Annotated in this window: 55 protein-coding genes and 1 tRNA gene (1 of these 56 running past the window's edge); 38 read left to right on the plus strand and 18 right to left on the minus strand. The window is 63.2% G+C overall.

All coding sequences use genetic code 11. The features are described from left to right. Positions 1–227: the 3' end of a phosphonate metabolism protein/1,5-bisphosphokinase (PRPP-forming) PhnN gene (gene phnN, locus CK215_RS19790; protein ID WP_170950332.1), read on the plus strand. The gene continues 400 nt to the left of window position 1, outside the view; 227 of the gene's 627 nt are visible here — the last part of the coding sequence; its start codon lies off the left edge, out of view; its stop codon occupies positions 225–227. Positions 228–358: 131 nt separating this feature from the next. Here phnN and CK215_RS19795 read toward each other — a convergent pair whose 3' ends face one another. From CK215_RS19795 to CK215_RS19805, 3 genes are all read right to left on the minus strand, one after another. Next, on the minus strand, positions 359–1,354 hold the full coding sequence (locus tag CK215_RS19795) for an ABC transporter permease (protein WP_067002847.1): 996 nt from the start codon (positions 1,352–1,354) through the stop codon (positions 359–361). Beyond that, the gene (locus CK215_RS19800; RefSeq protein WP_095831936.1) at positions 1,351–2,916 is read right to left on the minus strand and encodes a sugar ABC transporter ATP-binding protein; all 1,566 of its coding nucleotides are present in this window, start codon (positions 2,914–2,916) and stop codon (positions 1,351–1,353) included. Before CK215_RS19800 ends, CK215_RS19795 begins: the two co-directional genes overlap by 4 nt. Before the next feature lie 121 nt (positions 2,917–3,037). Next, positions 3,038–4,000, minus strand: a complete 963-nt coding sequence (locus CK215_RS19805; RefSeq protein ID WP_095776910.1) for a sugar-binding protein — start codon at positions 3,998–4,000, stop codon at positions 3,038–3,040. 543 nt (positions 4,001–4,543) lie between these two features. On the opposite strand from CK215_RS19805, the gene CK215_RS19810 reads away from it, so the two are divergent. The 9 genes from CK215_RS19810 to CK215_RS30820 all read left to right on the plus strand — a co-directional run bounded on the left by CK215_RS19810 (position 4,544) and on the right by CK215_RS30820 (position 14,319). After that, positions 4,544–5,659 (plus strand): LacI family DNA-binding transcriptional regulator, encoded by a 1,116-nt coding sequence (locus tag CK215_RS19810; protein ID WP_170950333.1) that lies wholly within the window; start codon positions 4,544–4,546, stop codon positions 5,657–5,659. 65 nt (positions 5,660–5,724) lie between these two features. Beyond that, complete coding sequence (locus tag CK215_RS19815) at positions 5,725–6,810, plus strand: nitronate monooxygenase (protein WP_245418738.1); 1,086 nt, start codon at positions 5,725–5,727, stop codon at positions 6,808–6,810. 476 nt (positions 6,811–7,286) lie between these two features. Next, positions 7,287–8,087 (plus strand): class I SAM-dependent methyltransferase, encoded by an 801-nt coding sequence (locus CK215_RS19825; protein ID WP_095831897.1) that lies wholly within the window; start codon positions 7,287–7,289, stop codon positions 8,085–8,087. Positions 8,088–8,241: 154 nt separating this feature from the next. After that, complete coding sequence (locus CK215_RS19830) at positions 8,242–8,790, plus strand: aminotransferase class I/II-fold pyridoxal phosphate-dependent enzyme (protein ID WP_095831898.1); 549 nt, start codon at positions 8,242–8,244, stop codon at positions 8,788–8,790. Positions 8,791–9,055: 265 nt separating this feature from the next. Then, positions 9,056–9,433, plus strand: a complete 378-nt coding sequence (vsr, locus tag CK215_RS19835) for a DNA mismatch endonuclease Vsr (protein WP_245418739.1) — start codon at positions 9,056–9,058, stop codon at positions 9,431–9,433. A 402-nt stretch (positions 9,434–9,835) separates the two neighbouring features. After that, positions 9,836–10,852, plus strand: coding sequence for a DNA (cytosine-5-)-methyltransferase (gene dcm / locus CK215_RS19845; RefSeq protein ID WP_095831901.1), 1,017 nt, complete (start codon positions 9,836–9,838; stop codon positions 10,850–10,852). After that, the gene (locus CK215_RS19850; RefSeq protein ID WP_095831902.1) at positions 10,818–12,749 is read left to right on the plus strand and encodes a hypothetical protein; all 1,932 of its coding nucleotides are present in this window, start codon (positions 10,818–10,820) and stop codon (positions 12,747–12,749) included. The genes dcm and CK215_RS19850 overlap by 35 nt, the downstream gene beginning before the upstream one ends. After that, positions 12,739–13,575: a hypothetical protein gene (locus CK215_RS19855; RefSeq protein ID WP_095831903.1), complete on the plus strand. Its 837-nt coding sequence runs from the start codon at positions 12,739–12,741 to the stop codon at positions 13,573–13,575. Before CK215_RS19850 ends, CK215_RS19855 begins: the two co-directional genes overlap by 11 nt. A gap of 153 nt (positions 13,576–13,728) precedes the next feature. After that, the gene (locus CK215_RS30820; RefSeq protein ID WP_141245495.1) at positions 13,729–14,319 is read left to right on the plus strand and encodes a DUF6339 family protein; all 591 of its coding nucleotides are present in this window, start codon (positions 13,729–13,731) and stop codon (positions 14,317–14,319) included. A 100-nt stretch (positions 14,320–14,419) separates the two neighbouring features. Here CK215_RS30820 and CK215_RS19865 read toward each other — a convergent pair. The 3 genes from CK215_RS19865 to CK215_RS19875 form a co-directional block, all read right to left on the minus strand. Then, positions 14,420–14,496: transfer RNA gene (locus tag CK215_RS19865), tRNA-Arg, on the minus strand. Positions 14,497–14,752: 256 nt separating this feature from the next. After that, positions 14,753–15,679 (minus strand): DUF1003 domain-containing protein, encoded by a 927-nt coding sequence (locus tag CK215_RS19870; RefSeq protein WP_095831905.1) that lies wholly within the window; start codon positions 15,677–15,679, stop codon positions 14,753–14,755. 474 nt (positions 15,680–16,153) lie between these two features. After that, complete coding sequence (locus tag CK215_RS19875; RefSeq protein WP_095831906.1) at positions 16,154–17,077, minus strand: D-alanyl-D-alanine carboxypeptidase family protein; 924 nt, start codon at positions 17,075–17,077, stop codon at positions 16,154–16,156. A gap of 284 nt (positions 17,078–17,361) precedes the next feature. Between CK215_RS19875 and CK215_RS19880 the strand changes: the two genes are divergently transcribed. The 3 genes from CK215_RS19880 to CK215_RS19890 all read left to right on the plus strand — a co-directional run bounded on the left by CK215_RS19880 (position 17,362) and on the right by CK215_RS19890 (position 19,655). Further along, on the plus strand, positions 17,362–18,468 hold the full coding sequence (locus CK215_RS19880; RefSeq protein ID WP_095831907.1) for a hypothetical protein: 1,107 nt from the start codon (positions 17,362–17,364) through the stop codon (positions 18,466–18,468). Between the two features lie 123 nt (positions 18,469–18,591). Further along, the gene (locus tag CK215_RS19885) at positions 18,592–19,203 is read left to right on the plus strand and encodes a nucleoside triphosphate hydrolase (RefSeq protein ID WP_095782158.1); all 612 of its coding nucleotides are present in this window, start codon (positions 18,592–18,594) and stop codon (positions 19,201–19,203) included. A 143-nt stretch (positions 19,204–19,346) separates the two neighbouring features. After that, on the plus strand, positions 19,347–19,655 hold the full coding sequence (locus CK215_RS19890; RefSeq protein ID WP_095831908.1) for a hypothetical protein: 309 nt from the start codon (positions 19,347–19,349) through the stop codon (positions 19,653–19,655). A 6-nt stretch (positions 19,656–19,661) separates the two neighbouring features. Here the strand turns inward: CK215_RS19890 and CK215_RS19895 are convergent, their stop codons facing one another. From CK215_RS19895 to CK215_RS19905, 3 genes are all read right to left on the minus strand, one after another. Then, on the minus strand, positions 19,662–20,366 hold the full coding sequence (locus CK215_RS19895; protein WP_095831909.1) for a glutathione S-transferase N-terminal domain-containing protein: 705 nt from the start codon (positions 20,364–20,366) through the stop codon (positions 19,662–19,664). Between the two features lie 197 nt (positions 20,367–20,563). Next, the gene (locus CK215_RS19900; RefSeq protein ID WP_066999123.1) at positions 20,564–21,772 is read right to left on the minus strand and encodes a beta-ketoacyl-[acyl-carrier-protein] synthase family protein; all 1,209 of its coding nucleotides are present in this window, start codon (positions 21,770–21,772) and stop codon (positions 20,564–20,566) included. Between the two features lie 4 nt (positions 21,773–21,776). Continuing rightward, the gene (locus CK215_RS19905; protein WP_040975089.1) at positions 21,777–22,031 is read right to left on the minus strand and encodes an acyl carrier protein; all 255 of its coding nucleotides are present in this window, start codon (positions 22,029–22,031) and stop codon (positions 21,777–21,779) included. A 197-nt stretch (positions 22,032–22,228) separates the two neighbouring features. Between CK215_RS19905 and CK215_RS19910 the strand changes: the two genes are divergently transcribed. The 5 genes from CK215_RS19910 to CK215_RS19930 are packed head-to-tail and all read left to right on the plus strand — an operon-like array spanning position 22,229 to position 24,609. Beyond that, entirely contained in the window at positions 22,229–23,071 is an 843-nt protein-coding gene (locus CK215_RS19910) for an urease accessory protein UreD (RefSeq protein WP_170950337.1), read from the plus strand. 37 nt (positions 23,072–23,108) lie between these two features. After that, positions 23,109–23,411, plus strand: coding sequence for an urease subunit gamma (locus CK215_RS19915; protein ID WP_066999125.1), 303 nt, complete (start codon positions 23,109–23,111; stop codon positions 23,409–23,411). A 10-nt stretch (positions 23,412–23,421) separates the two neighbouring features. Then, entirely contained in the window at positions 23,422–23,676 is a 255-nt protein-coding gene (locus CK215_RS19920; protein ID WP_095831911.1) for a DUF1272 domain-containing protein, read from the plus strand. A gap of 26 nt (positions 23,677–23,702) precedes the next feature. Next, positions 23,703–24,296, plus strand: coding sequence for a HupE/UreJ family protein (locus CK215_RS19925; protein ID WP_095827250.1), 594 nt, complete (start codon positions 23,703–23,705; stop codon positions 24,294–24,296). 7 nt (positions 24,297–24,303) lie between these two features. After that, positions 24,304–24,609 carry an urease subunit beta gene (locus CK215_RS19930; RefSeq protein ID WP_095825540.1) on the plus strand — a complete coding sequence of 102 codons (306 nt, stop codon included), beginning with the start codon at positions 24,304–24,306 and terminating at the stop codon, positions 24,607–24,609. A gap of 20 nt (positions 24,610–24,629) precedes the next feature. Here CK215_RS19930 and CK215_RS31835 read toward each other — a convergent pair whose 3' ends face one another. Beyond that, positions 24,630–25,259: a hypothetical protein gene (locus CK215_RS31835; RefSeq protein WP_245418740.1), complete on the minus strand. Its 630-nt coding sequence runs from the start codon at positions 25,257–25,259 to the stop codon at positions 24,630–24,632. A 6-nt stretch (positions 25,260–25,265) separates the two neighbouring features. Beyond that, positions 25,266–25,637: a hypothetical protein gene (locus tag CK215_RS19940; RefSeq protein WP_066999139.1), complete on the minus strand. Its 372-nt coding sequence runs from the start codon at positions 25,635–25,637 to the stop codon at positions 25,266–25,268. 164 nt (positions 25,638–25,801) lie between these two features. Here CK215_RS19940 and ureC point away from each other — a divergent pair, with 164 nt between their 5' ends. The 7 genes from ureC (at position 25,802) to CK215_RS19975 (ending at position 31,368) form a co-directional block, all read left to right on the plus strand. Then, positions 25,802–27,517 (plus strand): urease subunit alpha, encoded by a 1,716-nt coding sequence (gene ureC, locus CK215_RS19945; protein WP_170950338.1) that lies wholly within the window; start codon positions 25,802–25,804, stop codon positions 27,515–27,517. A 106-nt stretch (positions 27,518–27,623) separates the two neighbouring features. Then, positions 27,624–28,229: a glutathione S-transferase family protein gene (locus CK215_RS19950; protein ID WP_095827248.1), complete on the plus strand. Its 606-nt coding sequence runs from the start codon at positions 27,624–27,626 to the stop codon at positions 28,227–28,229. Continuing rightward, positions 28,226–28,804, plus strand: coding sequence for an urease accessory protein UreE (ureE, locus tag CK215_RS19955; protein WP_095782164.1), 579 nt, complete (start codon positions 28,226–28,228; stop codon positions 28,802–28,804). The genes CK215_RS19950 and ureE overlap by 4 nt, the downstream gene beginning before the upstream one ends. Next, a complete protein-coding gene (locus CK215_RS19960; protein ID WP_095831939.1) occupies positions 28,797–29,468 on the plus strand; it encodes an urease accessory protein UreF in 672 nt (223 codons plus the stop codon). Before ureE ends, CK215_RS19960 begins: the two co-directional genes overlap by 8 nt. Next, complete coding sequence (locus CK215_RS19965; RefSeq protein WP_066999149.1) at positions 29,465–29,905, plus strand: DUF3995 domain-containing protein; 441 nt, start codon at positions 29,465–29,467, stop codon at positions 29,903–29,905. Before CK215_RS19960 ends, CK215_RS19965 begins: the two co-directional genes overlap by 4 nt. Next, on the plus strand, positions 29,902–30,534 hold the full coding sequence (gene ureG / locus CK215_RS19970; protein ID WP_095782165.1) for an urease accessory protein UreG: 633 nt from the start codon (positions 29,902–29,904) through the stop codon (positions 30,532–30,534). The genes CK215_RS19965 and ureG overlap by 4 nt, the downstream gene beginning before the upstream one ends. Positions 30,535–30,600: 66 nt before the next feature. Next, positions 30,601–31,368 (plus strand): class II aldolase and adducin N-terminal domain-containing protein, encoded by a 768-nt coding sequence (locus CK215_RS19975; RefSeq protein ID WP_095831940.1) that lies wholly within the window; start codon positions 30,601–30,603, stop codon positions 31,366–31,368. Between the two features lie 201 nt (positions 31,369–31,569). On the opposite strand, the gene CK215_RS19980 is transcribed toward CK215_RS19975, so the two are convergent. After that, positions 31,570–32,202 (minus strand): HAD family phosphatase, encoded by a 633-nt coding sequence (locus CK215_RS19980; RefSeq protein ID WP_095831912.1) that lies wholly within the window; start codon positions 32,200–32,202, stop codon positions 31,570–31,572. A 202-nt stretch (positions 32,203–32,404) separates the two neighbouring features. On the opposite strand from CK215_RS19980, the gene CK215_RS19985 reads away from it, so the two are divergent. Further along, positions 32,405–33,364, plus strand: coding sequence for a sugar-binding transcriptional regulator (locus CK215_RS19985; RefSeq protein WP_066999158.1), 960 nt, complete (start codon positions 32,405–32,407; stop codon positions 33,362–33,364). Between the two features lie 63 nt (positions 33,365–33,427). Here CK215_RS19985 and CK215_RS19990 read toward each other — a convergent pair whose 3' ends face one another. Continuing rightward, on the minus strand, positions 33,428–33,613 hold the full coding sequence (locus tag CK215_RS19990) for a hypothetical protein (RefSeq protein WP_095831913.1): 186 nt from the start codon (positions 33,611–33,613) through the stop codon (positions 33,428–33,430). Between the two features lie 110 nt (positions 33,614–33,723). On the opposite strand from CK215_RS19990, the gene gcvA (CK215_RS19995) reads away from it, so the two are divergent. From gcvA (CK215_RS19995) to CK215_RS20040, 10 genes are all read left to right on the plus strand, one after another. After that, positions 33,724–34,632 (plus strand): transcriptional regulator GcvA, encoded by a 909-nt coding sequence (gene gcvA / locus CK215_RS19995; RefSeq protein WP_066999164.1) that lies wholly within the window; start codon positions 33,724–33,726, stop codon positions 34,630–34,632. Positions 34,633–34,793: 161 nt separating this feature from the next. Further along, the gene (locus CK215_RS20000; RefSeq protein ID WP_095831914.1) at positions 34,794–36,104 is read left to right on the plus strand and encodes a sugar ABC transporter substrate-binding protein; all 1,311 of its coding nucleotides are present in this window, start codon (positions 34,794–34,796) and stop codon (positions 36,102–36,104) included. 137 nt (positions 36,105–36,241) lie between these two features. Then, complete coding sequence (locus CK215_RS20005; RefSeq protein ID WP_066999170.1) at positions 36,242–37,114, plus strand: sugar ABC transporter permease; 873 nt, start codon at positions 36,242–36,244, stop codon at positions 37,112–37,114. 11 nt (positions 37,115–37,125) lie between these two features. Next, a complete protein-coding gene (locus CK215_RS20010; protein ID WP_066999172.1) occupies positions 37,126–37,950 on the plus strand; it encodes a carbohydrate ABC transporter permease in 825 nt (274 codons plus the stop codon). 35 nt (positions 37,951–37,985) lie between these two features. After that, entirely contained in the window at positions 37,986–38,990 is a 1,005-nt protein-coding gene (locus CK215_RS20015) for an ABC transporter ATP-binding protein (protein WP_066999175.1), read from the plus strand. After that, positions 38,987–39,757, plus strand: a complete 771-nt coding sequence (locus CK215_RS20020) for an L-iditol 2-dehydrogenase (RefSeq protein WP_095831915.1) — start codon at positions 38,987–38,989, stop codon at positions 39,755–39,757. The genes CK215_RS20015 and CK215_RS20020 overlap by 4 nt, the downstream gene beginning before the upstream one ends. Positions 39,758–39,912: 155 nt before the next feature. Then, entirely contained in the window at positions 39,913–41,391 is a 1,479-nt protein-coding gene (locus CK215_RS20025; RefSeq protein WP_095831916.1) for a mannitol dehydrogenase family protein, read from the plus strand. 21 nt (positions 41,392–41,412) lie between these two features. After that, complete coding sequence (locus CK215_RS20030) at positions 41,413–42,096, plus strand: HAD-IA family hydrolase (RefSeq protein ID WP_095831917.1); 684 nt, start codon at positions 41,413–41,415, stop codon at positions 42,094–42,096. Then, entirely contained in the window at positions 42,090–43,676 is a 1,587-nt protein-coding gene (locus tag CK215_RS20035; RefSeq protein ID WP_095831918.1) for an FGGY-family carbohydrate kinase, read from the plus strand. Before CK215_RS20030 ends, CK215_RS20035 begins: the two co-directional genes overlap by 7 nt. Before the next feature lie 164 nt (positions 43,677–43,840). Further along, on the plus strand, positions 43,841–45,244 hold the full coding sequence (locus CK215_RS20040; protein WP_066999190.1) for an MATE family efflux transporter: 1,404 nt from the start codon (positions 43,841–43,843) through the stop codon (positions 45,242–45,244). Positions 45,245–45,284: 40 nt separating this feature from the next. Here CK215_RS20040 and CK215_RS20045 read toward each other — a convergent pair whose 3' ends face one another. The 4 genes from CK215_RS20045 to speB form a co-directional block, all read right to left on the minus strand. Beyond that, positions 45,285–45,929 carry an amino acid ABC transporter permease gene (locus tag CK215_RS20045; protein ID WP_066999193.1) on the minus strand — a complete coding sequence of 215 codons (645 nt, stop codon included), beginning with the start codon at positions 45,927–45,929 and terminating at the stop codon, positions 45,285–45,287. Continuing rightward, positions 45,926–46,594 carry an amino acid ABC transporter permease gene (locus CK215_RS20050; protein WP_066999196.1) on the minus strand — a complete coding sequence of 223 codons (669 nt, stop codon included), beginning with the start codon at positions 46,592–46,594 and terminating at the stop codon, positions 45,926–45,928. Before CK215_RS20050 ends, CK215_RS20045 begins: the two co-directional genes overlap by 4 nt. Positions 46,595–46,682: 88 nt before the next feature. Beyond that, positions 46,683–47,483, minus strand: coding sequence for a transporter substrate-binding domain-containing protein (locus CK215_RS20055; protein ID WP_067323996.1), 801 nt, complete (start codon positions 47,481–47,483; stop codon positions 46,683–46,685). A 188-nt stretch (positions 47,484–47,671) separates the two neighbouring features. Continuing rightward, positions 47,672–48,727, minus strand: a complete 1,056-nt coding sequence (gene speB, locus CK215_RS20060) for an agmatinase (protein ID WP_095831919.1) — start codon at positions 48,725–48,727, stop codon at positions 47,672–47,674. Positions 48,728–48,941: 214 nt separating this feature from the next. On the opposite strand from speB, the gene gcvA (CK215_RS20065) reads away from it, so the two are divergent. Further along, positions 48,942–49,925 (plus strand): transcriptional regulator GcvA, encoded by a 984-nt coding sequence (gene gcvA, locus CK215_RS20065; RefSeq protein ID WP_095831920.1) that lies wholly within the window; start codon positions 48,942–48,944, stop codon positions 49,923–49,925. A gap of 25 nt (positions 49,926–49,950) precedes the next feature. Here gcvA (CK215_RS20065) and CK215_RS20070 read toward each other — a convergent pair whose 3' ends face one another. Then, the gene (locus CK215_RS20070; RefSeq protein WP_095831921.1) at positions 49,951–50,157 is read right to left on the minus strand and encodes a hypothetical protein; all 207 of its coding nucleotides are present in this window, start codon (positions 50,155–50,157) and stop codon (positions 49,951–49,953) included. Positions 50,158–50,222: 65 nt separating this feature from the next. Between CK215_RS20070 and pncB the strand changes: the two genes are divergently transcribed. After that, entirely contained in the window at positions 50,223–51,527 is a 1,305-nt protein-coding gene (gene pncB, locus CK215_RS20075; RefSeq protein ID WP_095831922.1) for a nicotinate phosphoribosyltransferase, read from the plus strand. Positions 51,528–51,644 lie beyond the last annotated feature (117 nt).

Here is a 51,644-nt window from a genome sequence, read left to right on the forward strand (position 1 = left end):
TCGAGATCACCGCGGCGCCGGAGATCCTCGCCGAGCGGCTGGCGGCGCGCGGCCGTGAATCGCGCGGCGAAGTGCTGGCGCGTCTGGCGCGCAGCACCAGCGTGACGCTTTCCGGACCGGACGTCACCTCCATCGACAACAGCGGCGCCAGAGAGATCGCCGGCGAGCGCTTCGCCGACGTGCTGCGCAAGGCGATGGCGTTCTCGGACCTTTCGGACATGATCTGACGGAGTGATGCCGGCTCGCGAGTGGGAGGTTGAGCCGAGACTTGTTGATGTCGGCGCCAACGTCCAAAAAATGTGTGCAGCACGCGAAGTTGAAATTTGCGCCGCTGCCTGCCGAGATCGGACGAGGGAAGCTACTCCGCCGGCGCGCCGGCGACATTCCGGCGCGACGCCTCCATCATCCGGCGCCGGGCGCGGAACACGCCCCACTGCTGGTCGACCAGCACGCCGATCAGGATGACGCCGCCCATCACCGCGAAGTTCAGGGAGGACGGGATGCCGAGCAGATTGACGAGGTTTTGCAGTTCCTGCAGCAGCACGGTGCCGAGGATGACGCCTACCAGCGAGCCCTCGCCGCCGCGCAGCGAGAAGCCGCCAAGCACCGCCGCGGCGATGGCGTAGAGCTCATAGAACTGGCCGTGACTCGCCGGCGAGATCGAGCGCGTGTACATGGCGAAGTAGATCGCCGACAGCGCCGTCAGCACACCGCAGATCACGTATGCCGCGATCACCACGCGCCCGGTGCGAATGCCCGAATACTTCGCCGCTTCCTCATTCTTGCCGATGGCATAGAGATAGCGCCCGAACACCGAGCGGTGCAGCACCACCCACATGACGATGGCGATCACGATCAGCGCGATGAAGGAATTCGGCAACCCGCCGGAGCGGCCGGCGGTCAGGAATTCGAGATCCGGGAAATTCTGGCCGAAAGCGAAGCCCGCCGTGCCGTCGGCGGTGTAGAAACGGGCGACGCCGCGGTAGATCAGCAGGCCGCAAAGCGTCACCACGAAAGGCTGCATCTTGAGCCGCGTGATCAGCCAGCCATGCATGAAGCCGATGATGGCGCCGAGCACGATGATCAGCACGAAGGCCAACGGCCAGTCCATCTCGCGCACGGCGATGAAGTCGATGAACAGCGTGCCGAGCAGCGCGATCAGCGAACCGACCGAAAGCTCGATGCCGCCGGTGATGATGACGAAGGCCTGGCCGATCGACAGGATGCCGAACAGCGCGACCAGGTTGGAGGTGTTGGCGAGATTGATCGTCGACAGGAAGCGCGGATTTATAGCCGTGACCACCGCGCCGACCACCAGGATCAGGACCAGCAGGCCGAGGTCTTTCTTGCTCATTGCGCTCCTCCCGCGGCTTGCGCCAGCTTCGGCTTCTTGCCCACCGCCAGCAACAGCACGTTCTCTTGGCTGAAATCGTCCCGGTCGAGGATGCCGGAGATCTGCCCCTCATGCATGACCGCGATGCGGTCCGAGACGCCGATCACCTCCTCCATGTCGCTGGAGATCATCAGCACCGCGACGCCGGCATCGGCCAGCGCCCGCATCAGCGCGTAGATCTCGGCCTTGGCACCGATATCGATGCCGCGCGTCGGCTCGTCGAGGATCATCACCTTGGGGTTCATCGCCAGCCATTTGGCCAGAACCACCTTCTGCTGGTTGCCGCCGGACAGCGTGCCGGTGCGGGTCAGGACCGACGGCGCCTTGATGCCGAGATCCTTCTTCTGCTTCTCGGCGGTGGCGAGCTCCGCGCTGGTCGACACCAGCGAGCGCTTCGCATGCGCCGGCAGATTGGGCAGCGAAATGTTCTGCGCGATCGAGAGATCGAGCAGGATGCCGGTCAGCTTGCGGTCTTCGGGCACCAGGAAGATGCCGCTCGCCACCGCATCGGCGGCCGATCCGACATTGAGCGCCTTGCCGTCCAGCGCGACACTGCCGCCGAGCCGCTCGTCGATGCCGAACAGGACGCGCGCGAGCTCCGTGCGGCCGGAGCCGACCAGGCCGGCAAGCCCGAGGATTTCGCCGCGCCGAAGCTCCAGGTCGACCGGGTGATCGGGATAGGCGCTGGTGCGCACCGCTGTTGCCGAGAGCGCGACGCCGCCCGGCGCGCGCCCCGCCTCCGCTGCTTTCTCGCGGTGCTTAAGCATGCGCCCGATCATCAGCTTGACCATCTGGTCGTGATTGATGTCGCTCTTCGGCAGCGTGCCGGCCAGCATGCCGTCGCGCAGCACCACGACGCGGTCGGCGACGCGCTCGACCTCGTGCAGGCGGTGCGAGATGAAGATGACGCTGATGCCTTCCGCCCGCAGCCCCTTGATCACGTCGAGCAGCTTTTCGGTCTCGGCGATCGGCAGGCTGGAGGTCGGCTCGTCGAGGATCACCAGCCGCGCCTTGATCGACAGCGCCTTGGCGATCTCGACCATCTGCTGCTGCGCCAGCGACAGGGAGGCAACCGGCGCGTCGGCCGAGAAATTGGCGCCGACGCGTTTCAGGAGCGGCGCCACCATCTCGCGCAGCTTGGCGCGGTCGACCAGCCTCAGCGGCCCGGCCTTCAGCGGCTCGCGGCCGAAGAAGATGTTGGCGGCGACGTCGAGGTTTTCGAACAGGTTGAGTTCCTGATGCACGAAGGCGATGCCGGAGCCGATGCTGGCTTCCACGGTCAAGCCGTCATGCGCGACGCCGTCGACGGTGACGGTGCCGCTGTCCGGCCGCGTCACGCCGCCGAGGATCTTCATCAATGTCGATTTGCCGGCGCCGTTCTCGCCGACCAGCCCGATCACCTCGCCCGGCCTGACCTCCATCGAGAAGCCGCCCAGTGCCACGACGCCGGGATAGGTCTTGCGCACGGCCTCGAGGCTCAGGAACGGAGCGGATTGGACGATGGATGGGTCGGAATAATTCATCACGCCATTGTTCATCGCGCTTATCGGCAGCCGGTGGGCTGCAGACTGACGGGCCGCATGCGGCCCGTCAATACGGACGCCGGCTCAAGGCGAAGCTTGAGCCGGCGCAACTGTGCATCGATTACTTGCCGGCCATCGCCTTCAGGTTGGCGGCATAGGCGTCGACATCGTCCTTGCCGATGATCTTGGTCGGCACGATGATCAAGCCGTTGGCCGGAATGCCCGACTTGTCGCCCTTGAGGTAGGCGGCCATCAGCTTCATGCCCTGATAGGCCCATTCGAAGGGCTGCTGCACCACGGTCGCGGCAACCGTGCCTTCCTTGACGCCGCCCAGCGTGATCGGATCGTCGTCGAAGCCGACGACGGTGATCTGGCCGAGCTTGCCGGCGTCGCGCAGCGCCTCATAGATGCGCGGCGTATTGTAGGAGTAGAAGCCCACCATGCAGGTGATGTCGGGGCTGGCGACCAGCGCGTCCTCGACATTCTTCTTGGCCCGCGCCTGGTCGATGTCGTCGCCGCGCACGTCCACCAGCTCGATCTTGCTGCCGGCAAGCCCCTCCTTCATGCCCTCGATGCGCTCCTTGGCATTGTCGGCGCCGAGCAGGCCGACGAAGCCCAGGCACTTGCCGCCGTTCGGCATCGCCTTCTTGGCGATCTCGGCCGCCTGCTTGCCGGCATCGACGTTGGACGAGCCGATATAGGCGACGCGCTTGGTCTGCGGGGCGTCGCTATCGGTGGTGAACAGAGCGGTCTCGGACGCGATCTTGTTCAGCCCGTCGGTCGAGGTCTTCGGGTCGACTGCCGACACCATGATGCCCTTCACGCCGGCCGTCACCAGGTCGTCCATCAGGCGCTGCTGGATGGCGACCGACGACTGCTCGGGATATTTCAGCTCGAGATTGTAGTCGGGCAGTTCGCCCTGCGCCTTCTTCACGCCGGCTTCCGCCGCCTTCCAGAAGTCTGACGCGCCGTTGACGACGAAGGCCAGCGTCGGCTTGTCGTCGGCGCGCACGGCTGCGCTGGCCGTCAGGCCAATAGCCAAGGCCGCCGCGGCGACGGACGCGTTGCGTATCATGGATTTCATGCTTCAACCTCCCTTTTGAAACTCATCGCTGCTGTCTCGGCTGCGGCCTGGACGCCCTCCTCCTCAAGGGTCTGGCACCTAAGTCCGGGGCCGATCCAGCCGCGACCGAAACACTAGACACAGATTTGACGTTCGTAAATAGTCCGATTTGTCTGACATTTTCGTGAGGATGAGGGCAGCCCTCTTCCGGCAAATTGCCGGGCAGCGAACCTGCGCTCCTCCCAGATGCCGTCGCCGCAGCTCGCCCGGCGACGCGTTGACAGTAGATCGCTTACCGATATTAGTAAATAGTATTAGTCGCGGGATCGGACCGGCGCCCCAGCCACGGCGAACCGGGTGCCGCGGTGGGCGCCGGCGGAAGCAGGATTTGCGCTGGTCGGGTCGGCAAAACTCGGGAAAAATGACAGCTTTGCTGACCTTTTTGGCCATTTTGTCGCCGCGTGCCGTGGCTGGTGCCAACGCTCTTTTTAGTGATAATAGTTATAAGCATACCCGCTCGGTGGCGGGCTTTGCGGAACAGCCCGGCAGGTTTGGGAAAAGACCATGAGCGAACCGACGCAACTGCGCGATCCACGGGAAACGTCCAGACGCCGCAAGGCCTCGGCCAAGCCCAAGGGCCGGGTCACCATGACCGATATAGCGAGGGCCGCCGGCTGTTCGCAGGCGACGGTCTCTTTCGTGCTCAACAATTCGCCGGGCATCAGGCTGTCGCAGCAGACGCGCGACCGTGTGATCGAGGCAGCTAGAGCGCTGGGCTATTCGCCGCCGGTCTTTTCAGCTTTGCGTCCGCCCGTCACGCCCTTCGAAGGACTGGATGGCGTCATCGGCTTTGCCGTCGATCAGCTCGCCACCAGCCCCGAGGCGGTTGTGGCCATCGAGGGCGCGCGGCAGGCCTCCTGGAATGCCGGCAACGTGCTCTTGGTGGCGCAGACCATGGGTGACGCCGTCATGGAGCCGCGTGCCATCCAGGCGCTCACCCGGCGCGGCCTCTCGGCGCTGATCTACATGACCATCTTCACCCGCGAGATCACCGCGCCCGAGTTCCTCTACAGCGTCGACATTCCGGTCATCCTGCTCAACTGCTACACCGCCGATTATGCCTTCCCGGCCGTGGTGCCTTCCGAGATCGCCGGCGGCCAGAGCTCCACCCGGCATCTGATCAGCCGCGGCCACCGCCGCATCGCAACCATCACCGGCGAGCCCTGGATGCAGGCGGCGCAGGATCGGCTGAAGGGCTATCGCCGCGCTTTGGCCACCGCCGACATCCCCTTCGATCCGGACCTGGTGGTGGAGGGCGACTGGTCGGCCAGCGCCGGTTATGCCGCGACGGTGAAGCTGCTTGCGCTGAAGGACCGCCCGACCGCCATCTTCTGCCAGAACGACCGCACGGCGATCGGCTGTTACGAGGCGCTGAAGGAGGCGGGCCTGCATATCCCCGGGGACATTTCCGTGATCGGCTATGACGACGAGGAGATCGCCCGTCACCTCTTCCCGCCGCTGACCACATCGATTCTTCCGCATCTGGCAATGGGCCAATGGGCGATCGAGCAATTGGAGACGCCGCCAACGCTAGGCCGCGGCCGCTATCCCATCACCAAGCTTGAATGCCCGCTGGTGGAGCGGGAAAGCGTGGGAGCGTGCCTCGCACAATTCCGGTGACCCCGCCCTGATCCGGGCCTATGATGGACTGCGCGTGTTCCTTTCCCGACACAGGAAAAACGCTCGTGTGGCCGAACTGTCGTTTATGCGATCTCCTAAAGATCGAACATCCGATCATCCAGGCTCCGATGGCCGGCGCGGCGACTCCGGAACTCGCCGCCGCGGTGAGCAATGCCGGCGGGCTGGGATCGCTCGGCTGCGCATCGATGCTGCCGGACGGCTTGCGCACCGCTGCGCGCCAGCTGCGCGCCTCGACCGAGCGTCCCTTCAACCTCAATTTCTTTGTTTTTCCCAGACCAGACACCAGCGACGCCGTACTGACCCAGGTCATCGACAGGTTGCGGCCCTACTACAAGGAGCTGTCGCTCGACGAACCCTCGCGGAGGCTTCCGCCGATCGGACCGGGTTTTGACGATGAAAAGCTTGAATTGCTGCTCGAGATCCGGCCACCGGTCGTCAGCTTCCATTTCGGCATTCCGGACGCGGCCGCGGTCGCCAAGTTGAAGGAGGCCGGGATCGTGGTTATCAGCACCGCGACGAATGTCGCCGAAGCGCGCCAACTCGCCGACGGCGGAGCCGACGCGGTCATAGCTCAGGGCTGGGAGGCAGGCGGCCACCGGGGATCGCACGCTCCCAACCGTCCCGGTGACGGCGTGGGAACGTTGGCGCTGGTTCCCCAGGTCGTGGATGCCGTCAAGCTGCCGGTCATTGCCGCCGGAGGCATCGCCGACGGCCGCGGCATAGCGGCCGCCTTCGCGCTTGGTGCCAGCGGCGTGCAGATCGGCACCGGCTTCCTGTCTTGCGACGAGGCCGGCACGGACGGACCGCGCCGAGCCCTGATCCGCGCCGCCACGGACATGGACACCATGGTCACCGATGCCTTCACCGGCCGCGCGGCGCGGGCGAGACGCACCCGCTTCGCCTTGGAGATGGAGGTGAACCGGGCGCACCTCCCCGACTTCCCGCAAATGGTTGCGCTCAGCGCTCCGCTCGGCGAGGCCGGTGCAAAAGGAGATTTCGCCTTTCATCTCTATGGGCAGGCGGCCGCCTTGAACCGGGAGCTTCCTGCCGGCGAATTGATGCAGACGCTCGTGGCCGAAACCGGCGAGGTGTTCGAAGCGCTTTCGACCGGCAAATCGACGCCTGCGTGAGCGAAGTCTCCGCTCGTTGACGTCCCGGACAAGTTGCAATCCGGACTGCGAAAAGATCGGCCGGCAGGCAGGCATGCCATCCGGTCGCGATCGATGATGCCGGCATTCGGCGGCAAGGGGCGACCGCCAGCTCGGCCAGTTTTGCCGCCATATGCGCACTGGTGATCTGCGGCTGCGAAACGCACATGGCGATCCGATCACGCCGCGGAATCGCGTCGGCATCCTCGCTTGCGGCGGCGAAAAGCCGGGCCATGACCGGATACGGCGGCGGAACAGGAAGGCCCTCCGCCAACGCGTTCATCTCGGCGATCCGGGCTCGGTCGGCGGCGATCTGGTCGCGATAGAACACTGGCGCTCGGCTTCGGCATCGTATGCTCCTGCCAACGCCCACCTGTGCGATCTCGGGACGAGGCTGGTTTCGTTGCTTGGCATGGTTCCCGCGTGGGTCTAGGCTGAAACCAGCAAGGGAGGACGGGATGACATCAAGCTTCACCGTTCACGCGGCATCGGGCTATGAGCAGCTCATGGGCCGCTGGAGCCGCAGGCTCGCGCCCAAGTTCATCGACTTCGTCGGCCTGGCCGGCGGCGAGAAGATCCTCGACGTCGGCTGCGGCACCGGCAGCCTGACCTTCGAACTGGCGAAGTGGCGCGATCTCGCCGAAATCCAGGCCATCGACTTCTCATCCGTCTTCGTCGCGGCGGCGAAGGAGAGGAACACCGATCCGCGCATCACTATTCAGCAGGCGGACGCCACGGCGCTGCCTTTCGAGGACAATGTGTTCGACCGTGCGATGGCGCTGCTGGTGCTTCACTTCGTCCCGGAGACCGGCAAGGCGGTGGCCGAGATGCGCCGCGTGACGCGGCCGGGCGGCGTGGTCGCGGCTGTTGTGTGGGACCATCTTGGCGGCATGCCGGCCATGCGCATGATGATCGACACCGTGGCCGCGCTCAGCGAAAGCGGCCGCCAGTTGCGCAATCGCTACTGCTTCCAGCCGATGATGCAGCCCGGCGAAATGAAGCGGACCTTTGTCGAACAGGGCCTGGCCGACGTCACCGAAACCGAGCTGATGATCCGCATGGATTATCAGAATTTCGACGACTACTGGGCGCCCATTGCCGCCGGCGAAGGCCCGCTCGGCAAATACATGACCACGCTCGACGCCGCCGAGCGGACCCGCACGGAGGCTGCAGTCCACGATGCCTATGAGGCCGGTCGTGCCGACGGGCCGAGGTCTTTCGCCAACGTCGCCTGGGCCTGCCGCGGCATCGTGCCCTGACCTTCGGCGCGATCCGAGCTGCGCCGCATCACATGCACCTGGAGGAGCGGCTGCGGCTGCTTGACATCGCCGAGACCGCCAATGCCTGGGTGATCGAAGACGTTTCGACGGCGAATACCGCTTTCAGGGCAGTCCCGTGCCGGCGATCTAGAGCATGGACCGCTCCGGCCGCGTCATCTATGTCGGCACTTTCGCCAAGCTGCTGTTCCCGGCGCTGCGGCTCGGCTTCGTCGTGCTTCTCGTCGAGCTCGCCGGCCGCATCGTCAACGCGCTCTCCACCACCGGCCAATTCGCGCCGCTGCTGTTGCAGGCCGCCTTGGCCGATTTCAGCACCGAAGGCCATATGAGCCGGCACTTGAAGCGCATGCGCCGCATCTACGCCCAGCGCCGCCAGCTCTTTCGCGAGATCGTGGCCGAGCGCCTGCGCGACAAGATTACCCTCTCTCTCGCCGAACCCGGCATCCAGGTGGTGGGATATCTCAAGGATGGCATCGACGACATGCCGGTCGGTCAAGCCGCGGCGCTAAAGGCGATCAACGACTCGCCGCTGTCGAAATATTTCCAGAACACGGCGCCGACGCAGGGGCTGGTGCTGGGGCCTGTGACGCGGCGCAGACGAGGACCGGATAGAGAGGTTGGCGGCGGCGACACGCGAGACGCTGACAGGAGGAACAACGAGCGCGGGGGCCGCCAAGTTCCATAGTGGATCTTGGGGCGGATGACCGCAGCACGCGACGTGCCATCGGGCCACCTCTTTCAACAGTAGAACGCTGGTCAAAAAAGAGCTGGTTGCGCTAATGGGTTTGCCAGCACTAGGATTGGCGATGCTGGGGCGCAAGAGCAAGGCCTATCGCATTGAATTTATTTCACAATATTCTATCTGCTGATGGACGACTTGGGGAGACTCTCGGGCGATTGGGCTTGTCTCAGTGATCGACCGTCACACCCCTCGGCAGAGAAGCCTCAATATGGGCAGTATTAGATCGGCCGATACCACCCCAGAGCGGACTGTACGCCGGATTTTGCATCGTCTCGGTTTTCGGTTCCGACTTCATCGTCGCGATTTGCCCGGCACACCCGACTTGGTTCTCCCAAAATACCGAACAGTGATCTTCGTTCATGGCTGCTTTTGGCACCAACATGCCGGATGCCGGTTTGCCAAACTGCCGGCATCGAACCAAGAATACTGGCTCCCAAAACTCGCCCGCAACGTTCAGCGCGATACTGATGCTAAGCAAAAACTCCAGCAGGCAGGCTGGCGCGTGGTTGAGATCTGGGAGTGTGAAACGCACATTTTGTCTGCTGCTGAAGATAAGCTTCGCTGCTATTTTGGCTCGAATCACTAGTGCGCTTGTGCCCAGCCCAGCATTGCAGCATTCGGTTCAAGCTGCTTCTGTACTATTTGGTGCTGAAAGGGTTCCTGATGATCGCCAATTCAACGCGTAGATTTTTGATATGTACGCGTCATATTGACATTCGGATGCTTTCCTGATACCGAGCACGCTCAGATAGGAGGGTGTAATGGGGAGCGCACGGGATAATTTTGTCCGCCTGGCGGAAGCAAGGACAAGGAAGATATTGAAGGACTTGGACCTCCTGGGCAACCTTTCAAATAGGTCGAATTACGCCTACTCAGAGGAGGACGTGAAAACCATCTTCAAAGCTGTCGCAAAGAGAATGCAAGACGTAGAGCTTCGCTTCAAAGCCAGTATGACGCCCACCCGGGACGCTGATTTCAGGCTCCCTCGATGAAGGCCGCTGCGCTTTTTTCCGGCATCGGCGGGTTCTGTTTAGGATTCGAGCGCCAAGGGATTAAAACTCAGTGGGCGCTGGAGCTGAATCAGCACGCCGTTGAAACCTATCGAGCCAACGTCGCGACGCCCCGAATCATCCAAAAGGACATCCGAGAGGTGTCCGTCGCGGCCGATGACTTGGAGCCGATAGATGTCCTTCATGCCGGTTTCCCATGCCAGAGTTTCTCGCAGGCGGGAACACGTTCCGGTTTTGATGATGATCGAGGTAAACTGTTCTTTGAGATTATTAGGTTGCTTCGAGAGTTTGGGCCCAAGAGACCCCCTGTTCTGGTCTTGGAAAATGCTCCGTTCTTTCGTTACGGTGACGGCGGTGCGTGGTTTCTTCGACTTCAGAACGAGATCAGAAAAGCTGGTTACTGGTTCAGAGATGAAAATGCTCAAGAGATTGATGCATACAAATTTACTGACCTGCCTCAGCAACGTGTGCGCCTTTTCATGGTCGCGCTTTCGACGGATCATTTTATCAGCGGGCGATTTGAATTTCCAAAACCAAAATCGGTGAAAGCAAAAGATCTTTGTGATTTTGTTGACTTTGACAACGATGTAGATGAGCAATACTATTTGCCAAAGGATAATAGATACTATCACATGATAAATAATGCTGCCGAAGGTGATCGGCAGATATACCAATTGAGGAAGTATCTTGTTAGAACGAAAGAGCCTGGTGTATGCCCAACCCTCACGGCCAATATGGGGCTCGGCGGGCATAACGTTCCTTTTGTGTTTGCGCCGTCGGGGTTGAGGAAGTTAACAGAATACGAATGCTTGGCGTTGCAGGGCTTTCCAAAAGGATTTGCGTTCCCCGAGAGTGTCCCGTGGGCAAAAAGATACACTCAAGTGGGTAACGCGGTAGCGGTTCCGGTTGCGGAAGAGTTGGCTAAATTTGTTCGCAGGCGGTTAGAGACGGGAAGGGCAGATGGTGGCGAAGGTCGGTTTCGAATTTCCGCGTGACAATTCTCAGCAATGGGACGGCTTCAATGAGCCGGGAATGGAGCATTTTGCGGGGTCGCCGTTTCGCTCACTAGGGCGAGAGGGAACGCAGAACGCTCTTGATGCTGCGATATCTTCGCCTGTTGCGATAAGTGTTCGCCTTGTCGAGGTGCCGACGATAAGCGTTCCCAGCGTGGATGAGTTGCGGTCTGCATTGGAGTTATGTGTCGCGGAGTCCCATGCAGAGGGAGAAAAGGCCAAGCAGTTTTTTGAGACGGCGCTTGACCTCCTGGGGAAGTCGAAAATCTCAGTTTTGCAGTTTTCCGATAGTAACACCTCTGGCGTTAAAGGTCCATGTGAGTTGGGCTATCCGTACTTCGCTTTGATGAAGGCGACTGGCCAATCGAAGAAGGAGTCCGGCACGGCTACGGGTTCTTTCGGGATTGGCAAATTCGCACCGTTCACGGTTTCCGGTTTGCGGACGATTTTTTTGAGCACCCGGTGGAGCGACGAGAGCGGGGCTATGCACCACTACGTTCAGGGCAAAGCGATACTAATGTCTCACCGTAGCGGTGGCGCCACCTATCGAGGGACTGGTTTTTGGGGAATACGAAAAAACTGTCAGCCCTTGGTTGGAAACCTAGATGAGTTGCCGGCCTGGCTACATTGTAACGGTCACGAGGTCGGGAGCACCGGGACAACCCTCAGCATATTGGGCTTTATGGCGAATAAAGGATGGGAAAGAATACTCGCTGCCAGTATCGGTGAAAGCTTTTTCGGGGCCATCTGCCGTGGCGAGCTTACGCTGACGATCGAGGGTGGCCCGGTGCTTAACGCGGGGACGTTACCGGATTTCTTCGCCGACAAAGACATCTTAAACGCTATCAAAGATCAGAAGGAAGAGCCGGAGACATTTCAGAACAGCGGACATTTTTTGAGGGCGCTTTCAAGCACCGAGAGTAAGGTTGAGGAGACCCAGAATGCTTCGCTGGGGCACTGTCGGCTTCACATACTCGTTGGGGAAGGGCTTCCGAAGCGCGTGGCTGTTTTGCGGAACGGAATGCTCATAACCTCCGAACTCGCTCGTCTGAGACGTTTCGGGGAGTTCAAAGAGTTCGTAGCTGTTTTAGAGTGTCTCAGCGACAAAGGGAACGCCTTGCTACGGGCGATGGAGCCACCGCCCCACAATGACTTCGAGCCAGATCGCCTGCCTACTTTACAGCAACAGAGGGCCGGTCGAGTTGCGTTGCGTGAGCTAGCGGAGTGGGTGCGGCAGATGTTGCAGCGCCACGCTCAAGACCCCATTGCCGAGGTCTCAGAAATCGACGAGCTGGCTGAGTTTTTTGGCGATGACGAAGAGGGTAGCGGCTCCAAGGAAAAGAACGGCGACGAAAACCCAAGGGGGGCGTTGAAAATTCGAGCGCGTCCTTTACCGAAGAAGAAGTCGGCGGCTTCCGACAGTCAGGAGGACCATTCCCAAGATGACAATCTTCCCGGTGATGATGGCGATGATGGAGATGACACTGGCGACGGTGACGGCGACGAGGGCGGATCGGGCGGCAGCTCGGGTAGCAACGAGTCAACTGGCGGCGACGCAACCAAAGGTGGCGATGGTGGTGCAGGATCATCGAAGAATCATGTCTCCACACTGGCGCTACAAAACGTTCGTGCGGTCGTGCTGTCTCCCGCGCGGAGGCGAATTTCCTTTACTCCCGAGGTTGGGGGACAAGTAAAGGTGACACTCGAAGATTCAGGTGCCGACACAAACCGAATCCTGAAAATAACGTCTGCGTCAGTCGGCGTCGTTGCTAATGGAGATCTGTCCATTCAGTGCAACATGAATCAGCGCCTTACAGTTGACGTAGAGTTGGACAGGGTATTCGAAGGTACGATTAAGGTGAAAGCTCATGCAGTTTGATAGCCTAAGAGCCTTTCCATATCCTGTGCTGAGGCCGGACGTAGATGATTACGTCGATGGGGATATCCAAGTAACAGTAGAGTTTGAACCATCAGCCGATGGGCAAGAGGTGGTCGCAGAAGTTGCCTTTCATCTGAGCGTTGAAGAGTTACGCGCGGAGGTAGAGGCAGGGAGAGCCCAATATACGACTGTGTTTGCGTGCCGGGATACCTATTTTCGTCACGTTCATTCGTCTCCCGAGGACAGCTTCAAAGTTGCTTTCCCTGCCGGAAGGTTGCGGGGCGAGGTACAGGTGTTCCCGTACATAGCGTCTGTTAAAACCATTACAAACTATAAAAGTAAACTTATAAATTCAGAATTTGGTGAAGGTCCTTTTAGATACGAAATTGGCTCAGTTCTGGCAGTAGACAGGCCACAGGCAATATATATCGATCGTGACGTGTTCAAACCTCTATCGTCCGTGTTCGTGCTAATAGGGGACGATTCGATCATAGGGCACGAATGGCAAGTTCGAACCACAGATGACAAGGTTCAGATTTGTGTTAGCTTAGAACTAAAAGAGTTGATCGACAAAGCTAGAAACAACAAGGCTCACCGGGCAGTGTTGATGAACTCAATATATTTCGCTGCGGTCATGCAGTGCATATCCATTCTCAAATCAGGCTCAGAAGACAACGAGTCACGTTGGGATAAGGTTATACGGCAGAAGTGCCATAACGACGGCATAAATATAGATGAGCATGACGAGTACCTAATAGCAGAGAAACTTATGAGGAGCCCTTTTCAGCTGATTGAGGCGTATGTATTTCAAGGAACAGAGCAATGAAATTGCGAATTTTGCGAGATTCAGCTGTAGTTACACTTAGAAAGTCGATACTAGAAAATCGAGCTATACAGATCAGGCAATTTCTCGTTTCTTGATCTCGATGCCGCACAGTACCATGAGCTTCCCATTTCCCCTCAACCAAAAGCGTTGGAGATGCTCAAGGTACCCGTAGGTGAGGAATTCTACGAAGTTGAAAATTGCCTAGCCGTTCATGCGTACCTCTCCGAGTTGACGCCATATGATGCTCGTGATGAGCGTCTATGGTGCCACCTCACACATACTGTGTTGCTCGATTACGTTCGCGCCCGTTGGCCTATACCTAGTGACGATGAGAAGGCTGTAGCGCATATCGAAACACATTTTTTCGCACGGACTAATCGCCAGATTGAGCGCGACAACGCAGCATCGCGATTGTGGTGGATGTCGCATCTATGTACACGTGTCGCTGGAGTGGATCAGAAACAGGCTCTTGATGCCTTCTTGTTTCGCGCCGACGTGCGAGCCAACATCATCGAGAGGCCCACGATAGCTCAGTCGACGAATGTTTTCTCGGTGATCCTGCGAGGGCTAGTTAAATCGGCGGCGGGGAAGAAGGCACTTTTTGAGCGGAAGACGTTCAGAGCCATCATGATGGATCTTAACTCTATCGGTGGATTTCGGTTGCTTGATGTCTTGCCAGAATCGGAAATTCACAAGATTTTTGACTCTGTTATGGAGACGCGCCTCGGCGTTGCAGGATACTGAGATATCGACTGTTGGAAATTGAACAGATTACCTGACAAGGCCGCATCACAGTGCCGCAGGCCCGTCATCGTTAACGGTCAATCGACTACAAATGGAAAACTGGCGCACCCGACAGGATTCGAACCTGTGACCTCTGCCTTCGGAGGGCAGCGCTCTATCCAGCTGAGCTACGGGTGCTTCCCGGGAAACCGGAAAACGAACCGGCCGGTGAGCCGGCCAGCCACGGCTTCTTAGCGGAAGCGCGTGCCGGCTTCAACGGGCAATTGGCTTGGCGGAATATTCGCCGTAGCGGGCAGGCTCGCATTCGTCCGGTGGAGGTGCCGGAGTCGAGAGCGAGCGGTCCCAACTAATGTAGGCTCGGAGGCCGGCGGCCCCGCTTCGGCAATGCATCGCGACTTCCGAGCGTTGTTCAGGCGCAAGCTCTCGCCAGCCCTCACCCCTCCGCCTCGCTCTTCGCCACCCTCCGCTGCACCCCGCGCGTCGCCCGCTTCTGCTTCTTCGCGGTCAGCTCGTGCATGGCGTCGAGCTGCATCTGCTGCATCTCGGCCAGGCGCTGCCATTGGCGTGAGATCAGGTAGTCGAGCTTTTCGTGCAGGTGCCGCACTTCGAGCTCGGCCTTGAGGTTCACCCGGTAGTCGTTGAAGGAGCGCAGCCGGTCCTTCGCCTCCTGCCGCTTCTGGCTCATCATGATGATCGGCGCCTGGATGGCGGCGATGCAGGATAGGAGCAGGTTGAGCAGGATGAACGGGTAGGGATCGAAGGCGGCGGCCGCGCCCTCGAAGAGGTTGAGGCCGATCCAGATCAGAAGCACCGCCGCGAACGAGATCAGGAACCACCAGCTGCCGCCGAAGGCCGCCATGTCGTCGGAGACGCGGTCGGCGAAGGAGCGGCGCTCCTCGAACTCTTCTTCCGAGTTTTCCGAGATCGTGTCCTGTCTGGCGATCGATTCCACCACCTGGCGGTCGAGCTCGGAGAATTCGCCATGCTCCTGCTGCAGCAATTCCTCCATGTAGCGCATGCGGTAGCGGGCGAGCTCCTCGCGGCTGATGCGGGCGCCGCGCGGCAGGTCGGGATGGTCGGAGCGGATGCGGTCGGCGAGGCTCGGCCTGAGGTCGTCGACGCGCACCAGGTCGCGCTTGCGGAACTTCCGGCCGCTGATCGCCGACGGTTTTTTCTTGGGCTTTGCGCGCGCCGCGCCGGGCAGGTGCGGCTCCGAATCCGGCACCTCCGGCGCTTCGAGAATCTCGTCCGCCGCCTCATGCTGATCTTCCGGCACGGTGGCCGCCTCGAGATATTCGCCGCCCGAGTCGTTTTCGTTGTCGGCTATTGTCTGCGCGGATGCCTTTGGGTCGCCGGCCATGCTCAGTGCTCCTCTTCTCGGGCTTCGATACGATACGCCGAGCCGGCGCGGCATATCCATCGCGACTGTGAAGCTGGTGTGACCGAACAAGTTGTTGTGATGGATGGATCTGCTTTCGGCGCGCAAAGACATAGATCCAATTCTGGGAAGATTCGGTTGAAAGGGCTTACTGAGCAACAACAAATCTCTCGGGGCAGCGCCGCCCCTCATCCGCCTGCCGGCACCTTCTCCCTGTATAGACGGGGAGAAGGAGGCTGGGCGCAGGCTCGGCGCCTTCCTCTGCACCGCTGGCTATTGGCGAAACCGGCGATGAGAGCGCCCCTCTCCCCGTCACTTACGGGGAGAGGATGCCGGCAGGCAGGTGAGGGGCAGCGCCACCGCCGAACGCATCGGTCCTGCCTCGCTGGAGCCATGGTCACCGCCGGCGGGCTATCTGGCCGGTCGCTTGAGCAGGCCGCCGCCACCCGGGCTTCGCTACTGCGCCGGCAAACCCGGCAGCGACGACCCTTGCGCCGGCAAACCCGGAAGCGCCGAAGCGGCGGGCTGCTGGCCGGCATACATCAGCCGCGTCTGCGCATCGGCGCTCATCGGCGCCAAGCTGCGCTGGATCAGCGCCTCGACATGGTCGTTGCGCTGGCGCGCGCTTTGGGCGCCCATCACCACCACGATCAGATGCCTGCCGTCGGCATTGTAGGAGGTGACGATGTTGTAGCCGGAGGCGCGGATATAGCCGGTCTTGATGCCGTCGACGCCGCGCACCCGTCCCAGCATGTCGTTATGGCCGCGCACCAGCCGGCCGCGGAACATGAAATCGCTTTCGGAGAAATAATGGAAATGCTGCGGGAAGCGGCGCTGCAGCGCGATGCCCAGCACCGCCATGTCGCGCGCCGTCGTCACCTGGCCGTCGTCGGGCAGGCCGCAGGCGTTGCGGAAATTGGTGCTGGTCATGCCGAGCTGGCGGGCCTTGGCGGTCATCATGGCGGCGAACTGCTCCTCGCTGCCGCCGCCGAGATATTCGCCCACCGCCACCGCCACGTCGTTAGCCGACTTCACCACCATGGCGCGGATGGCGGAATCGACGTCGATCGTCTCGCCGCGCCTGAAGCGCAGCTTCGTCGGCGGCTGCGCGGCGGCGTGGTTGGATACCGGGATCTGCGTCTCCTTGCTCACCCGGCCGCTCTCCAGCGCCTCGAACAGCATGTAGAGCGTCATCATCTTGGTCAGCGACGCGGGATAGCGTTGCGCCGTCGAATTGACCTCGAACAGCATCTTGCCGGTCGAAGCGTCGACCACGATCGCGGCATATTTCTGCGGCTGCGCCGGCACGGCCAGCACGGTCTCCGGCGGCGCGGCGGTGGTGCAGCCGGCAATGAGGAGCAGCAGGACCAGCGCGGCCATCAGTTTGTGGAGGAGCGAAAGCGGAGTGGACAAGATTGTTTCAAAAACGGTTGCGGAGATGCGGCGAAGCTAGCGTACCGCATCCGCCCCGTCCAACTGGTTAACGGCGGGAATGAGGCATTTGCCCAGCTTTTGGCGGTTTGCAGGAGGTTGAATTGCCTTCAAGGTCGGCGGCGCCGAGTTCGACAATTGGTGGCATTCGCTTGATGCAAAATGCCTATCGCCCTGCTTGCGCCGCTGCCGCCGGTCAGGCTTTGTTGTCACCGAAGATTCGAGGTTTGGCAATGGACACCCTCAGCATCAACGCAAAAGGCATCTCGGTTTCGCTCGATCTCGCCGTCGGCCACATCGCCGCCCTGGAAATCGAGGCCGATGGCCGCCGCCTAAAACCGCTGCACCGCGCGCCCTGGGTCGGCTCGCCGCGCGCGACCTTGCCGGAAAACCTCCCCGAAGGCACGGTGCGCCTGTCCGGCGACTTCCTCTGCGCGCCGTTCTCCACCAGCGATGTCGAGGAAGCACCCCTCCATGGCTGGCCCGCCAACAGCGAGTGGGATGTCGTCGAAAGCAGTGCCATCGCCGGCGGCTGGCGCGCCGTTTTCCGCTTGCGGCGCAAGGTGATGGGAGCTTCCATCGACAAGCTCTTCATGCTGCGCGACAACCATCCCTTCCTCTACCAGGAACACATCTTCTCCGGCGGTTCCGGCGCCATTTCCGTCGCCCACCATCCGATGACGGCGATGCAGGACGGCGGCCGGCTCGCCTTCTCGCCGAAACGTCTGGCGGTCACGCCGGCGACCCCGCTGGAGCCCGATCCGGCGCGCGGCCGGTTTCGCCTGGCCTATCCCGCCCGCGCCACCGACCTAACCCGTTTCCCGCTCGCGGCCGGCGGCACCGCCGATCTCGCCGACTACCGCATGGAAGACCGGCGCGAGGATTTCATCACCCTGGTCGAGGCCGATCATGGCGGGCCGGGCTGGACGGCGCTCGCCCGCCGCGCCGAGCAGGATCTGGTGCTGGTGCTGAAGAACCCGGCCGAGCTGCCGGTCACCATGCTGTGGTTCAGCAATGGCGGGCGCGACTATGCGCCCTGGAGCGGCCGCCATGTCGGCGTGCTCGGCATCGAGGACGGCCGCGCCGCGGTCGGCCACGCCGCCTCGCTCGGCGACAACTGGCTGAAGCATGAGGGCGTGGCGACGGCCTTCGCGCTTGCCGAAGGGCGCAGCGTCTCCTTCCGCCATGTCATCGGCGCGGTTCCGGCAGCCGACGTCGAACCGCCAAGCGGCCTGGAACAAGCGACCGATCGACTGCGCGTCCTTGCCCCGAATGGCTCAGCGAAGGAGATACCGTTCGACGGCGAATTCCTGCGCATCGGCCGTTCCGTGCCCGCCTGAGGCCCTTGCTCCGCCATAGGATGCCGACCGATCTCAAAGGCGTGCGGCAGAGCCTTATAACCGTTTGAAATTTCTCCCCGGTGCCGCCAAGATGCGGCCGGAGTCGCTAGCGAAGAGGCGCTGATGTCCGACTTAGCCCATATCACTGCCGCCATCTTCAAGCGCGCCGGCAAGGCCAAGCGTTTCGTCGTTGCCATTGCCGGCCCGCCGGGAGCCGGCAAGTCGACCATATCGGGCAGGCTGCATGAATTGCTGCCGGAGGGCACGTCCGAAGTCGTGCCGATGGACGGCTTCCACTATGACGACATCGTGCTCAACCGGCGCGGCCTGCGCGCGCGAAAAGGGGCGCCGGAAACCTTCGATTTTGCCGGCTTCGAGACGCTTTTGAAGCGGATCCGCTCCGGCGAGCCGGACATTGCCATTCCGGTCTTCGACCGCAGCATCGAACTCTCGCGCGCCGCCGCCGAGATCATTTCCGCCGACACCAAGTTCATCCTGGTCGAGGGCAACTATCTGCTGCTCGACGAGGAGCCGTGGTCGCGGCTGGCAGAGCTGTTCGATTTCACCATTTTCGTCGATGTCCCGCGCAACGAGCTCGAGCGCCGGCTGATGGAGCGCTGGCGCGGCCATGGCAAGTCCGACGAGGACGCCCGCGCCTGGATCGCCTCCAACGACATGCCCAATATCGAGCGCGTGCTGGCGCGCCGCAGGGAGGCCGATCTGGTGATTGGTTAACCTGCTCAATTTTCACGAGTTTTGGGCGGGAACCTTAAGATTTACAGGTCGTTATCTCCATGACCCGAATTGTCCGGCACTGACGCGATTCCAGGAAAGTGTGTAGCGGTTTCCGGAATTGCGCGATAACAGGGAACCGTCTTATGGCAACCAAGACCAGAAAACCCGCGCCTGCAAGAAGCAGAGCCAATCAATCCAGAGCTAGTGCCGCTCCGGCGACCGCCGAGCGCTCCAAGGACGCCAAGCCAAGCTTCGGCAAGGCGGCGCCCAAGAAGGTCGTGCCCGGCACGGCGCACAAGGCTCCCGCAAAGGCCGCGAAGCCTCATAAGCCGGCGGCAAGGTCGGGGCCGATCCGCACTGTGGCAAGCGTGGCGACCGGCGCGGTGGTGGCCACCGCGCGGCTTGCCGCATCCGTGCTCGGCCGAGGCGGCGCCAAAGCCAAGCCCAAATAGAGCGACTCAGCCCCTGGCCGGGATGGTCAGGCCCCTCTGCACGGCGGGCCGTGCGAGGCCGCGCTCCAGCCATGCCGCGACACCGGGGAAATCGTCGAAGCCGACCAGATCGCGCGCTTCGTAGAAGCCGATCAGATTGCGCACCCAGCCGAGCGTCGCGACGTCGGCGATGGTGAACTCGTCATCCATGATCCATTGCCGGCCCTTGAGCCGCGTCTCCAGGACGCCGATAAGGCGCCGCGACTCGTCGCGATACCGCTCCAGCGGGCGCTTGTCGGCGATCTCGCGCCCGGCGAATTTGTTGAAGAAGCCGACCTGTCCGAAGATCGGGCCGATCGCGGCCATCTGGAAGAACACCCACTGGATCGTCTCGTAGCGCCGGATCGGATCGGCCGGGATCAGCTTGCCGGTCTTGTCGCTGAGATAGAGCAGGATGGCGCCGGATTCGAACAGCCCGATCGGCTTGCCGCCGGGCCCGTTCGGATCGATGATCGCCGGTATCTTGCCGTTCGGGTTGAGCGACAGGAATTCCGGCGTCCAGCTCTCGTTCTTGCCGATGTCGACCGGATGCGGCTCATAAGGCAAGCCGATCTCCTCCAGCGCGATCGAAATCTTCACGCCGTTGGGCGTCGGCCATGAATAGAGCTGCAGGCGATCGGGATGCTTGGCCGGCCAGCGCTTGGCGATCGGAAAGGCGGACAGGTCGGTCATCGGGGCTCCGGATGCGGATGGGCGCGTGGCGGCGCCGTGGCGGGTGGGCAAGACTTAGGACCGCGGCCCTTCGGGATCAATATGGCCGGCAATCGACCTGCCGTGCACGGTCAGTCAGCCAAAGCACCCGCAAGGATGGGAACGCGTCCGGCGCCGCCGAGCGCCCGTGTCGGGTCGCCCATCTCAGATCGCCCGTCTCAGATCGCCTTGAAGGCCAGCACGGCATTGGTGCCGCCGAAGGCAAAACTGTTGCTCAGTGCTGCGCGCACCTTGCGCTCGCGCGCCACATTCGGCGTCACGTCGAGATCGCATTCGGGGTCGGGCTCGCGGAAATTGGCAGTCGGCGGCACGATGCCGTCGCGGATCGCCATGACGCAGGCGATCATCTCCAGCCCGCCCGAGGCGCCAAGGCAATGCGCATGCATCGACTTGGTCGAGGAGACCGAGAGTGCGCTCACATGCTCGCCGAAGACGCGCTTGATCGCCGCGGTCTCGATCTGATCGTTGGCCTTGGTGCCGGTGCCATGCGCGTTGAGATAGTCGACGTCCTCGGGATTGAGCCCTGCATCCACCAGGCAGAAGCGCATCGCCGCTTCCGGTCCCTCGACGGTCGGCGCGACGATGTCGGAAGCGTCGGCCGAGAGGCCCGCGCCGGCGATCTCGGCAAGGATGGTGGCGCCGCGCGCCATTGCGTGGTCGTAGCTTTCCAGCACCGCCATGCCGGCGCCTTCGCCGAGCGACAGGCCCTGGCGGTCGGCAGAAAACGGCCGGCAGGTGTCGGGCGAGAGCACGCGCAGCGCCTCCCAGCCCTTGAGCACGCCCCAGACCAGCGGCGCCTCGGTGCCGCCGGCGACCATGACGTCGGCGCGGCCGAGCCGAATCTGGTCGACGGCCGAGGCGATGGCATGATTGGCCGACGCGCAGGCCGAAGTGACGCCGAACACGGGTCCGCGCAGGCCGAGACTCATGCTGACCTGACCGGCGGCCGCGCCTGGCATAACCTTCGGCACGGTGAAGATAGCAGCGCGGTTGCGCCCCTCGATCAGGATCGCGCGGTAATTCTCCTCGATCGTTTCGAAGCCGGCGACGCCGACGCCGACAACGGCACCCATCCGATAGGTGTTGTCGGTATGCGCGACCAGTCCGGACTGCCGCATCGCTTCGCGCGCCGCGATCACCGCCAGCAGGCTGAAGCGGTCCATCGACACCACCTGCTTGCGGTCGATGCCGTGATCGGGCAACGCCTTGATTTCGGAGCCGACCTTGACCTTCAGGTCATGCAGCGAAGGATTGTCGATCGGGCCGATTGCCGATCGGCCGGCGCGCATGGCGTCCCAGATCGCCGGCACATCGGTGCCGAGCCCGCATATTCCGCCAATGCCGGTGATGACGACGCGCTTGAGCATGCAGTCAGGCTTTTTTCGCGATCAGTTCGCGAACCGCCTCGACCATGTCGCCGACGTTCTTGAGGTTGCTCCAGGCGTCGACCGTGTTCATCTCGATCTCGATGCCGTACTTCTCCTCGAGATCGAAGATGATCTCGGTCAATTCCAGCGAATGGATCCCCAGCGTGTTGAGATCCGTGCTCGGCGTGATTTCTTCGCCGCCAGGTTCGGCATGCGCTTTGATCTTTTCGATGATTTCGGTCGTCAGCTGGTCAGCCATTCGGTTCCTTCCCCTGTCGTTTTCCGACGCCAACTGATCAGCGCCCCTGTGTCCCCGGATTCATAAACGTCGTCGCCCCTTACCTCGCCAGGAATCCGTGTGACCGCTCCAAGGTGGCTCCCTCTATAGAAACCGAAACGATGTCAAGCAACAAGCTATATATCGACAAAGCCGGTGGAGTGCTTAACGTTGGCGCCGTGGACACGATCGACGATATCCTGATTTCTCTGCCTGCCGCGCAACGTGTTGCCGGGCGAGGCAGGCTTTTCTGCGGCAAGAGCGGCGGCAGGACCCGCCTTCAACGTCTCTATCAGGACGGATCGGCGAAGATTCGCATGCCGGCGGTGCAAGGCGACCCGCTCGAGGCCGTGCTGATCAACACGGCCGGTGGGCTGACCGGCGGCGACCGGCTTGGCTGGGAGATCGAGGTCGGCGAGGGCGCCTCGGCATCGATCACCACCCCGGCCTGCGAGAAGATCTATCGCGCCGCATTCGACCGGGCCGAGACGAAGGTCAGCCTCACGGTTGGCGCCGGCGGCCGCATTGCCTGGCTGCCGCAGGAAACCATCGTTTTCAACCGCGCGGCCTTTGCCCGCGCGCTGCATGTCGAGCTGGCGGTCGGGGCCGAGGCGCTGCTCCTGGAGGCGATGCTATTCGGCCGGCTTGCGATGGGCGAACGGACGGTCCTGGGCAATTTCCATGACCGCTGGCGGGTTCGCCAGGGTGGCAGGCTCATCCATGCCGAGGACTTTCGCATCGGCCCGGATATCGCGGCCGGGCTCCAGCGCCAGGCCGTGGCCAGTGGCGCGCTTGCAATTGCAACGATGCTTCTCGTCTCCCCGCGTGCGGAATCCATGCTGGAGCCTGCCCGCGCGATCATCGGTGATCAGGGTGGCGCCAGTTTCTGGAGCGTCGGGCAATCTGGCAAGCTTCTTGCGAGGCTCACCGCCGGCGACGGCTACCAGCTCCGCAAGCGGCTGGTTCCGCTCGTCGAGCTGCTCAACGGACGGGCTGGCCTGCCCAAATTATGGTCACTTTGACCTTCGACTACTTTGATCTTGAGTACCGAGAAGACGCATGAACCTGACGCCGCGTGAAAAGGACAAGCTGCTGATCGCCATGGCGGCGATCGTGGCGCGCAAGCGAATGGAACGCGGCGTCAAGCTCAACCACCCCGAGGCGATCGCGCTGATCACCGATTTCGTCGTCGAGGGCGCCCGCGACGGCCGCTCGGTGGCCGAGCTGATGGAGGCCGGCGCCCATGTCGTCACGCGGGCCCAGGTCATGGACGGCATTGCCGAGATGATCCACGACGTCCAGGTCGAGGCGACATTTCCCGACGGCACCAAGCTGGTGACCGTGCACGAACCGATCCGGTGAGGAGGATCCGATGCTGGAACTCAGACCCAATTGCGAATGCTGCGACAAGGATCTGCCGCCGGAGGCGGCGGATGCGCTGATCTGCACCTTCGAATGCACCTTCTGCGCCGATTGTGCGCAAGATGTTCTCGGCGGCGTCTGCCCGAACTGCGGCGGCAATTTCGCGCCGCGGCCGATCCGGCCGGCGGCAAAGTTGAAGAAATACCCGGCCTCGACCAAACGCGTGCTCAAGGCCCGGGGCTGCGGCCCCCGCAAGGCCGCCTGAGTCGGCAATTCGAAAAGGACCCGCCCATGATCTCCGCTTCGACGAAACGCACCGCGCTTGCCGCGATCCTCTTCCTGGCGGCGGCGATGCCGGCTTACGCCCATGTCGGCGTCGGCACGACCTCGTCCTTCACGGCGGGCTTCATGCATCCGCTGTCGGGCCTCGACCATATGACGGTCATGATCGCGGTCGGCCTGTGGGCGGCGATGAAAGGCAGCAAGGCGGTGTGGGCATGGCCGCTCGCCTTTGTCGGCGTGATGGTGGCGGGCGCAGCACTCGGCATACTGCAGGTGCCGGTGCCTTTCGTCGAGCCTGGTATCCTCGCTTCGGTCGTTGCCCTCGGGTTGCTGGTGGCGCTGGCGGTCGACCTGCCGGTCTCGGCGGGTGTGGCCATCATCGGCCTGTTCGCACTCTTCCACGGCCATGCGCATGGCACTGAAGTGCCGGAAAATGCCGGCGGCCTCGAATGTATGGCGGGTTTCGCCATGGCGACGGCGCTTCTTCATGGCATCGGCATCGCGGCCGCGCTCGGACTTGGGCTCCGCTTCCGCGCCCTGGCGCGTCTTGCCGGCGCCGCCTGCGCGACGGTCGGCGCTGGCCTTGCCTTCGGCGTGCTGTGAGGCCGCGATGATCCCCGGCGAAATCATCACGGCAAAGGGCGACATCGAGTTGAACAAGGGCCTGCCGACGGTGACGCTCAAGGTCGCCAACAGCGGCGACCGTCCGATCCAGGTCGGCAGCCACTATCATTTCTTCGAGACCAATGAGGGCCTGAAATTCGACCGCGAACGCGCCCGCGGCATGCGGCTCGACATCGCCGCCGGCACGGCCATGCGCTTCGAGCCGGGCCAGGAACGTGACGTCACGCTGGTGCCGCTCGGCGGCAAGCGCGAGGTCTATGGATTTCAACAGAAGGTGATGGGCAAGCTGTGAGGCGTGGCGGCGCGCTCAAATCACTTCGGCGGCTTGGCGGCCGCGTAGATGACGACCTTCCCGGGATTGTCGAACTCGACGGCAAGCACGTCCTCGGCCTGCACGCGCCGCGAATCGATGGCGTTGAAGAGCAGGGCGTTCGCTTCGATCTCCTGCCGCAGCTCCGCGACGTCTTCCTGATGCTGCTTCACCTTGTTCTCGATCGCAGGCGGCGGCCCGCCTTCGCTGCGCGCGGCATCCGTCAGGAAAACGATATCGACGGTATCCAGCTTGGTCGTCTTGCGCACGGTGCCAATATTGTCGCGCGTGCGGTCGATGGCGGTGATGACCTTGCCGGCCTCTGTCTTCGACAGCGCCTCCTCCTGCCGCACGTCGGAATCGACGATCGTCGCACCCGGCTTGGTGCTGTCCAGTGGCGGCTTGCCGTCCGCAGGCTGCGCGGGAAACGCTGGGGCGGCGACCACGAGAAGCATGGCCACCACAAGGGCTGGAAAGACAAGGGCTGGAAATCCTGTTCCGGGGCACGGGGCGCTCGCCATCGCTCGCTCCTGGTTGAACTTGTGGCGGGGCGAAAAAGGCGAAACGAGTCCTGTCGGCGGGAGGTTCCGTTTGCGATGATGCTGACGGGCCTGCAACCGGCCCGCCAGCATTGGTCGTCAGCTCGCCTTCTTGGTGATCAGCGTCAGCGCGCCATTGGGTTGCAGGCTGGCGGCGATCACCTGCGCCGAGCTCATTCCCTTGGCTTCGAGCGCGGACTTCACCTTGGGTGTCGCGTCGATCGATTTGCGCAGGGTCTGCAGGCCGGCGTCGCCGCGTTGGGCGACGATCTGATTGACCTGCGTCTGCGTGTCCTTTGGCAGTTCCGTAATATCGACGATGCTGACGCTCTCGATCGTCGGCGCCTTGGGCGCGGCGGCAGCAGGTGCCGCAGGCCCCGGGCTCGGCTGCGGCGCGGGCTGCTGCTGCGCGCCGGCCGCACCCGCCATCATCAAGCTGGCGGCGGCCGCGAAAAGTATCGTCTTTCGCATGGATATTCCTTCCCTCGGTTTGGAAAACGGTCGTTTTGGGCTGACTCGGTCACCTCAACCGCCAAATGGGATCGGAAGGTGTCGTCGAGCGGGTCATTGCATGACCATTGGATGGCGACAATGTGCGCTCCGCGCCCACACAAACTCGCTTTTGGGAGCAATCGCTGATGGCAAGAATTTCCCGTGCCGCCTATGCGCAGATGTACGGCCCCACGGTCGGCGACAAGGTGCGGCTTGCCGACACTCAGCTCTTCATCGAGGTCGAGAAGGATTTCACCGTCCATGGCGAGGAAGTGAAATTCGGCGGCGGCAAGGTCATCCGCGACGGCATGGGCCAGAGCCAGGTTTCCAGGGCGGGCGGTGCCGTCGACACCGTCATCACCAACGCCCTGGTCGTCGACGCGCTCGCCGGGATCGTCAAGGCTGATATCGGCCTGAAGGACGGTCGCATCGCCGCGATCGGCAAGGCAGGCAATCCGGACACCCAGGATGGCGTCACCATCATCATCGGTCCGGGCACCGAGATCATCGCCGGCGAGGGCAAAATCCTGACGGCCGGCGGCTTCGACGCGCATATCCACTTCATCTGCCCGCAGCAGATCGAGGAAGCGCTGATGAGCGGCATCACCACGATGCTCGGCGGCGGCACCGGTCCGGCGCATGGCACCTTGGCCACCACCTGCACGCCCGGCCCCTGGCACATGGCGCGCATGATACAGTCTTTCGACGCTTTCCCGATGAATATCGGACTGTCCGGCAAGGGCAATGCGTCACGGCCGGCGGCGCTGGAGGAAATGGTGCTCGCCGGCGCCTGCTCGCTGAAGCTGCATGAGGATTGGGGCACGACGCCGGCCGCCATCGACTGCTGCCTTTCGGTCGCCGACGACTACGACGTGCAGGTGATGATCCACACCGACACGCTGAATGAGTCCGGGTTTGTCGAGAACACGGTTGCCGCGATCAAGGGCCGCACCATTCACGCCTTCCATACCGAGGGCGCCGGCGGCGGCCATGCGCCCGATATCATCAAGGTCTGCGGCCTGCCCAACGTCATCCCGTCATCGACCAACCCGACGCGGCCTTACACGGTCAACACCCTGGCCGAGCATCTCGACATGCTGATGGTTTGCCACCATTTGTCGCCGTCGATCCCGGAGGACATCGCCTTTGCCGAAAGCCGCATCCGCAAGGAGACGATCGCGGCCGAGGACATCCTGCACGACATCGGCGCCTTCTCGATCATCTCCTCCGACAGCCAGGCCATGGGCCGCGTCGGCGAAGTCGCAATCCGCTGCTGGCAGACCGCCGACAAGATGAAGCGCCAGCGCGGCGCGCTGGCTGAGGAGACGGGCGACAACGACAATTTCCGGGTCCGCCGCTATATCGCCAAATACACCATCAATCCGGCCATCGCGCATGGCCTGTCGAAGGAGATCGGCTCCGTGACGGCCGGGAAACGCGCTGATCTCGTGCTGTGGAACCCGGCCTTCTTCGGCGTCAAGCCGGAGATGGTGCTGGTAGGCGGCACAATCGCCGCCGCCCCGATCGGCGATCCCAACGCATCGATCCCGACGCCGCAGCCGATGCACTACCGGCCGATGTTCGGCGCCTACGGCAAGGCGCTGACCAACTCCGCGGTCACCTTCGTCTCCAAGGCGGCTTTTGATGCCGGCTTGCAGGGCAGGCTTGGCGTAGAGAAGGCGATGGTCGCGGTCGAGAACACGCGCGGCGGCATCGGCAAGCATTCGATGGTGCTCAACGACGCCACGCCGCACGTCGAGGTCGACCCGGAAACCTATGAGGTGCGCGCCGACGGCGAGCTCTTGACCTGCGAGCCGGCGACCGTGCTGCCGATGGCGCAACGGTATTTTCTGTTTTAGCGCTACCGCATTTCATTCGTCCTGCGGCTCTTCGACCTCATCGCCTGATCGCCATTGGGTTGATGGCTTGGATGGTCTAGGCTCCGGAAGAGGCAGGATTCCAACCATGTACAAGGCCGTCGGATCACGAGGTTCCCGGGTCAGCCGCGTGCTCTGGATGCTCGAGGAGCTCGGGCAATCCTATGAGTTCGTAGAGGTGAAGCTGCGCTCGCCCGAGACCTACGCGCTGAACCCTTCCGGCAAGGTGCCGATCCTGATCGACGGCGAGCTGACGATCACTGATTCGGCGGCGATCTGCGTCTATCTGGCGCACAAGCATGCCGATAAGGGAATGGGCGCCGATCCCGGGCTCGCCGGCCGCGCCGAGTTGGATTCCTGGATGCATTTCGCGCAGAGCGAGTTCGAAGCGCCGCTGTGGAACAAACTGCGCCACCGCTTCATCCTGCCCAAGGAGCTGCGCGTCGATGTCGGCCCTGCCGCCGCCCATGATTTCGCTTCGGAAGTCAAGGCGCTGCACCGCCGGCTCGGCGACAAGCCCTTCGCGCTCGGCGACCGCTTTTCCGCCGTCGACGTTCTGCTCGGCGATATGGGTGGTTGGGCGCGCGCCGGCCGGTTCTCGGTCGACTCAGATCGCGTCAACGCCTATTTCGATCGCGTGCTGTCGCGACCCGCCCGCGCGCGGGCGCAAGCCAATGGCGGAGCCATCAAATGAAGCTCAACATCAACACCGATTTCACCAAATTTCCGCGCGCCGTCTCGGTGCTCCCGGCCGGCGAGGGCGGAGCGGCGACACCTTTCGACAAGGCTATCTTGACGCATGACGAACGGCATTTGCGCCGCCGCGCCATCGAAACCGCCGGCGGCGACAGAGTGTTGGTCGATCTGCCCGAGCCGGTGGCGCTCGGCAATGGCGACCGGCTGGTGCTGGAGGACGGCCGCCAGCTCGAGATCGTCGCCGCGCCCGAAGAGGTCTACGACATCCGCGCCCGCGACACCGTGCATCTCACCGAGCTTGCCTGGCATATCGGCAACCGCCACCTCGCGGCGGCAATCGAGGCGGACCGTATCCTCATCTTGCGCGACCATGTCATCAAGGCGATGCTGGAAGGGCTCGGCGCCACGGTCGGCGAGGTGGTGGAACCGTTCAGTCCCGTGCGCGGCGCCTATTCCGGACAAGGCCACGAACATAGCCATGCGCATGATGATCACGGCCACGACCATCACGATCATGATCACGCGCATGGCCATCATGACCACGACCACGATCACCACCATCACCATGACTGACCAACCGTCCGGTACCGCACTGCTGCGGCTGATGGCCTGGCTGTCGCCGTCCTTTCCGGTCGGCGGCTTCTCCTACAGTCACGGTCTCGAGCGCGCCGTGCATGACGGACTAGTCGCCGATCGCCGGGATCTCGCCGAGTGGCTGGGGACGCTGGTCGAGATGGGCTCGGGCTGGAACGATGCGGTGCTGTTTGCCGAAAGCTGGCGGCGTGCGCGTGACGGCGGCGATATCGCCGAAGTTGCCGCGCTTGCCGAGGCGCTTGCCGGATCGCAGGAGCGCCACGTGGAAACCATGCTCCAGGGCGCCGCCTTCCAAAAAGCCGCCTCTGCCTGGCCCTGTCATCCGCTGGAGCGGCTGCCTGCGGATTGCCCCTATTGCGTCGCTGTCGGCGCGATCGCTGGCAGCGATGGCATCGGCTTGGCGGACGCGCTGTCGGCCTTCCTGCAGGCCTTCTTCTCCAACCTCGTGCAGGCCGCTATCCGGCTCGGCGTTGTAGGACAGGTCGACGCCACATCTTTGGTAGCCGGCTTCGAACCGTTGGCGCTCGCGACAGCTGCTCGCGCCGCGAACTCCACGCTCGATGATCTCGGCGGCTCGGCCTTGATATCCGACATTGCCGCGATGAAGCACGAAACCCAATATTCGCGTCTGTTCCGCTCATGATCATTCTTGCCTTTGTCCTCTCCCTCATCCTGCTGCTGATCACCACGCTGCACGTCTATTGGGGCATAGGCGGCATCTGGCCGGGAAAGGACGCGAAATCCTGCGCCCGCGCCGTCGTCGGCTTTCGCGGCGTGGATGACATGCCCTCGCCCGTCGCGAGCTTTGCCGTCGCCGCGTGCCTGGCGCTCGCGACGCTATGGCCGCTGGCCCTTGAAGGCGTCTTCGCCTCGCCCTTTCCCAGGCAGGGCCTTGCCGCTACCGCGCTGCTCTTCGGCATCGTCTTCTTGGGGCGAGGCATCGCTGGCTTCACGCCCTGGTGGCGCGGGCTGACGCCGGAGCAGCCTTTCGCACGGCTCGACCAGCGCCTCTACTCGCCGCTCTGCCTGTTGATCGGGCTGGGCTTCGCAATCCTCGCCATCACGGAGTTTCCGGCATGAGCCAAGCCAATGGTCCCCTGCGCATCGGCATCGGCGGTCCCGTCGGTTCCGGCAAGACGACGCTCACCGAAAAGCTCTGCAAGGCGCTGCGCGACCGGTTCTCGATCGCCGTCGTCACAAACGACATCTACACCAAGGAAGACGCCATGATGCTGGCGCGCCTGCAGGCACTGCCGGAGGAGCGCATCGTCGGCGTGGAGACCGGCGGCTGTCCGCACACAGCCATCCGCGAGGACGCCTCGATCAACCTGCGGGCGATCGCCGAGTTGAACCGCAAATTCCCCGACCTCGACATCGTCTTCATCGAATCCGGCGGCGACAATCTCGCCGCCACCTTCTCGCCGGACCTTGCCGATCTGACCCTCTATGTCATTTCGGTCTGCCAGGGCGAGGAGATACCGCGCAAGGGCGGCCCGGCCATCACCCGCTCAGACTTCCTCGTCATCAACAAGAGCGATCTGGCGCCCTATGTGAACGTCAACCTCGACGTCATGGAGGCGGACGCCGCCCGCATGCGCGGCAAGCGGCCTTTCGGCTTCACCGATCTGTCGCGCGGCAAAGGCCTGCAGGAAGTGATCGAGTTCATCGTCGAGCTGGGCGGGCTGCAATCGGCACGGCCTGCCGCCTGACCCATCAGTTTGCGGTTGCTGGCAGCCGCCATGCACGGCATGCTCGGCCAAACCGGAGGATTTTCGATGAGCCTTGCCCGTCTGCAGAAGGAAACGCTGACCAACTTGCCTTATTACGAGGAGCGGGTCGATCTCGCCGCCGCCTTCCGCTGGACGGCGCGGCTCAACATGCATGAGGCGGTCGCCAATCATTTCTCGCTGTCGGTCAACGAGGACGGCACGAAGTTCCTGATGAACCCGAACCAGGTGCATTTCTCGCGTATCAAGGCGAGCGATCTTCTTTTGATCGACGCCAACGATCCCGACACGCTCTCCGGCCCCAACGCGCCCGACCCCACGGCTTGGGGCCTGCACGGCGCCATCCACCGCAACGTGCCGCATGCGCGCTGCGCCATGCATGTGCATTCGATCCACGCGACGGTGCTTGCCTCGCTGGCCGACTCCACCCTGCCTCCGATCGACCAGAACTCGGCCATGTTCTTCAACCGTCATGTCGTGGACCCTCATTATGGCGGCCTGGCCTTCGAAGAGGAGGGCGAGCGCTGCTCGAAACTGCTCTTCGATCCCAAGGTCAAGGTCATGGTCATGGGCAATCACGGCGTGATGGTCATCGGGGATTCTGTCGCCGACACCTTCAATCGCATGTTCTATTTCGAGCGTGCCGCCGAGACCTACATCAAGGCGCTGTGGACCGGTCGGCCGCTGCGCACGCTCTCCGATGAGATCGCGGAAAAGACGGCGAGCGAGATGGACGACTATCCCGGCCAGGCCGAGCGCCACCTTGCCGAGCTGAAGGCAATCCTCGACGAGGAAGAGCCGGTCTACAGGAACTGAGCCCCGCGGTTGTGGGTTGACGCTGGAGGCTTGGCTTTCGCCTATTTTCGAAGCCGGGCGCTGCCCCTCACTCTCTCCCCGTGAAGCACGGAGAGAGGAGGATCGTCGGCGTCGGAGCGTGTCCCTTCTCCCCGTAGTCACGGGGAGAAGGTGCCGGCAGGCGGATGAGGGGCAGGGCAGCGCCGGCGTTGGCACGTCTTCTTAGAGACCCAATTGCGCCCGCAGTTCCTCGGCGCTGTTAATGACGATTGCGCCGGGCGGTCCTTGCATCGGCGCTTCCGGCCAGAAAATCGTCTTCATGCCGGCAGCCAGGCCGGCCATCGCGCCGGTGCGGCTGTCGTCGACCGCGACCGCGTCGGCCGGATCCACACCGGCGAGATAGGCCGCGCGCAGGAAGGGTTCCGCATGCGGCTTGCCTTGGCGTACGTCGTTTCGGCTCACCGTGTGCATGCCGGGATAGACGAGACCGACCGCGCCGAGATTGGCGTCGACGATCAGCCGGTCCGAATTGGACACCACCGCCTGCTCGACGCCTAGCGCGCGCAATTCGTTGAACACCTCGATCGCGCCGGGCCGCGGCTTGAGCGTCCCGGCCATCGGCAGATAGTGGTCGTATTTGCGCACGATCCAGTCATCGAAGTGCAGGTCGAGGCCGAACTGGTCGCGCAGCATTTCGTAGACCGGCCATGCCGCGACGCCCAGCACCCGTTCGTGCAGGTCGGTCGGCGGCGTGATGCCGACGCTGCGCAAGGCGGCCACAAGTGCTGCCTCGTGCAGCGGCTCGCTGTCGACCAGCGTGCCGTCCATGTCCCAGAAAACCGCTTTCGGCGTCATGCAAGGCTCCTTTTGCCGATCCCTTAATGGGTTTCCGGTCAGAGATAAACCGCTCTCCCGGCAAATGGTTGAAGCGAGTGCGAACAGGGCCAACCTTGGTCGGCAGCGGCGCAAGCAATTGCTCCTTCAATTGACAATTGCGCAGAGCCGCTTTCGCTGTAATCTAGAGGGCCCGCTATTGTCGGGCTTGGGGAGGCAGAATGTGAACGCGCGACAGGAAACCGGCAGCACCAGGTTGGACGACGCCGCGCGGGCCGGCTGGCTCTACTATGTTGCCGGCAATACCCAGGATCAGATCGCCGCCAAGCTCGGTATTTCCAGGCAGACGGCGCAGCGGCTCGTCTCGCTGGCGATGTCGGAAGGGCTGATCAAGGTCCGCGTCGATCATCCGATCGCCAATTGCCTCGACCTTGCCGCGCGGCTGAAGTCGCGTTTCGCGCTCGATCTCGTCGAGGTGGTGCCGAGCGATCCGACCTCGTCCTCGACGACGATCGGTGTTGCCGAGGCGGCGGCTGCCGAGATCGAGCGGCGGCTGCGCTCCGCCGCCCCCATCGTCATGGCGATCGGCACCGGGCGCACCCTGAAGGCGGCGATCGAGCTGTTGCCGCCGATGGAGTGCCCGCAGCACAAGGTGGTGTCCTTGACCGGCAACATCTCGCCCGACGGCTCGGCCGCCTTCTACAACGTCATCTTCACCATGGCCGACCGGGTCAAGGCGCGCTCCTTCCCGATGCCGCTGCCGGTCATCGCCTCCTCGCCGGAAGAGCGCGACATGCTGCTCAGCCAGCCGATGATCCAGCCGACGCTGGCGCTGGCCGCGGAAGCCGACGTCACCTTCGTCGGCATCGGCGATCTCGGCCCGAAGGCGCCGCTCTATGAGGACGGCTTCATCTCGGAGGGGGAACTGAAGGCGCTGCAGAAAGCCGGCGGCGTCGCCGAGATCGTCGGCTGGGTTTTCGACCGCGAAGGCCGCATGATCGAAGGCATCACCAACGACCGCGTTTCGTCCGCCGCCTTGCCGTCACGCGAGAAGTCCTTGGTCATCGCGCTTGCCATGGGCGAGCGCAAGCTGCCGGGCATTCTCGCCGCCGTGAACCGGCGTTTGGTCAATGGCCTCATCACCGATGAACGGACAGCCACCGCCCTGCTCGGCGGCGCGTGATCCTGATGCTGGGCTCGGGCCGAATCTGACGCGACGAGCCGTTGGCGATAAAAAGAAACCCGGCTATTTGTAGCGTCCATGCGGATCGTTGCCGTCGAGGAAGCCCATGTCCCGCTGCAGGTGCTCCGACAGTTCTCGGACATCGACATAGCCACGCCTGCGGCTGGCGAACCACGAGAATTCCCGCGCCAGCAGCGAAATCCATCCATGTATTGGGGTCGAATCGAGTTTTTCCTGCACCGGGGTCATGATCGTCAGCCTTCGCTATGCTTGAACTGGAGTGATCGTTGACCCCAAATATCGGGCTGATCGGCAAGTGCTTCCAATCAAACGTCGATCATGACCCATAAAGAGGCCTTATGCCCGATCTGAGCTCCCGGCAGAATGTCCAACTCCCGCCCCTGCAGGCGATTCGGGTGTTCGAGGCCGTGGCCAGACACCTCTCCTTCACCAAGGCCGCCGAGGAGCTCGGCATGACCCAGGCCGCCGCGAGCTATCAGATCAAGCTTCTGGAAGAGCGCATCGGCGCGCCGCTTTTCCTGCGCCGTCCACGGCAGATCGAGCTGACCGAACCCGGCCAGCGTCTTGCGCCGGCTGTCAGCGAGGCATTCGCGCTGCTGAGCGGCGCCTATGCGGCCGCCCGAGCCGGCGCCGACGGCGTGCTTTGCGTTTCCACCCTGCTCACCTTCGCCTCGAACTGGCTGGCGCAGCATCTGGGATCCTTTCAGGTCGCGCACCCCTCGCTTGCCGTGCGCGTCGACACCTCGAACCGAGTCGTCGATTTCGCCCGTGAGGACGTCGACATCGCCATCCGCTCCGGCGGCGGCAAATGGCCTGGCGTGGAAACGCATATGCTGTTCAGGGCCGACTTCACCCCGGTGCTCAGCCCCAGGCTTGCGGCGAGCATCGGCGGCGTCAAGGAGCCGGCCGACCTGCTCAAGCTCCCCATCCTCGATCCCGGCGACATCTGGTGGCAGGAATGGTTCGCGCTCGCCGGCCTGCCCGCGGAGGAACTCGCCAGCCGTCCCGGCACCAGCATGGGCGCGCAGGCCTATGAGGCCAATGCCGCGATGGCCGGGCAAGGTGTTGCGATCGTCACCAGCGCCCTGTTCAAGAACGAGCTTGCCGACGGCCGGCTGATCCAGCCCTTCGATCTCGTCGGCGACGACGGCCACGCCTACTGGCTGGTCTATCCCACGGCCCGGCGCAACGTGCCGAAGATCCGCGCCTTCCGAGATTGGATTCTCGCCGAGATCGCCTGCCAGTAGGCCGGCATTACACCTGCCGCCTCTGCTATGCGACGCCCAGACGGGCGCGGCATCGATTTGTGCTGCGCTGCAGCATCGATTCCGGCTTGACATAATTCACACTTAGTGAGTAATTGCCCACAGCCAAGGCAAATGCTCATCTTGGTTTTAGGGAGGAATTGATGAAACTTCGCACGCTCACCCTGGGCCTGTTGTCGGCCAGCGCCCTTGCATTCGCCGCGCATGCCGAATCCATCACCATCGCCACCGTCAACAATGGCGACATGGTCCGCATGCAGAAGCTGACGGACGACTTCACGAAGGCCAATCCCGACATCCAGCTCAACTGGGTCACGCTCGAAGAGAACGTGCTGCGCGAGCGCGTCACCACCGACATCGCCACCAAGGGTGGCCAGTACGACGTCTTGACCATCGGCACTTACGAGGTTCCGATCTGGGCCAAGCAGAGCTGGCTCTTGCCGCTCGAGAAGCTCGGCGACGACTACGACGTCAAGGACATCATCCCGGCCATTGCCGGCGGCCTTTCGGTCGACGGCAAGCTCTATGCCGCGCCCTTCTACGGCGAGAGCTCCTTCGTCATGTACCGCAAGGACCTGATGGAGAAGGCGGGGCTCAAAATGCCCGACGCGCCGACCTGGGACTTCATCAAGGAGGCCGCCGACAAGATGACCGATCGGGCCAATGGCGTGAACGGCATCTGCCTGCGCGGCAAGGCCGGCTGGGGCGAGAACATGGCCTTCCTGACCGCCATGTCGAACTCCTTCGGCGCCCGCTGGTTCGATGAGAACTGGAAGCCGCAATTCGACCAGCCGGAATGGAAGAACACGCTGCAGTTCTATGTCGACCTGATGAAGGCAGACGGTCCTGAGGGCGCGTCCTCCAACGGCTTCAACGAGAATCTTGCGCTCTTCCAGCAGGGCAAGTGCGGCATGTGGATCGATGCCACCGTCGCCGCGTCCTTCGTCTCCGACCCGAAGGCCTCGCAGGTCGCCGACAAGGTCGGCTATGCGCTGGCGCCCGACAAGGGTCTCGGCAAGCGCGGCAACTGGCTGTGGGCATGGTCTCTCGCAATCCCCGCCGGCACCAAGAAGGCGGACGCCGCCGAGAAGTTCGTCTCCTGGGCGACCTCGAAGCACTACCTCGACCTGGTGGCTTCGAAGGAAGGCTGGGCCAACGTTCCGCCCGGAACCCGGACCTCGCTCTACAACAATCCGGAGTACCAGAAGGCAGCGCCCTTCGCGAAGATGACGCTGGACTCCATCAATGCCGCCGACCCGACGCATCCGACCGTCAAGCCGGTGCCCTATGTCGGCGTGCAGTTCGTGGCCATCCCGGAATTCCAGGGCCTCGGCACCACCGTCGGCCAGCTCTTCTCCGCCGCCCTTGCCGGCCAGTCGAGCGTCGATGATGCGCTGAAGCAGGCCCAGGACGCGGCGACTGCCGCGATGACCGAAGGCGGCTACCTCAAGTAAGGCTCCTCCCGGTGCCGAACGCCGGTAGCGGATCATGACCGGCATAGGCCGCCCGAAACCCAGTTCGGGCGGCCACCTTTGCAATCAGGAATTCTGGCACAAGTCTAAATCCGGCTGACCTTGGGAGGGTGACCGTCATGGCTACTCAGCAAACCCGTTCGCTTGCCCGTTTCATGATGGCGCCGTCGGTGATCCTGCTGTTCGTCTGGATGATTGTGCCACTGGTCTTTACGCTGTGGTTCTCGTTCCTCCAGTACAACCCGCTCAATCCGATCCGCGATGGGTTCGTCTGGTTCGCCAATTACAAGCTCTTCTACTCCAACCCCGCCTTCCTGCAGTCGATCCTCAACACATTGACCATCGTCGTCAGTGTCCTGGCCATCACCGTGATTGGCGGCATCCTTTTGGCGCTGCTGCTCGACCAGCCGATCTGGGGTCAGGGCTTCGTGCGCATCCTGGTCATCTCGCCGTTCTTCGTCATGCCGCCGGTGGCGGCACTTGTCTGGAAGAACATGATCATGCACCCGCAATACGGCGTCTTTGCCGATATAGCCCGCTTCTTCGGCGCCAACCCGATCGACTGGTTCGGTCAGCACCCGCTGACCGCGGTCATCCTGATCGTCGCCTGGCAATGGCTGCCCTTCGCGACGCTGATCCTGCTCACCTCGCTCCAATCGCTTGACGGTGAGCAGAAGGAGGCGGCCGAGATGGATGGCGCCGGCTTCCTCAGCCGCTTCTGGTATCTGACGCTGCCGCACATGTCGCGCGCCATCACCGTCGTCATCCTGATCCAGACGATCTTCCTGCTCTCGGTCTATGCCGAGATCCTGGTCACCACCAATGGCGGTCCCGGCTACGCCTCCACCAACCTGCCGTTCCTCGTCTACCAGAAGGCGCTCTTGGAATTCAAAATCGGCCAGGCGTCGGCAGGCGGCGTCATCGCGGTCATTCTCGCCAACATCGTCGCCTTCTTCGTCATGCGCGCGGTCGGCAGGAACCTGGACAAGTAAGGGAGGATAGAATGGCACGCGCAGTCACCACCCAGCACAAGACGATCGCAACAGTCGCGGCCTGGGTCGTCGCCCTGCTGATCTTCTTCCCGATCCTTTATACGATCATCACATCCTTCAAGTCGGAGCAGGAGGCGATCCAGGGCTTCGCCCTGATCCCGTCGGGCACCACCGAAAGCTATTCGGAAGTGCAGGCGCAGAGCGGTTATTTCAAGTTCTTCCTCAATTCGGTGATCCTGTCGGTCGGCTCGACCGTCCTTGCGCTCATCGTCGCCGTGCCGGCGGCCTGGTCGATGGCCTTTTCGCCGACCAAGCGGACCAAGGACATCCTGATGTGGATGCTCTCCACCAAGATGATGCCGGCCGTCGCCGTGCTGTTCCCGATCTATCTGATCTTCCGCGACACCGGCCTGCTCGACAGCCGCATCGGCCTCACCGTCATGCTGATGCTGATCAACCTGCCGATCGTGGTCTGGATGCTCTACACCTATTTCCGCGAGATTCCGGGCGAGATCCTCGAAGCGGCGCGCATGGACGGCGCCTCGCTGTGGAACGAGATCATCTATGTGCTGACGCCCATGGCCGTTCCCGGCATTGCCTCGACCATGCTCTTGAACATCATCCTGGCTTGGAACGAGGCGTTCTGGACGATCCGCCTGACCACCACCGAGGCCGCACCGCTCACCGCCTTCATCAGCTCCTTCTCCAGTCCGCAGGGCCTGTTCTGGGCCAAGCTCTCGGCCGCCTCGACATTGGCGATCGCGCCGATTCTGATCATGGGCTGGTTCAGCCAGAAGCAGCTGGTGCGCGGCCTGACCTTTGGCGCCGTGAAGTAAGCCGTAAGCGGCGGACGAAATCCGGGGAGGAAACCATGGGAAACATCACGCTCAAGAACGTCTCCAAGTCCTTCGGGTCGACGACGATCATTCCGAACATCGATCTCGCCATCGAGGACGGCGAGTTCGTCGTGTTCGTCGGCCCCTCGGGTTGCGGCAAGTCCACGTTGCTCAGGCTGATCGCCGGGCTGGAGGACACCAGCGGCGGCACCATCAGCATCGATGGCCGCGACGTCACCCGCGAGGCGCCGGCCAAGCGCAAGCTTGCCATGGTCTTCCAGTCCTACGCGCTCTATCCGCATATGACGGTCGCCAAGAACATCGCCTTCCCGCTGAAGATGGCCGGGGAGGACCAGGCGACCATCGACAAGAAGGTCAAGGACGCGGCGCGCGTCTTGAACCTCACCAACTATCTCGAGCGGCGTCCGGGCCAGCTCTCCGGCGGCCAGCGCCAGCGCGTCGCCATCGGCCGCGCCATCGTGCGCCAGCCATCGGCCTTCCTGTTCGACGAGCCGCTGTCCAACCTCGACGCAGCCCTGCGCGGCACCATGCGGCTGGAGATCAGCGAACTGCATCATCAGCTGAAGACGACGATGATCTATGTCACCCACGACCAGGTCGAGGCCATGACCATGGCCGACAAGATCGTCGTGCTCAATGCCGGCAACATCGAGCAGGTCGGCTCGCCGATGGAACTCTACAAAACGCCGAAGAACCTGTTCGTCGCCGGCTTCATCGGCTCGCCGAAGATGAACTTGATCGAAGGCGCGCCGGCCGACAAATACGGCGCCAAGACCATCGGCATCCGGCCCGAGCACATCAACATCTCGACCACGGCGGGCGACTGGAAGGCGACGGTCGGCGTTGCCGAGCATCTCGGCTCCGACACCTTCCTGCATGTCCAGACCGACGGCATCGGCACGATCAATGTGCGCGCCGACGGCGAGGTTGCCGTCAAGCACGGCGACACCGTCTACCTGACGCCCGACAAGGCCAAGCTCCATCGCTTCGGCGCCGACGGCAAGGCGCTGGCGCAGTGAGGCTCAAAGGCAAATCGGCGCTGATCACCGGATCGGCGCGCGGCATCGGCAGGGCCTTCGCCGAAGCCTATATTCGCGAAGGCGCCACGGTGGCGATTGCCGACATCAATCTCGAAGCGGCGGAAGCGACGGCGAAGGATATCGGCTCTGCCGCTTACGCGATCCGGCTCGACGTCACCGACCAGTCCTCGATCGAGGCCAGCGTGAAAGCCGTCGAAGCGAAGGCGGGCGGCCTCGACATCCTGATCAACAATGCCGCCTTGTTCGACCTTGCGCCCATCGTCGAGATCAGCCGCGCGAGCTACGACAAGCTCTGCTCCGTCAATGTCGCCGGCACGCTGTTCATGCTGCAGGCCGCGGCTCGCTCGATGATCGCTGCCGGCCGGGGCGGCAGGATCATCAACATGGCGAGCCAAGCCGGACGCCGCGGCGAGCCGCTGGTCGCGGTTTATTGCGCCACCAAGGCCGCCGTCATCTCGCTTACCCAGTCGGCCGGACTCGACCTGATCAAGCACCGCATCAACGTCAACGCCATCGCACCGGGCGTCGTCGACGGCGAGCATTGGGATCACGTCGATTCGCTGTTCGCCAAATATGAGAACCGGCCGAAGGGCGAGAAGAAGAGGCTCGTCGGCGAAAGCGTGCCCTATGGCCGCATGGGTCGAGCCGAAGATCTGACTGGCATGGCGGTTTTCCTCGCCAGTGAAGAAGCCGAATACATTGTCGCCCAGACCTACAACGTCGATGGCGGTCAATGGATGAGTTGAGGGGGAAGCGCGCCTCCCTTCCTCCGGGGAGGACGCGTCGCGGGGCAGGTGAGGGGCGCATACCGGCAAACGGATGCTGCCCCTCACCGCTCGCCCCAAGCGGGTGAATTGGGGGTTGGATTGTCGGGCTGCATATCGGCCAAAGGGTAAGTAAGATGACCGTGAAACTCTCTTCCTCGAACCTCGCAAAGCTTCCGTCAAAGGTTTCCGGTCCAAAATACGATCGCGCCGCGCTGAAGGCCGGCATCGTGCATTTCGGCGTCGGCAACTTCCACCGCTCGCACCAGGCTGTCTATCTCGACGACCTGTTCAATTCCGGCCTCGGCCATGACTGGGCACTGATCGGCGCCGGCGTGTTCGAGGGCGAGAAGGCCGGCCGCGCCAGGCTGCAGGAGCAGGACTGGCTGACCACCGTGGTCGAGCAGGACCAGGGCCATATGAGCGCCCGCGTCACCGGCGCCATGGTCGATTTCCTGATGCCGGGCGATGCTGAGGCGATCGTCGAGCAGCTCGCCGACCCTGCGATCAAGATTGTGTCGCTGACCATCACCGAAGGCGGCTATTTCATCGATCCGGCCTCCGGAAAGTTCAATCCGGCCCATCCCGACATTGTCGCCGATGCTCAGCCGGCTGCGGCACCGAAGACGGTCTTCGGCATCATTCTTGCCGGACTGGTGCGCCGGCGCGCCGACGGCATCGTGCCGTTCACGGTCATGTCCTGCGACAACATCCCCCACAATGGCCACGTCACCTCCGACGGCGTCATCGGCCTTGCCCGGCTGATCGACGAGGCTCTGGCCAACTGGGTGAGGGACAACGTCGCTTTCCCGAACGGCATGGTCGACCGCATCACGCCGGCCACCACCGATCGCGAGCGTAGCATTCTGGCCAATGATTTCGGGCTGGAGGACAATTGGCCGGTCTTCTGCGAACCGTTCAAACAATGGGTGCTGGAAGATCGTTTCACCGCCGGTCGGCCGCCGCTGGAACAGGCCGGCGTCCAATTCGTCAAGGATGTCTCGCCTTACGAGCTGATGAAGATCCGCATCTTGAACGGCGGCCACGCAGCCATCGCCTATCCGGCGGGCCTGATGGACATCCATTTCGTGCATGAGGCGATGCAGGAGCCGCTGGTGCGCGGCTTCCTCGCCAAGCTGGAGCGCGACGAGATCATCCCCACCGTGCCGCCGGTGCCGGACACGGTGCTCGAGGATTACTACCAGCTCATCGAGCGCCGCTTCTCCAACCCCAAGATCGGCGACACCATCCGAAGACTTTGCCTCGACGGTTCCAACCGCCAGCCGAAATTCATAATTCCGACCGCCGCGGACCGACTGAAGGCGGGGAAAGGTGTTGCCGGCCTGGCTCTGGAGTCCGCGCTCTGGTGCCGCTACTGCTTCGGCACCACCGACAGCGGCGCCGTCATCGAGCCGAACGATCCGAGCTGGGACCGGATGCAGGCGACCGCCAAAGCGGCGAAGAACTCGCCCCAGGCCTGGCTGGCGATGGACGACATCTATGGCGATGTCGGCCGCTCCGCCGTCTTTGCCGAAGCCTTCGCCCATGCGCTGAACGAATTGTGGGCGAACGGCGCGCGCGAAACCTTGACGCGCTATCTCGCCGGCAAGCTCTGAAGCTCTTTGGACGCAGCCGCAATGACGCCCGAGCTCGTCATCTTCGACTGTGACGGCGTGCTGGTCGACAGCGAGGCGCTTTCGGTTTCCGCGTTGCTGGGCATGATCGAGCTCGCCGGCGGCACGGTCTCGGAGGACGCCGCCTACGAGCATTTCCTCGGCAAGAGCATGAAGAGCGTGCGCGAGATTCTCGGCAGCGATTTCGGCCTGGAGATAAGCGACCAACATCTCACCGCCATGCGCGTCGAGCTGATGCGCAAGTTCCGCGAGGAGCTGAAGCCGATCCCCGGCATCAAGGAGATCCTGCCGAAGCTTGGCCTGCCCCATTGCGTCGCCTCTTCCGGCACGCTGGAGCGCATCCGCTACGCGCTCGAGGTCACCGGCCTGCTGGGCCTGCTGGAGCCGCACCTCTTCAGCGCCGCCATGGTCAAGCGCGGCAAGCCGGCGCCGGACCTGTTCCTCCATGCCGCCGCCGTGATGCGCGCTGATCCGGGCAAATCCCTTGTCATCGAGGACAGCCCGGCCGGCATCGCCGCGGCGCGGGCGGCGGGCATGCGCGTCTTTGCTTTCACCGGCGGATCGCATGCAAACAACCCCGCGCTCAAGGCGCGGCTTGCGTCGACCGAACCGGACTTTATATTCGCTGACATGCTGCAATTGCCCGATCTGATTGCAGACCTGGGAGCGAGAGTAAAAGCATCTTGACGAGTTTCGTTTGCGCGGTCGATGTCGGCACCGGGAGCGCTCGCGCGGGCATTCTCGACTCGCGTGGCAATCTGCTCGGCCGCGCCGAGCGGCCGATCGCCATGCACCAGCCTAAGCCCGATCACGCGGAGCACGATTCGGAAAATATCTGGTCGGCAGTCTGCGCCGCCGTGCGCGCCGCGCGCGAGAAGGCCAACGTCGCCGCATCGGACATCGTCGGCATCTCCTTTGACGCCACCTGCTCGCTTGTGGTGCGCGGCAGGCGGGGCGATCAGCTGAGCGTCTCGGTCACCGGCGAGAAGCGCTGGGACACCATCGTCTGGCTCGACCATCGCGCCATCGCCGAAGCCGACGAATGCACCAGAAGCGGCCATGCGGTGCTCGACTATATCGGCGGGGTGATGTCGCCGGAAATGGAAACGCCAAAGCTGATGTGGCTGAAGCGCAACCTGCCCGCAACCTGGAATGAAGCCGGCTATCTGTTCGATCTCGCCGATTTCCTGACCTGGAAAGCGACCGGATCGCTCGCCCGCTCGCAATGCACGCTGACGGCCAAATGGACCTATCTCGCGCATGAGGAGACGGGCTGGCGGCGCGATTTCTTCAAGCTCGTCGGCATCGGCGATCTCTTCGAGCATGGCAATCTCCCGGACAAGGCGAGCCCCGTCGGCACCGATATCGGGCAACTCACGGCCGATGCGGCGGCAGATCTCGGCCTGACGGAAAAATGCCGGGTCGGCGCCGGGGTGATCGACGCCTATGCCGGCGCGCTCGGTGTGCTCGGCGGCTTCGCCGGCGACGAGAAGGACATCAGCCGGCACCTGGCGCTGATTGCCGGCACCTCGTCCTGCGTCATGGCGATGTCGCAGGATCCGCAGCCTTTCGCCGGCGTCTGGGGACCATATTATGGCGCGGCGTTGCCAAAGCTCTGGCTGTCGGAAGGCGGTCAGTCGGCGACCGGCGCTCTGCTCGACCACATCATCCGCTGGCACGGCGCCGGCGGCGAGCCGGATGCGGCAATGCATGCCAGGATCGCCAAGCGCGTCGCCGAACTGCGCGCCGCCGAGGGCGATGCGCTGGCGGCGCGGCTGCATGTTCTGCCGGATTTCCACGGCAATCGCTCGCCGCTCGCCGACCCGCACGCGGTTGGCGTCGTCAGCGGGCTGACACTCGATTCCTCCTTCGACAGCCTGTGCAAGCTCTACTGGCGCACCGCCGTCGGCATCGCGCTCGGCGTGCGCCATGTGCTCGAGGCGCTGAACGAGAACGGCTATTTGATCGACACGCTGCACGTCACCGGCGGCCACACCAAGAACCCGCTCTTGATGGAACTCTATGCCGATGCCACCGGCTGCACCGTCATCGAGCCGCTGGCCGACGAGGCGGTGTTGCTCGGCACCGGAATGGTCGCTGCGACCGCCGCTGGGCTTTACCCCGACCTGAACGCCGCCTGCGTGGCCATGCAGCAGGGCGGCAGGACGCGGCCCCCGAATCCGGCCGCCGGCGCTCGCTTCGACCGCGACTATCGCATCTTCCTCGAAATGCACCGCCAGCGGCAGGCGCTCGACACCATCCAATAGAAGGCCCGGCTCTTGCGCTTCCCGCTGGCTCAATAGGTCGCCGCTCCTCCTCCTTGCCAATATGTCGCATTTCGTTCACAAGACGGCGCAAACGGCGCCATTTTGCGCCGTTTGCGTGCGGCTTCCGGGCGAGTCCCGACGCGCCGTGGTCTGAAGAGCGGAAAATGTCTGCGATCGAAGCCGGCGCTCGCGCGCCGGAAAATTTTTGGCGTCAGGAAATCAGGGCAACATTGTCGCTTGCCTGGCCGATGGTGCTCACCAATCTCGGCCAGACCGCCATGACCGCGACCGACGTCATGATGATGGGCCGTTTGGGACCCGACACGCTGGCCGCCGGCGCGCTCGGCTCCAACCTCTATTTCATGCCGCTGATCTTCGGGCTTGGCCTGATGCTCGCCACCTCGCCGATGATGGCGACCGAGCTCGGCCGCCGCCGCCATTCGGTGCGCGACTTGCGCCGCACCGTGCGCCAGGGCCTGTGGCTGGCGGTCCTCGTCTCGATCCCGATTTGGTTGTTCCTCTGGCATGGCGAAGAAGTGCTTTTGGCCATGGGGCAGAAGCCGGACCTCGCGCACCAGGCAGGCATCTACCTGCACTGGCTGCAATGGGCGGTGCTGCCTTTTTACGGTTATATCGTGTTGCGCTCCTTCATCTCGGCGCTGGAGCGGCCCGGCTGGGCGCTGATCATCGTTTTCGTCGCCGTCGCCTGCAACGCCTTCTTCAACTGGGTCTTCATGTTCGGCAACCTCGGCGTCCGCCCGATGGGCATCGCCGGCTCGGGCCTCGCCACCTCGCTTTCCAGCATGCTGATGTTTGTTGGACTGGCGGCCGTGGTGGTGCTGGAGAAAAAATTCCGCCGCTATCACCTCTTCGGCCGCTTCTGGCGCTCCGACTGGCCGCGCTTCCGCGGCCTGCTGAGGCTCGGCCTGCCGATCGCCGGCATCCTCGCCTTCGAGGTGACGATCTTCAATGCGGCAGCCCTGCTGATGGGTCTGATCGACGCGGATTCGCTGGCAGCCCACGCGATTGCCATCCAGATCGCCTCGATCTCCTTCATGGTGCCGCTCGGCCTCAACCAGGCGGTCACCGTGCGCGTCGGCCTGGCACATGGCGCCGGCAATCCCGAGGGCGTCTCGCGCGCCGGCTGGACCAGCTTTGTCATCGGCGTCTCCTTCATGGCGCTGATGGGGCTGGTGATGATCCTATGGCCGCATCTTTTGATCAGCGCCTTCATCGATCTCGCCGATCCGGCCAATGCCAGGGTGATCACGCTTGCTGTGTCCTTCCTGGTGTTTGCCGCGCTGTTCCAGATCTTCGACGGCGCGCAGGCGGTGGCCGCCGGCATGCTGCGCGGCCTGCACGATACCAAGGTGCCGATGATCTATGCCGCGATCGGCTATTGGGGGGTCGGCCTTCCGCTCGGCGTGCTGCTCGCCTTCCATTTCGGCTTCAACGGCGTCGGCATCTGGATCGGCCTTTCGTCAGGCCTGGCGGTGGTGGCGGTGCTCCTGCTCGTCCGTTGGCTGCGGCGCGATCGCATCGCGCCGGCGCTGTCGTTCAGCCATTGAGAAGAGCGGCCGCCGGTCAGGCGGCGGCCCTCGTCGACCTTCAGTGTGCGGCGACACGCTCAAGCCGCCGCGCATATTGCGTCAGCGGGAAGCACATCACGAAGAAGATCAGCGCCACCAGGCCGTAGACGGTGAACGGCTCGAAGGTCGCGTTGTTGATCGCGTTGGAGGTCCTGACCAACTCCTCGAAACCGATGATCGAGGTCAGCGCCGTCGATTTGATCAGCTGCACCAGGAAGCCGACGGTCGGGGCGCGCGTGATGGCGAAGGCCTGCGGCAGGATGATCAGCCTGAGTTCCTGCAGATAATGCAGTCCGAGGCTGGCGCCGGCGTCCCACTGGCCGCGCGGCAGCGCATCGACACCGCTGCGCCAGATCTCGGCGAGATAGGCGCTGGCAAAGAAGGTGAGGCCGAGCGCCGCGGCGGTCCATGGCTCGATGCGCAGCCCCAACATCGGCAGGCCGAAGAACATCAGGAAAAGCTGCATGAGGAGCGGCGTGCCCTGGAACAGCGCGATATAGCCGGAAGCGATCCGCTTGATCCATTTGTTCTTGGCTATGCGGAAGAACAGCACGACCAGCCCGACCAGCGCGCCGCCGACGAAGGCCGCAAGCGACAACAGCACCGTCCAGCGCGCGGCGAGCAGAAGGTTGCGCAATATGTCCCAGAGGGTGAATTCGATCATGACACGCCGGCTCCGAGTGCGCGGCGTCCGCCGCTGACCAGCAGCCGGCGCAGCCCCATCGACAGGCCGAGATAGACCATGGTCACCACCAGATAGGTTTCGAAGGCGCGGAAGGTGCGCGCCTGCAGCATGTCGGCTTCGTAGGTCAGTTCGCGCACCGCGATCTGCGACACCACGGCCGATTCCAGCATCATGATGACGATCTGGCTAGTCAGCGCCGGATAGATCACTTTCAGCGCCTGCGGCAGCACGATCTTGATGAACACCTGTCTGGGCCTGAGGCCGAGCGCAAGTGCCGCCTCCGTCTGCCCGCGCGGCACCGCGTCCAGACCTGCGCCGACGATCTCGATCGTGTAGGCCGCCATGTTGAGGGTCATCGCCAGCATGGCGGCCAGGATCGGATCGAGTCGGATGCCGAGGCTGGGCAGGCCGAAGAAGATGAAGAACAACTGCACCAGGAACGGCGTGTTGCGCATCACCTCGACATACCAGCCGATCGCCAGCTTGAGCGGCCTCGGGCCGTTCCGGCGGCCGGCGGCGCCCAAGATGCTGAGGAAAGTGCCGGCCAGCGTGGTGACGACGATCAGAAGCAGCGTCATCGCCGCGCCGCGCGCGATCGCGCCCGCTGCACCCGCAAGCCAGCCGAAGTCGAGGCTGTAGCCCATCGCGATTGGCCCTGTTGGAAAGCGTGTAGCGCAAGAAGCAAGTACGGGAGCGGTTCAGCGCTTCAGGCGCGCTGAACCGCTCCGGGGATCAATCCTTGAGGTTGTCGGGATTGAGCGGCGTCTTCAGCCAGGCCTTCGAGCTCTCGTCCAGCTTGCCGTCCGCCAGCATCTTGGCGACCGCATCGTTCACCGCCTTCTTCAGCCTGTCCTCGTTCTTGTTGAGGCCGATATGCGATGGCGAGGTCAGCAACTGGAACTTCTGCTCGGGTTTCAGTGCCACTTGCTTGGCCAGCACCTGCGCGCCGACATCGTTGCCGACCACCATCAGCTGCGTCTGGCCGGAGATGAAGGCCTGGATGACGGAATTGTAGTTGTCGAAGCGGCGGATGTCGGCCGAGGCGGGCGCCGCCTGGGTGAGCGAGGTATCCTCCAGCGTGCCGCGATTGACGGCGATCGACTTGTCGGCAAGGTCGTCCTTGCCTTTGACGGCAAGCTCGGCCGGGCCGATGACGGCGATGTAATAGGGCGCGTAGGCGGCGGCGAAATCGATCACCTGCTCGCGCTCCTTCGAATAGCCGACGCTCATCAAGATATCGACGCGCTTGTCGGTGAGATACGGGATGCGATTCTGGCCGGTGACGCTGACGAGGTTCAGCTTCACCTTCAAGGAATCGGCGATCGCCTGCGCGACGTCGATGTCATAGCCCTTGATGCTCATGTCGGCGCTGGCCGAGGAAAAAGGCGGGAAGTCGGAGAAGATGCCGACATTGATGGCCCCAGCCTTGGTGATGTCGTCGATGGCGTCGGCCTTGGCCTGCGAGGCAAGACCGGCGGCGCCGAGCATGATGAGTGCCGCAAGTGCGGATTTCAGTGTGTTGCGAAGAGTCATTTTAGTTCCCCTGCTGGAAGCTTGTTGTTGAAGCCGGCCGCCGGCTCCAGCGCGACGGCCGTACTGGTTAGCAATTCCAGGAAAAGCGGGAAGCGGTCTACGCTTGGCGACTTCGCATAGCTTCCGTCCGGAATTGCGTAAAAACGAAGCGGTTCGCCGTTTCCATGAAGCGGTGAAACGCTCTCGTGTCAGCCCTTCTTGATTGCCGGGCTGAACACCATCAGGCTCAGGATCTCGAACAGGACTTGCGCGCCGACATGGGCGGTGTTGGTGGTCGCGTCATATTGCGGCGCCACCTCGACGACGTCGCCGCCGACGATGTTGAGGCCCTTCAGGCCGCGCAGCAGCTCGAGCACCTCGCGCGTCGTCAGCCCGCCGACCTCAGGCGTGCCGGTGCCCGGCGCGAAGGCCGGATCGATGCTGTCAACGTCGAAGGAGATGTAGGTCGGGCCGTCGCCGACGATCTTCCGCGCCTTCTCGATGATGGCGGGGATGCCGAGGCCGGTCACCTCCTCGGCATGGACCACCGTCATGCCGGATTCGTAGGTGAACTCCCACAGATACTCGGCCGAGCCGCGAATGCCGATCTGGATCGTGCGGGTGGGATCGAGCACGCCGTCCAGGACCGCGTTGCGGAACGGTCCGCCGTGGTGGAACTTGGTCATGTCGAACAGCCCACTGGTGTCGCAATGGGCGTCGATGTGGATCATGCCGACGGGAGCCTGCTTACCGACCGCTTTCAGGATCGGATGGCTGATCGAGTGGTCGCCACCGACCGAAAGCGGTAGCACGCCGGCGTCGACGATCTGGTTGGTGCGCTTTTCGATGTCCTCGTGGCTGATCTCCAGCCGGTAACGGCTGCGGAACGGCGTGTCGCCGATGTCGGCGACGCGCAGCTCATGCGTCGGCGCGCATTCCAGCACGTGATTGTAGGGGCCGATGCGCTCGATGGCGCGCAGCGCCCGCGGCCCGAAGCGTGAGCCCGGCCGGTTGGTGACGCCAAGGTCCATCGGCACGCCGATCATCGCCACTTGCAAGTCGCCGAAATCCGGATTGTCGGCCGACACCTGCCGGTAAGGCGCGGCAAGGAAGGTCGGGATGCCGGAATAGGGCGCCAGCCGGGTGCCGCTTTTGCTGAAGATCTTGTCGGCAACCTTGCGGAATTTCGGATCGAACATCTCGCCGCCATGGCTCTCGCCATATTTGCGGCGCAACGCTTCGAGCTTGCCGCGATCGTAACCCATGTCCGGTACTCCTCCGTGACTGCTTGCAGCGCGGCGGCTGCACCGACGGCTGCCAAGCCAGCAGTCATCCGGCTGATCGTTGCCCGCCGGCGCCTGCGAAATCTACGTCTGTTGAGCTGTTCCGGGCAAAAGTGTCGGGCAACTGTATTGAAAAATCAATTGATATTGTTAGGGTCTTTGCTGTGAGAAAATCTCACAAAGTCGGGAGCTGTCCTTGGCCAAGCGCTTGCCGCCGTTGAATCCGCTGCGCGCTTTCGAGGCGACGGCGCGACATGCCTCGCTGACCAAGGCGGCGGGCGAGCTCAACGTCACGCATGGCGCGGTCAGCCACCAGATCAAGGCGCTCGAGCAATCGCTCGGCGTAAAGCTTTTCCAGCGCGCGGGTCAGCGCGTGAAGCTGACGCCGCACGGCGCTGAGTTCCTGCCGGCGGTTTCGGCGGCCTTCGACGGCATCGCCGCCGCCACGCAGCGCATGACACGCCCCGCAAGCACCGGTGTGCTGTCGGTGTCCTGCGTGCCGGCGCTGCTCTTGTTGTGGATGACGCCGCGGCTCGGCTCCTTCACCGCGCAATATCCCGACATCCAGCTGACGCTGATCCCCTCCAACGAGGCCAGGGACATCCGCGCGCCGCACATCGACGTCTGCGTGCATTATGGCGATGGCAGCTGGAGCGACTGCTGGATACGCAAATGGTCGGGCCTTGAGCTGTTTCCGGTGGTCAGCCCGACGCTGATCAACAACCGCCCGATCCGCAGCGTGCGCGACCTTGCCGACCACGTTTTCCTGCATGGCGACGACGGCCGCGAGTGGCACACCTGGCTGGCCGCCGCCGACGCGCTCGACTTGGAGCGCGGCCGCCGCCATCACCTCGGCGACGCGCGCATAGCGGTGGAGGCCGCCGTCCACGGCCATGGCGTGGCGCTCGGCGATTCCGTGACCGCGCGCGCCCTCCTCGCCAGGGGCATGCTCGTCGCGCCCTTCGCTTTGTCGGTGCCGGCGGTCGATGACTTCTATGTCGTCTGCCGCAACGAGATGCGCTCGGCGCCGATCGTCCAGCTTTTCATCGACTGGCTCTTTGCCGAAAAGGAGCAGGACGAGGGCCGCGCCGATGCCCCGGTCGCCGGCCGTGTGCCGAGCCGCAAGAAGCGCCCGGCGCTCAAGGTGATCGGGGCTAGAGCAATTCCAGGAAAAGTGTGAGCGGTTTTCCGTCCGGAAATTCGCCTCAAAACAAAAAAGCCAAGAGCATTTCGCGGTTGCCGTAAAACGCTAGAATGCTCTGGCGCAGCGTCATGATCGCTGGACTTGCATAGCTGGTTTTTGTCGGGCCAGCTTGCAAAGCAGGAAGCGCTTTCAAAAATACAATGCTAAGACCGCAGCTGGTTAACAATTCTGGGAGCTGCGCGGCGGTTTTCCGTCCGGAGTGCTTCATAACAGGGACTTGAGGCGCCGCGCTTGGAATCACGCAAGCGAGACGCGCTTTTTGGGTGAGCAGATATGGCACGAACCGATATAGCGCGGCGCGTCTACAACCACACCTGGAAGCTGGACCCCATCGTCCGCAGCCTGCTGGACACCGATTTCTACAAGCTGCTGATGCTGCAGATGATCTGGGGCATGTACCCCAAGGTCGACGCCACCTTCACGCTGATCAACCGCACGACCTCGGTGCGGCTCGCCGACGAGATCGACGAAGGCGAACTGCGCGAGCAACTCGACCACGCTCGCACCTTGCGCTTCACCAAGAAGGAGATGATCTGGCTCGGCGGCAACACCTTCTATGGTCGCAAGCAGATCTTCGAGCCGGAATTCCTCGCCTGGCTGGAGGATTTCCGCCTTCCCGACTATGAACTCACCAAACGCGACGGTCAGTACGAACTGTCCTTTCCCGGTCCCTGGATGTACACCACGCTGTGGGAGATACCGGCGCTCGCCATCATCAACGAGCTGCGCTCGCGCGCCGCCATGCGCTCCTTCGGTCAGTTTGCGCTCGACGTGCTCTACGCCCGCGCCAAGGCCAAGATGTGGGCCAAGACCGAGCGGCTGAAGGCACTGCCCGGCATCCGCATTTCCGATTTCGGCACCCGCCGGCGCCACTCCTTCCTGTGGCAGCGCTGGTGCGTCGAGGCGCTGAAGGAAGGCATCGGCGAGGCTTTCACCGGCACGTCGAACGTGCTTCTGGCCATGGACAACGACCTCGAGGCGCTCGGCACCAATGCGCACGAACTGCCTATGGTGTTTGCGGCACTTGCCAATTCCGTTGAGGAGCTGAGGCAGGCGCCCTACAAGGTGCTGCAGGACTGGCAGCGCTATTATGGCGGCAATCTGCTGATCGTGCTGCCCGATACGTTCGGCACGTCCGCTTTCCTGCGCGACGCGCCGGACTGGATCGCCGACTGGACCGGCTTCCGCCCCGACAGCGCGCCGCCGATCGAAGGCGGCGAGAAGATCCTCGCCTGGTGGCGCGAGAAGGGCAAGGATCCGAAACAGAAGCTGCTCATCTTCTCCGACGGGCTCGAGGTCGAGACCATCGAGGAGACCTACAAGCATTTCCGCGGCAAGGTACGCATGTCCTTCGGCTGGGGCACCAACCTCACCAATGATTTCGAAGGCTGCGCGCCGACCGAGACCAACAGCCTCGACGCCATCTCGCTGGTCTGCAAGGTCAGCGAAGCCAATGGCCGGCCGGCGGTCAAGCTCTCCGACAACCCCGCCAAGTCGACCGGCGATGAGAAGGAGATCAAGCGTTATTTGCGCGTCTTCGGCGAGAAGGGGCGGGTGGAGCAGCTGGTCAAGGTGTGAGGGGTCGCCATCAGTGACCAGTGCTGATCCGGCTTTGTCACTCGAGACAGCGAGCCTCGATCGGCCGGGTTCCTTCGCCGTAGGGTGTAAGCCTTCGGGGTTGGCTTGCTTAACCAC

Origin of the sequence: Mesorhizobium sp. WSM3864 (assembly GCF_002294955.1) — a bacterium.
Classification (GTDB): domain Bacteria; phylum Pseudomonadota; class Alphaproteobacteria; order Rhizobiales; family Rhizobiaceae; genus Mesorhizobium.

Coding starts and splice junctions, on each gene's coding strand:
- CK215_RS19875 (WP_095831906.1), bottom strand. CDS start 17,077: ATGGCCGCGCTGGTCCTGCTGCTCCTCATTGCCGGCTGCACCACCGCC.
- CK215_RS20050 (WP_066999196.1), bottom strand. CDS start 46,594: ATGGGCTACAGCCTCGACTTCGGCTGGCTTGCGGGTGCAGCGGGCGCG.
- speB (WP_095831919.1), bottom strand. CDS start 48,727: ATGGGTTACGATCGCGGCAAGCTCGAAGCGTTGCGCCGCAAATATGGC.
- dcm (WP_095831901.1), top strand. CDS start 9,836: ATGAAGGCCGCTGCGCTTTTTTCCGGCATCGGCGGGTTCTGTTTAGGA.
- CK215_RS19850 (WP_095831902.1), top strand. CDS start 10,818: ATGGTGGCGAAGGTCGGTTTCGAATTTCCGCGTGACAATTCTCAGCAA.
- CK215_RS19880 (WP_095831907.1), top strand. CDS start 17,362: ATGGACACCCTCAGCATCAACGCAAAAGGCATCTCGGTTTCGCTCGAT.
- CK215_RS19805 (WP_095776910.1), bottom strand. CDS start 4,000: ATGAAATCCATGATACGCAACGCGTCCGTCGCCGCGGCGGCCTTGGCT.
- CK215_RS19990 (WP_095831913.1), bottom strand. CDS start 33,613: ATGACCCCGGTGCAGGAAAAACTCGATTCGACCCCAATACATGGATGG.
- CK215_RS20045 (WP_066999193.1), bottom strand. CDS start 45,929: ATGATCGAATTCACCCTCTGGGACATATTGCGCAACCTTCTGCTCGCC.
- CK215_RS19885 (WP_095782158.1), top strand. CDS start 18,592: ATGTCCGACTTAGCCCATATCACTGCCGCCATCTTCAAGCGCGCCGGC.
- pncB (WP_095831922.1), top strand. CDS start 50,223: ATGGCACGAACCGATATAGCGCGGCGCGTCTACAACCACACCTGGAAG.
- CK215_RS19975 (WP_095831940.1), top strand. CDS start 30,601: ATGAGCCTTGCCCGTCTGCAGAAGGAAACGCTGACCAACTTGCCTTAT.
- ureE (WP_095782164.1), top strand. CDS start 28,226: ATGAAGCTCAACATCAACACCGATTTCACCAAATTTCCGCGCGCCGTC.
- CK215_RS31835 (WP_245418740.1), bottom strand. CDS start 25,259: ATGCTGGCGGGCCGGTTGCAGGCCCGTCAGCATCATCGCAAACGGAAC.
- CK215_RS19965 (WP_066999149.1), top strand. CDS start 29,465: ATGATCATTCTTGCCTTTGTCCTCTCCCTCATCCTGCTGCTGATCACC.
- CK215_RS19870 (WP_095831905.1), bottom strand. CDS start 15,679: ATGGCCGGCGACCCAAAGGCATCCGCGCAGACAATAGCCGACAACGAA.
- CK215_RS19890 (WP_095831908.1), top strand. CDS start 19,347: ATGGCAACCAAGACCAGAAAACCCGCGCCTGCAAGAAGCAGAGCCAAT.
- CK215_RS19825 (WP_095831897.1), top strand. CDS start 7,287: ATGACATCAAGCTTCACCGTTCACGCGGCATCGGGCTATGAGCAGCTC.
- CK215_RS20040 (WP_066999190.1), top strand. CDS start 43,841: ATGTCTGCGATCGAAGCCGGCGCTCGCGCGCCGGAAAATTTTTGGCGT.
- CK215_RS20005 (WP_066999170.1), top strand. CDS start 36,242: ATGGCTACTCAGCAAACCCGTTCGCTTGCCCGTTTCATGATGGCGCCG.
- CK215_RS19795 (WP_067002847.1), bottom strand. CDS start 1,354: ATGAGCAAGAAAGACCTCGGCCTGCTGGTCCTGATCCTGGTGGTCGGC.
- ureG (WP_095782165.1), top strand. CDS start 29,902: ATGAGCCAAGCCAATGGTCCCCTGCGCATCGGCATCGGCGGTCCCGTC.
- CK215_RS20000 (WP_095831914.1), top strand. CDS start 34,794: ATGAAACTTCGCACGCTCACCCTGGGCCTGTTGTCGGCCAGCGCCCTT.
- CK215_RS19830 (WP_095831898.1), top strand. CDS start 8,242: ATGGACCGCTCCGGCCGCGTCATCTATGTCGGCACTTTCGCCAAGCTG.
- CK215_RS19940 (WP_066999139.1), bottom strand. CDS start 25,637: ATGCGAAAGACGATACTTTTCGCGGCCGCCGCCAGCTTGATGATGGCG.
- CK215_RS20030 (WP_095831917.1), top strand. CDS start 41,413: ATGACGCCCGAGCTCGTCATCTTCGACTGTGACGGCGTGCTGGTCGAC.
- CK215_RS20070 (WP_095831921.1), bottom strand. CDS start 50,157: ATGAAGCACTCCGGACGGAAAACCGCCGCGCAGCTCCCAGAATTGTTA.
- CK215_RS19905 (WP_040975089.1), bottom strand. CDS start 22,031: ATGGCTGACCAGCTGACGACCGAAATCATCGAAAAGATCAAAGCGCAT.
- CK215_RS20055 (WP_067323996.1), bottom strand. CDS start 47,483: ATGACTCTTCGCAACACACTGAAATCCGCACTTGCGGCACTCATCATG.
- CK215_RS19800 (WP_095831936.1), bottom strand. CDS start 2,916: ATGAATTATTCCGACCCATCCATCGTCCAATCCGCTCCGTTCCTGAGC.
- CK215_RS19900 (WP_066999123.1), bottom strand. CDS start 21,772: ATGCTCAAGCGCGTCGTCATCACCGGCATTGGCGGAATATGCGGGCTC.
- CK215_RS30820 (WP_141245495.1), top strand. CDS start 13,729: ATGCTCAAGGTACCCGTAGGTGAGGAATTCTACGAAGTTGAAAATTGC.
- CK215_RS19980 (WP_095831912.1), bottom strand. CDS start 32,202: ATGACGCCGAAAGCGGTTTTCTGGGACATGGACGGCACGCTGGTCGAC.
- CK215_RS19920 (WP_095831911.1), top strand. CDS start 23,422: ATGCTGGAACTCAGACCCAATTGCGAATGCTGCGACAAGGATCTGCCG.
- CK215_RS19895 (WP_095831909.1), bottom strand. CDS start 20,366: ATGACCGACCTGTCCGCCTTTCCGATCGCCAAGCGCTGGCCGGCCAAG.
- CK215_RS19810 (WP_170950333.1), top strand. CDS start 4,544: ATGAGCGAACCGACGCAACTGCGCGATCCACGGGAAACGTCCAGACGC.
- CK215_RS19925 (WP_095827250.1), top strand. CDS start 23,703: ATGATCTCCGCTTCGACGAAACGCACCGCGCTTGCCGCGATCCTCTTC.
- CK215_RS19950 (WP_095827248.1), top strand. CDS start 27,624: ATGTACAAGGCCGTCGGATCACGAGGTTCCCGGGTCAGCCGCGTGCTC.
- CK215_RS19915 (WP_066999125.1), top strand. CDS start 23,109: ATGAACCTGACGCCGCGTGAAAAGGACAAGCTGCTGATCGCCATGGCG.
- CK215_RS19930 (WP_095825540.1), top strand. CDS start 24,304: ATGATCCCCGGCGAAATCATCACGGCAAAGGGCGACATCGAGTTGAAC.
- CK215_RS19855 (WP_095831903.1), top strand. CDS start 12,739: ATGCAGTTTGATAGCCTAAGAGCCTTTCCATATCCTGTGCTGAGGCCG.
- CK215_RS20010 (WP_066999172.1), top strand. CDS start 37,126: ATGGCACGCGCAGTCACCACCCAGCACAAGACGATCGCAACAGTCGCG.
- CK215_RS20015 (WP_066999175.1), top strand. CDS start 37,986: ATGGGAAACATCACGCTCAAGAACGTCTCCAAGTCCTTCGGGTCGACG.
- CK215_RS19960 (WP_095831939.1), top strand. CDS start 28,797: ATGACTGACCAACCGTCCGGTACCGCACTGCTGCGGCTGATGGCCTGG.
- CK215_RS20025 (WP_095831916.1), top strand. CDS start 39,913: ATGACCGTGAAACTCTCTTCCTCGAACCTCGCAAAGCTTCCGTCAAAG.
- gcvA (WP_066999164.1), top strand. CDS start 33,724: ATGCCCGATCTGAGCTCCCGGCAGAATGTCCAACTCCCGCCCCTGCAG.
- vsr (WP_245418739.1), top strand. CDS start 9,056: ATGGGCAGTATTAGATCGGCCGATACCACCCCAGAGCGGACTGTACGC.